The sequence below is a fragment of the Marinagarivorans sp. genome (genome assembly GCF_982758155.1).
The window spans coordinates 1-46,076 of record NZ_CEXWTU010000013.1; the positions used below are offsets into that span (position 1 = coordinate 1).

Sequence of the window (46,076 nt, forward strand, 5' to 3'; positions counted from 1 at the left end):
GTTGCACGGAATCGCACTTGAGAAACAGCGTATGCACTTAAATTGAGATCGACGAGGTTATACGCTGAAGCTTGGCTCGCTTGTTGTTCGCCAGCCAGCACCCAAACATCGTTGATCCACTCGCCATTGGACAAAACATCGACCGCCAATGTACCGGTATTAACGCCGTACATATGGTATTTAAACTGCAGCTGGATGTTGCTTGCGTTAACCACTGGCCCAAGGAGAATAGCCGTATCGCCAGCCCTATAGGCACCACCAGAAGACGTCTCTAAATACAGGTAATACGTGCTGTTATCGGCACCACTCAATGGGCCGGTATTACTCGTTGACGTTCCACCGGAATCATGAGCCCAGTCTGTATTGTCGCCATCGGCAGTATTGGCCCACGCATCAAAACCTAATTCAAAGTCGCTGCTACTTATGATCGCTGGGGTTATATTCTGGTTTACGGTGATATTGATATTAGCGCTGCTGGCTAGCTCACCATCGGAAACCTCGATAACAAAACTATTTTCACCCACATCAAGAGCACTCGGTGTACCGCTCAGTTCGCCATTGCTATTAACCATGAGCCAGTCTGGCCCAGAGACTTTACTAAACGTCAGGCTATCACCGTCAATATCGGCGGCATCGTTACTGATGTTGCTGGAGTAAGCTTGGTCTTGAGTGGCCAATTCTTTAAATACTGGATTACTGTTAAAGGCGGGGGCGGTGGGCCCAATCGCTTGCGACCATAGCTCAATGCTATCAAGGGCCATATCGCCTTTAGAGGTGCCCGCAGCAGTTGCGCGGAATCGCACTTGAGAAACAGCGTATGCACTTAAATTGAGATCGACGAGGTTATACGCTGAAGCTTGGCTCGCTTGTTGTTCGCCAGCCAGCACCCAAACATCGTTGATCCACTCGCCATTGGACAAAACATCGACCGCCAATGTACCGGTATTAACGCCGTACATATGGTATTTAAACTGCAGCTGGATGTTGCTTGCGTTAACCACTGGCCCAAGGAGAATAGCCGTATCGCCAGCCCTATAGGCACCACCAGAAGACGTCTCTAAATACAGGTAATACGTGCTGTTATCGGCACCACTCAATGGGCCGGTATTACTTGTTGGCGTTCCACCGGAATCATGAGCCCAGTCGTTATTGTCGCCAGCTGCGACATTACTCCAACTCCCTTGATCCAGTTCAAAGTCATCCGATTGGATTAAGCTCAGGCCAAAAGAGGCAACGGATAAGAAGCTCGAAGTTAAAAATACAGAAGATTTAATGAGGGTCTTTAGGTGACGATACATGCTCATATTTTCCTTAATGAGTTTTTTCTTGCACAGGTCGAGGATTTTAGCATTTTTCTGAAGTGTAAAAGCGTGAAATATTACTAGGAGTGCTCAGCATATTTTTATTTTAATATGAATAGGTGATGTAACGGCAGCTAGTGATAGTGAAATTGGGCGCATCGTTCTCCCCAATTAAGTTGTAGTAAATGGACTGTCTTACTAAATCAAAACACACTAGGGAGGGCTTTCACGCTAAGGGGTTAGGGACGAGGAAACAATATTTCATCCACTAATGCTTGATGTCGACCTCCTTACCTTCGTTGCTCAAAGCGTTACATGCCCAGGCATGCGCCCCTTTAAGCGCCTCGATAAGAAAACCGATCTCTTCGCCTAATTGGATAAACTATTATTGCCTCGTCCCTTAGCTCTTGTTAATGCTATCTATTAGGCATTAACAATAATTTTCGCTGTAACATATTATTAAAAAAAGGTATGCATCCTTAGGCGTTAACAAGTTGGTGAAGGCATAATAAAAATGATCTATGTATAAATTCGCCTAATAACGCATGCGTAATTTTTGTGCAGCTAAAATGCACTTTTTTCGCGATAAGGACGCCACCTTTTTACCTCTCGGAAACCCCTTACTTAAGTCATCACTTGTAGCAATGCAAAAAAACGGCATGCGGTACATCTCCGCATAAGTCCCACCGAGTCCTCTATTACCCACGTCCGGCGCTGCTTAACTCCCGTAAACGTTAGGGCGGCGCTTCTTCGTGTTTCCTCAAAAACTACTATTTTTAGAAGCGCCCTAAAAATGTGTGGCGAATTTATTGGTGACTGAAGGATGCTCAACCTGAATAACCCGTCACTGAGCCCCGAACAGCCACCTTTCAGATTACAGTCCAGCTTTTCTGTGGGTGTGCACGCGCCAACCCAGCCCTATAAAAGCGAAAAGTTCACCCCAAAACTGTTGCTAATCTAAATGATAAGCATTACTATTATCGAAAATAAGTATTCGCTACTAGGGGTGATGTATGAATCTTAAAAAAAGTGTAACAGCCGTTTTTAATCGTAATTTAACTTTTGTTGTCATGCTGTTTATCAGCTGTAGCAGTTTTGGATTTGAAAAAGGGGATGTTGTTGATAGGGCATTACTCGAAAGGCTGGGTTATCAAGATGACAGTATTTTGCTGATCGATTTCTTTGCCGAGTGGTGTGAGTCCTGTCGCAAAGAGCTACCACTAATATCCGCCTTAAATACCCGCTTACAACAAACTCCAGATACAAACATTAAATTTTTAGGCGTTGATACCGATGATGAGTTGGTCGCGGCTGAGCGTTTTCAGCAGTCATTAAAAGCCAACGGGGAACTTAATTTTCCTGTTATTAATGATCTTGATCAGGCGATCGTTCAGCAATTTAAACCTATGGGCTTTCCCGCTTTGTACATTATTAAAAATGGTGTCGTTGCGGCTGCGCATATAGGGGCGGTAGCTAATATTGATCAGGTAATACAAAAAGACTTACAGACATTATTACAGGATTAAGCCATGAAAAATTTAGCCATAATATTGCTTATTTTAAGCGGAGCTTTAGCGGGCTGCACGCATGTGCAACCTTGGGAAAAAGGCACCTTAGCAAAAGAAACAATGAAACCCGGTGGCACTATTCCAGAAACCGTTGTTTTTGACAGTCATGTTTATTACTCCAGAGAAGCCATCCAAGGGGGTACTGGTGTTGGTGGTGGCGGTTGTGGTTGTAACTAAGTAAAAACAATAGAGCAATAGAGTAATAATAGATGCGTAAACCGAATTTAATAATAGTAGCGGCCGGAGCCACTTTGTTGGCCGCAGCAGCCCAGGCCGAAAATTCTATTTCCTGGGAAGCTAATCAGTACAGTGAAAAAGAAGATCGTATCGATGTGCGTGGTGGTGCGCTGGTCGTTAAACACGACTTTGGCACAGATATAGAATTTAGTGTCGGTATGGACTACGACACCGTCAGTGGTGCTACGCCGATGTGGATCCCCGTTGAAGGTTACGCGGATGAATTTGAAAAAGGCAAGGTAGAGCTGGCAACAGAAAGTCGAGATGCGGCGTTTGGGTCATTGTTATTTCGTGATCGCAGCCGCAACGAATATACACTTTCACTTTCTTATTCAGAAGAGCCCGATTTTATCGCCCGGACGATCGCGGTAAGCGCCGTACTTTGGAGTGATGCTAGTCACAACCGTGCTTGGCGTGCGGGATTTTCTCATGCCTTTAATAGGGCCGTTGCTACACCGGCAACCCAGCATTCCCAAGATGAAGATAATACCAACGATTATGCCGAGCTAGGTTTTAATCAGGTTATTAATGCTAAAACAACCATCGAAGCCAGCGTTTTTTATGGTCGTGAAAGTGGCTATCAGTCAAATCAATATTTACAAATCGTTCGATCCGATGATTCTGGTAATCAAGCATTGGCGCCAGACACTCGCCCGGATGAAAGAGTTTCCGGCGGCCTCTCTTTTCGAGCCATTCGCTCATTTAGCAATACTTTAACTGGAAATCTTTGGTATCGATATTATCAGGATGACTGGAATATTGATGGCCATACGATGGAGGCGCGTGCTTATTGGACTGTGTCACCCCGCGTACGTTTAAACCCTGTGGTGCGTTTTGGTACACAAACAGCTGCCGATTTTTACAAAGATTATGGCGATGTAATCAACACCTTTCCTTCGGATGGATACGGCTCAAATGATGAACGCTTGGGCGAGTTTGAAACCAGCACATTACAGTTGAATGCCGAATGGTTAGCCAGTAAAGAATGGACACTGAATGTGGGTTATAGCGTATATCGACAGGATAATGGCTTTGAGGCGACGTGGATTACCGGCGGCTTTGTTTTCAAATATTAAGAGCGTTAATGATATGACTAAATATGGTTTTTTCTTTAACGCAATGACAACGCAATGTGAAGTGCAGTGTTATGGCTTGTCGGTAAAGCAAGTGCAGTTATTGAAAACGGAAGTGAAGCAACAAGTTTTGTCGCTTGTCGATAAATACAATTTTCATAGTAGTCATTCGTGGCTGAATTGTGAAATCAATAATCGACGAAAAAACAGCGTCGCAATTGACGAAGAGTTATTCAACATTCTCAGCTTAGTACGACATCACGCGGAAATTGCTGGCGATAGCTTTGATATCACTGTGGGCACTTGTGTGAAATATTTTAAGCGTTGCCATTCAGTTGGCGAAATAGCGGCGGCTAAATCTTCGGCGTTGCAATGGATGGGGAAAGAGCGCTGGAGGCTAGAGGATAAACATGTGGTTTTTGATAACCCCCATACGCGTTTTGATTTAGGCGGTGTTATAAAAGAATTTGCCGTAGATAAATGCTTAATGTTGGCTAAAAAAATGGGTGCAACAGCTGCCTTGGTGAATTTTGGTGGCGATGTGAATTGTTTTGGTCGCAAGCCTAATGGCGAACGTTTTGTTGCCGCAGTGCAAGATCCTGAAAATACGGAGTCTATGCTTTTTGGGCTTGATTTGGAAGGGCAGGCATTAACCACATCAGGCCATTACGCACGAAAAAGTACAATGGAAGACGGCGATGTATCACATCTAATTAGCCTAACGGATACCTCCACCAAAAGTGAGGAGGAAATACAAAATCAAGAAAAAAGCCAGCGTATAGATAAAAGTCTGAATGCAAGGCTTCAATGGCTATCGGCAACAGTCGTTTCTGGTAGCGCTTTGGTGAGTGGTATTTATAGCACGAGCTTGATGTTAAACCCTCAAGCAACATTAGCGCCCAATTTATTCGCGATTACTGTAGCGCCAGATAAAAAATTGCACACCTTTAACGGTGCGGCACGGCAACAACTACAGACCGCGTAATGGAGATACAAAATGCGAATTAAACCCTTGGCTCTGGCCATTATCACACTTTCAAGTTTAACCTCATGTGGTGACGAAAGTTCAAAAGGTAGTACTTTACCTAGCAACGATCAAAAAGTAGATTCTAGTACATTGCCCTATTTGGCTTGTATTGACCAAAATAAAAACTGGGTTTGCGACGATGCCGATCCTAGCCTTTACGTTAGCGGCCCTGGCGATGTTGGTTTGACGCCTGAAAATGGGCATTACCTTTTATTGGAACGTCGCAATAACGAAACTAACCAACGAGAAAGTGTGTTGGCCTCTCGCACGCATATTGTTAATGCCAAAACAACGCTAGAGTTAATGCTCGGTTTAATGCCCGGTAATAATTCAGTGGGCGATGCACCGCAATATATTGAATCCACTTTTTTAGAAACTACAGCGATACTGCAAAACACTTTTGAAAAAGCCATGCAACGCGGGATATTACCACTGCAAGCTCTTCATTCTGTAAGTAAAGCTGCGGTGGAACAAAATACGCCCTCGCCGGTACTAGCGGAGCCTATAGCTTCTATTTCTAATGAAGAAAATTTAAGCCAGTGGTACAGCAATGAAAGCGAAGATTCTCGCCGACAGTTGGCCGTGCAAGGTGATGTGGCGCTTAATAATTCTGATAGTAATCGATTGTATCTTTTTCAGGGTAACGCTGAAATTGTGACGGGTGAGGGGAATAGTGCCTATCAAACACCGGCTATTGGAAATACTGAAATTGATTTGATTCCCCTTGATGTCGCCACTCTAGCCGCCACAAGTCGTCTACAGCGTAGAGCTTTAAGGCTCGTGAAATCAGCCTCGAACCTATTGATTGATACCGTGTCGGCAGCCACACAAATTAATGGCGAAGCCAGTGCTGGCAGCCCTATTGTGCTGGCCCCAGGGCAAGGAATTGTATCGGCTGAAATTGTAAACGAGGGTCGTGAAGCACTAATTATTATGAATATGCTACAGGGTGACTATACCGGCGAAAACTGCACGCAAGGGCCTGCAGTGAGTGAAGGTATTTTCCGAATATCATTAGAAGGAAACAATAGTTACCGTCTTTTAGAGCAAGTGAAAAGCTGTATTCATAGTGGGTTTTCTTTGTTAGCCGCTAACAATACCGGAAACCAATATGCCGCATGGGACGCTAACGAAGACCGTTTATGGTTATTTAATAACGATGACGTTGCACAAGTTTTAGATTTACAACTACCGGAAGGTCGGCCGGTTCAATCGATAGTGATGACTGACGGTGGGCGCTATTTGGCGGCTATTGCTTACGGTCAAGCCATTATTGTCGATGTACAAAGTGGGGCAATACTGCACAAAATTACAGGAGCCTGGGGCAATGTGGTTGATGCTAGCTTTGCCGGCGGTGGTCGCACGTTAACAATTGCAAGTGAAGACAGCGTTTACGCTCTACAGCTTGATGATAATTTGTACCTTCGCCAGAAATCTATCTTCAAAACAACGGAAACTTTACGAAGTTTAGCTGCAAGCCCTGATGGCGATAGTTATTTTGCAGCCAGCGATAACGGCATTCATTGGCTAAATTCAACGGGTGAGGAAATAGCACACTATCAATTACCCGCAGGTTTACACATACAGCAAAGCGCCGTTATTCATAATCAGCTCCTGCTTTTGTCGCGTGGCAGGCAGGACTTGCAATTTAAATTGCAGCGTTTCACGTTATCAACACCGCGGCTAGTGGCTGAAAATAACGCACTTTGAACCTCAGGAATTATGAGTAATGAATACTGAAATAATGTTAAACATCGGTAAGACGATATCATTAACAACAGCGTTAATATTTGGCGTTACTGCATGCGGTGATGGGAAATACACAGCAGGCGAACCGAAAAAAATGGCGCAGGCCAACTTGGTTTCGGCTAACGAAAATCTCCAAAAAGAGTCGCCCACCGAAGAGAATAATGTAACTTTAACGGTCAGCGGTAAAGTACTGAATGTGGGGTATTTGGCGAATGCGCAAGTTTGCTTGGATGAAAACGACAATGGTAATTGTGATAACAACGAGCCAATAGGGATAACGGATAGCGACGGTAATTACTCGCTGGTGATAAAAGTCGGCGCTCGCGGGGCTAATTTATTGGCGATAGTAACCCCGGATTCAGTGGATTCTGCCAGTACAGCCGAAATGCCTGTTGTTATTAATCACGGATGGGTTCTACCGGTATTATTAGAATATGACGATAAGGTCACTGATGTTAGGCAAAATATTACATTTATTGCCGCAACCTACACTGCGCGCCAGCGCACAAGAGGGCGCTCGCGAGACAGCAATCTTTTAAATACTTTTCGGCGGGTGGTCGGCGAGCCAAATATCGATTTCACAACCGGCCAATATTTTCTTCCCGTGGACTTTGATCATGTTGCATCCCCCAAAAATAACTTGAGCGATCGTTTGTATGACTTCTATAAAGTTTTAAACGAACGCACGCTTGTCGATAACACATCATTATCGGCATTGGATGTTACGGCTTATGCATATGCACTTTATAACGCTTACAGTAATGCTAGTGATGATGCCGCTTTGCAGCCTTCTATGCCCAGCCGTATTGTTGAGGATGAAATAGCCGGTGAAGATTTTATTGGAGACTTTGCCGATGAAGATCATCGTTATTTTCGATCACGTACTGATGTTATTACCGTATTGCGCAATGGATTAACAGAAACGACAGGGTGGGTAAGATCTGCCTATAACAGTACATTAGAACAAATTGGCCGACGTGTTATTGACTTGCAAAACGGCCAAGTTGTCTTGCATTTTGAAGAGCGAACAAGTGGGTATTGGCAGCCTTTAACGGTTAGCGAAGATGTGACGTTCACATTAAGCCCTGAAGGAAATTTAACGACAATAGGCGCAACGGATAGCCAGCAGCCCAGGGTAATAAGCCATGTCGATGGTAATCGCGTTACCCTACGTATGCCAGGTAATAATTCACGTGCGGCCTATGATGTTGCAAATAGCCCAGCAACGAATTTTTTTATTGAAGAGTGGGTTGATGAGCAGCAAAGTATAAATTGGTTTTATGGGGAAAACCTTCCCGAAGTGCCTGCTTTTACAGAAAGGCCGGGTTGTGCAAAAAATTATCCGGGTTATCGCCATCAGCCCAATACGGGTCGTGATAGCTTGAGTGATTGGTATAGGCAGTGCTTCGATTATTTTACCGCCGAATACTATGCTGAAATCCTAGCGGATATTGATTTAACCTACGAAAACCCAGAAATACCGGGTGCAACTTTTTACGATGTAACGCTGCTTGATCCTATTGTTATTTTCCCAGCAACAGAAGCGTGCGGCAACGATGATAATCCACTAGCCCGCATTACCGTGGGTGATATTGAGCATTGTAATTGGGCCATCGATACAATGGCGGGGCATACACTGGAAAATATTTTTGATGATGACGGTATTCGTATCCATTCTTGGAATAATATTTATGGTGAATCAGATTTCGACGTGGATGGCAGTGTAATAATCGCTGGCGATGAAAGCCAATGGGGGCAGCCGCAGCAGCTTAAGTTAACGCTGAATCGCGAAGGTAATAGTCAGCGCGGTACGGGCTCGATTTATAGTCAATATGGTGGCTGGACGCCCGTGAGTATCGCCCCTTTAACGGAAGATGTTATATGGGAAATAAGTCCGATGAACCCGAATCTAATTTTGGTCGAATTTCCTTTTTTGGATGTTAATAATCCGCTTGTTCCCTCTGGCAGCCAAAGCGACGGAGCAACAGCTGCAATGTCACCAGCGATATTCTCTGGCGCACGCCTTTCAGATCGCTCTCGTAGTAGTCACTTCACATCAACATGGAATAATACGTCTTTCCGGATGGACCAAAGTACACACAGCAGTATTAATCGTGAAAAAATAGCGATATATTTAAGCGAAAATGGGCATGTGCTTACAGGGCAATATTATGGTGCCGGTTTTACATTTTCTGAGCGTTATTTTGTTGTGCCGGCATTTGAGCAGGGTGTAAAAGCCCTAGAGTATGTTGTCGATAATCTGTTTAGCGAAGGCTGGATTGACTCGAAGCCGTTGCCGGCCATGAGTCAGTAATCAGGGGGACTAAAACCATGCCTTCAATGGCATGGTTTTTTGTGGTTCACAGATAAAAAGCTGATTAATGGGGTGGGGAGATGTGAATAAATTGTTTATGTTACTTCTTTAATTAATTTTTACGTAGTTAATAACGTCTCCATTACGAGCCGTTTGTGAGGTATAAATAAGCTCCTCACCTTCATGCAGTTGAAAATAAAAGTCATCATCGCCAACAATTTGTTCTACGGTTATTGATTGTATAAATTGTCCTGGGAATAACAGACGGCCGCCAGCATCAGTAATTGTATCTATTTTTCGGCTGAGACCGCTGACTTGGTAGTTGACCGAAACTTGGAACTGATCTTTATTGGGAGCGATTTGGCCGGATATGGAATAAATAAGTTGCTGATTTCTCGGCCCATCATATTGCATGAATTCACGTTTAGAATACCCTAACCGGTATTCTCCTTCGATCAGGCCGTATATGAATGTTGAGGCCCTGCTTAAGCCTTCCATGTCTTCTTCAAACTGAAGTTTTACTTCACCCAGCACGTCAAGGTTTGGTATGTAGCGATAATCCAAATCAAAATTTTCGTAGTTATCATCGGGTGCTTCAAAGGTAATCTCATCAATTACCAGCTCATATAACTCTGCAATTACCCCTGTTTCGACTTGGTAAATACGCTCGGCTTCAATATCCTCAAGGTAAAAAAGATCTAAAAATTCTTGCTGATCCTCACTATCTAGCGCAGCCTGAATAGCTGCTTTGAGTGATTCTTGAAGGGCAAGCTCATTATTGTTATCGGAAGAGGTGCTGAATGTTCGGCTAGAGTTTGTTCCGAAAGACGGTGGTGCGTCTGGCGTTGATAGGTTGTTTAACGACGCGTCGTCGCCCCCGCTACCGCAGCCAGTAAGGGCGGCAAGAGTAAAGGCGAATGCGGGTAAAATAGGCTTCATGGGTAGTCCTGATTTATGTACTGTAATCTCTACGCTAAAGTAAACCATCCGTTTTTAAGTGGGTCTAGTGGTTGCGCTCAAATTTTAGTTGTTTGCTCAGTAACTGCGCAATTTATCTTAGCGGCTGGCCCCTAAGTTTCGTGATCGGGTACTATTTATGAAGCTAGCGTCGCTAAATACCCCCGCCAGCCCCCAAACTGGGTAATCTCCTGCGCACCTTCTACCCCATAACCCTCACAAATAAAGCCGCATACCCTTTGCCCATCTTCCAGCTCAACCTTACCTATTCCTAGCGGTGTAATGTCAAATATAAGGCTCCTGCCTCGATAGAGCGCCACTCCGCCCCCTAATGCGGTCGAAAGCGTAGTGCTCATTTTTTAATCGACTGGGTAATATTTCACAAGCCCAAAGGGAATAGATCACTTCAATGCTAAGGCTTAAACCGTAATCTAACGGTGCTCCTCAACGAAGAGCCGTTAATGATTGGGTGTAATAGCCATTTAAAAGGACATGACTATGTACGTTACAAGGATGAATACCGCTAAAAGCCAAGCTATCCATAACAAGGTTGCAAGGGCGACGGCAGGCAAGCTTATTCTATTCAGTTTCAAATATCGTCCTTTGATATTACATCAACTATTTATCCTCGGCGTCGTAATGCGCATTGGGTACATATGCATCAACAACGGATCCTTAATCCTCAAGATGTAATGAAGTGTAATGTCTTTCAGCACAGTATTTCTATAAATTCTCATCCGAACCTAGTGAGCAGAGTTCTCGCTGAGTGAATTAATCAATAGGTGTGTTGCTAGAGCGATATGCCATAGGCACAATTTTAAATAAGGGATTACGTTATGAATTTTTCTTGGGTATTTAAGCGCCGCTGGATGTTACTTGTGGCGAGTATTATTTTTGCAATACTAGTCGCAATTCCTGCAGGTGAAATGCAGCAAACGGCCAGTTACAAAGTCTATTTCGATAAAAACAATGCACAGTTGATGGCTTCCGAAAAGTTAGCCGCAGAATACTCCAATAGCGACAATGTTTTGTTCGTGGTGGCACCTAAAGACGGCGAAGTCTTTACTGCAGAAACACTGCAGGCTATTGCGGCGTTAACGAAAAAGGCATGGCAATTACCCTATTCTACTCGTGTAGATTCAATAACAAATTATCAAAATAGTTATTCACAAGCGGATGATGTTTTTGTTGAAGATTTGGTGGCGAAGCCAGAGTCGTTAAGTACTGAAGACATTACAGGCATAAGGGAAATAGCACTGAATGAGCCTAATTTAGTGAATAGGCTGATTTCATCGAATGGTGCTGTTACAGGTGTAAACGTTACGATTAACTTCAGTGATGAAAACGTTGATGTCGAAACGCGTGAAGTGGTTGCTGCTGCCCGTGCGTTAGTGACAGAAACATTAGCCGAAAATAGCAATGTCGATGTATATCTCACTGGCATTGTCTTAATGAATAACGCTTTTCCCGAATCATCGGAAAAAGATGGTGCGACTTTAGTACCTGCGATGCTATTACTCATTTTAATTGGTTTAGGTATATTGCTGCGCGCAGTAACACCTGTGGTGGCCACGCTATTCGTTATGCTGCTGTCCATTGCCGGTGCGATGGGGGTTGGTGCGTTATTAGGGTACAAGATAAATCCGGTATCGGGTGCTGCACCTATTATCATATTAACGGTGTGCGTGGCCAGTTGTGTCCATATATTAATGAGCTTTATGGCCGGGTACCGTGAACGCAGCGAAAGCAAAGCTACCGCTATTCAAGGGGCTTTAAGCATTAATTTTAAATCCATTGCACTTACAAGCTTAACAACGGCAGTTGGCTTTTTGAGTATGAACTTCAGCGAGGCGCCCCCATTTAGAGAGCTGGGTAACATCAGTGCGGCGGGTATTGTTATGGCATTTATTATGTCGTATAGCTTGTTACCGGCATTATTGTGTATTTTACCTATTCGCCAAAAAAAATCCGTTAAACATACATCATCACTGCTAAGTACTATTGTGGGGTGGGCAGAGAGATGTGTTCTATCATCACCTAAGTTAATAGTCGCTGTTGGCATTGGTCTGAGCTTGATGTTATCGGCGGCGGCATTTAAAAACGAATTAAACGAAGATTTCGTTCGATATTTTGACGAAAGCTTTGATGTCCGTAAATCGACGGAATTCGCTTTGAAGAATTTGTCGGGTGTAAGCATTATTGAATACGATATACAGGCAGGGGAGTTTGGTACGGTTAACGATCCAGATTACTTGCAGCATTTAGATGCGTTCACGCAATGGCTTTATCAACAACCTGAAGTTATTCATGTAAATACCTTTTCAGATACCATCAAACGTTTGAATAAAAACTTTAATGGCGATGATAATCAGTTTAATAAACTTCCCGATAGTGGCGATCTTATTGCTCAGTACACGTTAATGTACGAAACCTCATTACCTTATGGGCTTGGAATTACTGAGCGTGTGAAACTAGATAAGTCGGCAAGCCGTTTAACCGTAACATTAAGTGATGTAACGAATAACCAGCTTCTCGCATTGGAACAGCGTGCCAATCAATGGCAGCAAGAATATTTCCCGCAAAGTATGCAAAGCCAAGGTTTAGGTTGGTCCATGATGTTTGGTCGTATTGCGCAACAGAATATCCAGAGCATGATTATCGCAACAGTATCAGCGGTATTACTGATTTCATTTATGCTGATATTACCCTTTAAATCTGTGCGTTTAGGTGTAATCAGTCTTATTCCCAATATGCTGCCGGCATTGGTTGCGCTAGGTATTTGGGGCTTGACTGTTGGCATGATTGGCTTAGCCGCTTCTATCATTACGGCCTTAACGTTTGGCATTGTGGTTGATGACAGTATTCACCTCATTAACCGTTATATTCGCAATCGACGTGATTTGGGATTATCTGCTGCGGTGAGCGTACATAATAGTTTGCAAACAGTAGGTAAAGCGATTGTGGTGACCTCGATTGTATTGTGCGCCGGGTTTTCAATATTGGCTTTCTCGGGCTTCAAGATAAACAGTATTATCGGCATGTTGTCAGCCACAACAATAATGATTGCACTGCTAATGGATTTATTAGTACTGCCGGCTTTACTGCTTGTTTTAGATCGTTGGTTATTTAAACCTGTTAGTCAGAATCAGCAAGTAACACAAGAGCAGGCTTCGGCATCGGTGGGGATTAATGCAATGGCCTCGGCCCGACAATCAACAGTAAGTATGGATTAAAAAGGAGATATCTCATGGAAAATTTAATCCCTTTTGAGGGTGAATCATTAATCGATTTAATTAAATTTAGAGCGCAGCAACAACCGAATGCAATGGCTTACACGCATTTAAAAGATCGTAAGGATGAAAAAGAAAGCATCAATTACCAACATTTACACGATGAGATTTGTCGATTAGCAGCCTATTTTCAACAGCTGGGCATCAAAGGGGAGCGCGTGGTGCTGGCATACCCTACCGGCCTTGAATATATCGTCGCTTATTTTGCAGTGATTTTTGCTGGTGGTATTGCGGTTCCCGTTTTTGAGCCACGCCAAAGTGCACATTTTGCGCGTTTGCAGGGCATTATTGAAGATTGCAAACCGATGTTAATGATTAGTAACGAGCAAACGCAGCGTGTGACGAATGAGGATTCAATCGCGATAATTAAAAATGCGGGTGTTCATTGGTTAACGACAGACAATTTGGCCGAATTCAATACTATACAAGCCAGCGATTGGTCGCCTATTACGTTACAACCGGAGGCTGTTGTGTTTTTGCAGTATACCTCTGGCTCTACCGGTAACCCAAAAGGCGTAAAGGTCACGAATGGTAACTTAATTCATAATTCACAAGTTATTGCCCGTGCTACCCAGCCGGATGAAAGCTTTGTTTGTGTCAGTTGGTTGCCGCCGTATCACGATATGGGTTTGATTGGGAGTTTACTGCAACCGTTGTTTTCAGGTTATCCGTGTGTTGTGTTATCGCCAGTATCAGTCATTCAACGTCCGTATAAATTACTGCAAGCCATTAGCGACTACAAAGCAACAATATCGGGTGGTCCAAACTTTATTTTCGAAACTTGCGTGAATCGTATTCGCGATAATCAAATAGAAGGTGTTGATTTAAGTTCCTGGAAAGTCGCATTTAACGGTGCAGAGCCTATTCATGCTGAAACCTTATATAACTTCACTGAACGTTTTTCTGAATATGGTTTTTCTGGAAAAGCACATTATCCCTGTTATGGCTTAGCCGAAAATACGCTATTTGCCACGGGAGCCAAAGCGCAGTCTGGCGCGGTTGTTAAAAAATTCGATCCACAAGAGTTAAAGAAAGGTTATGCGTGCAATTCCAATAATGACGAGGCGATATCGCTCGTCAGTAGCGGATATCCAGATGCGGAAGTGACGCTACACATTATTAACCCAAAAAATGCAACTGAACTACCCGAGCGCACGGTTGGTGAAATTTGGCTGCAGGGCAAAAGTCAGCCTTTGGGGTATTGGGAACGTGAACGGGTAATGGGCGAAGAGTTTTTCGGCTTATTGGAAGGGGATAACGAAAATACCTATTTCCGTACCGGCGATTTGGGTTTTGTAGATGGCGGTGAGTTGTTCGTTACCGGCAGAATTAAAGATCTTATTATTGTTAGAGGAAAAAATCATTATCCGCAGGATATCGAACTCACTATTGTGAAAAGCAGCGACGACATAAAATCGCACTGTGTTGCCGCATTTTCGTATGTCGAGAACAACGCTGAGTGCGTGGCTGCATTGGTTGAGGTTAAGCAGAATGTGTCTGAAGAACAGCGGAAAATTATACAGGAAGGTATCGTAGAAACTGTAGCTAAGAGGCATGATTTGAAGTTAGCGAATGTCTGTTTTATTAAGCCGGGTTCGCTACCCAAAACAACCAGTGGAAAGATACAGCGCAGAGCGGCTCAGCAAGCCTATCTTAATACAATCAATGAAGCAGTCAGCTAAGGAATTGCTATGACGATGAATACACTATCACAACATCAGCTGGCCATGGATTTGGAATTTGCTTTAGGTAATCCCAATGACGAAGCTTCGGTTATGTCATATAAGCGCGTAATGGAGTTAGATGAGCGCGAAGCGTTTCAGGAGGAGTTCTTTCAATATTTAATGTCTAAAAAAATTCATCATTATTACGTGCCTCGTCAATATGGTGGGCAACTCGATTCGTATGAGCAATTATATGCTTTAGGTAAGGTGCTAGCACGCAGAGATTTATCCACAGCGGTTACCATGAGTACGATGGTTTGGTCGACATTAGTGTGGGTCGGTGGCAGTGAAGAACAAAAGAAACGTTGTGCAGAACTCACGTTGTCTATTCATGGTGCGCAATGCTTGGCGTATTCCGAAGAACATCATGGTTCTGATTTGTTGGCCAATGAGTTTCGTGCAGAAGCTACGGATAATGGTTATCGCCTAAGTGGTGAAAAATGGCCGATTAACCGTGCTGCACGCTCCGATGTAGTGATGTTATTAGCCAAGACCGCCGATAATATTGGTGGCCGAAATTTATCACTATTTATGGTCGAAAAATCAAAAATAGACTGTGCGAAATATACTTATCTACCCAAAATAAAAACCCATGGATTACGTGGTTGTGATATCTGCGGTATTCGTTTTGATAGTGCAGAAGTACCAGCAAGTACGTTGATTGGTGAGCCGGGCCATGGCCTAGAGTTGGCGATTAAAGCGTTTCAAATTACACGAACACTGTGTGTGGCGCTTTCGATTGGTGCATTAGAAAATAATTTACGCGTTGTAACCGAGTTTGCATTGGCGAGAAAGTTATATCGGGCGTCTGTATTCGATATCCCCAATGCGCAGCGTTACCTTACAGGGGCATTTTCTGACGTGCTCGTAACCGATGCTCTGGGTAGTTCACTGGTGCGAGCACTCCATTGTATCCCCAAAGAATTTAGCGTGTTGTCTGCTGTGGCTAAATGCTTTGCGCCGTTAAAGTTAGATAAAGCGCAAAAAGATCTCGCTACGGTATTGGGCGCACGTTACTTTTTTCGAGAAGATCACAAAGAAGGCATCTTTCAAAAGTCACTGCGTGATAGCCAAGTGGTGAGTTTATTTGATGGCAGCTCTGAAGTGAATCTTTATAGCTTATGTACGCAACTTCCATTTATTGCACGGCGCCAAATTAAGGCGGTAGATGCTCGGCGAGATGTAGAGTGCTCGCTGTTAAAAACTATTTTTGATGCGAAGGAACCATTACCAGCTTTCGATGGTAGTCGGTTAGATCTAGCTTCGCATGGCAAAGATCAGGTGATGGAAAGTTTTACGGCGTTAAAGCATAACTTTGAGGCCCTGAAGTCAACATCGGATTTGTATGCAGATTTATACCCACTGGTTGAGAGTATCTATAACAAGCATATCGAAAATATGCAGTGGATTTCTGATAATGCACGCAACGGCCTTGATATTCGTTCTCCAAAAATGTTTTCTTTCTCTAAACAGTATTGCATTACTTTTGCAGCGGTTAGTGCACTGCATTACTGGAACTTTAATCTGAAGCAAACCGATAACTTTATTCGTTCTGGATATTGGTTGGTTACAGGATTGTATCGTTTAGCGGAAGAGTTACATCTGAATCCTGTCGAGCTGCCTGTGGTTTATTGGGAGTCGATGGCGGAAGAACTCGTTTACCGAACAGAGCAATCCAAAAACTACGGTGTCGTTACTTGCGATATCCCCGATATTACCAAATTACAATCAGCGCCATTCAAGGAGGCCATCTAATGTCAACTTTAACTCATGCACAATTTACTGACATCAATAATACGCAATTCGACAGCGTTATAATAAAAACCAAGGAGCTAATGGCGGAATATTTAAAAATGCAGGCGAGTGATATCGATCCACTCAAAAACATTACTAGCTATGGATTAGATTCCATTGATGCTGTTACCATTTTGGGTGACCTAGAAGATTGGTTGGATATTGAATTGCCAAGTACTTTGCTTTGGGATTATTCAAGTGTCAATGATGTCTCACGTTACATTATTGAAACCTACGATGATCTTACTATTAATTAGATATACAAAGCTAAGGAGTATTTGTCATGGATAACAACGAAATAACTGCATCACCGATTCAAGGTGGTTTGTATTACCTGCAGCATACGCACCCAAATCTTAACGCATATAATGTAATTTTCTCAGCTAAGCTAGAGGGTGTCTTCAATAAAGAAAATTTACAGGCCAGTGCGTTGCAGGTTCAAGAAAAACATGAAGCGCTACGACAAACGATGGTTCTACGTGATGGCATTCCTACATTTAGGGTTGATCTTTCACAGCCATTAACTTTCAGTTTTATCGATATCTCAAATTTAAAGAGTGAAGAGCAGTTTTCGGCTATTCATGCAGATAGCCTGCGTCCATTCAATTTAGATAATGATTTATGTGTACGCCTTGCTGTTTTTAAAACAGCGGAACAAGAAAGCGTGCTGTTGATTACTGCACATCATGCCTGTTTTGACTTTTGGTCGTTATCATTGCTGATGGAAGAGCTGGGTCGTCGTTATGCGGCTTGTTGTGAAAATAAGCCTGTTGTTGAAAGTGAAACGTTACAGCTTTCAGATTGGTTGGGTGCGGTAGCTTCGCCAGATTACCAGGGCAAGATTAACACCCAGTGTGATCATATGGTTTCGTTATTAGAGGGAGCGCCAACGCAGTTAGATTTATCCTGTGACTTTACCCGACCACGGGAAATGCGTTATACCGGAAAATCGTTAGGATTCTCAATTCCTGAAGCATTAACCGCAAGTATCGAGTTAGCAGCTAAGGCGCAGGGCGTAACGGTATTTATGTTTTTGCTGTCGGCATATCAAGTATTGTTGCATCGTTATACCGGCCAGGATGATATTTTGATAGGCTCGCCTTCGGCGGGTCGACCTCGTCGTAAATTTCATGGCGTAATGGGTAACTTTGTTAATACTATTGTTACGCGCAGCCAAGTTGGTGAGAAAACTACATTCGCAGAAAAACTAGCGGCTACCTTTAGTAGTGTGGCAAGTGCTGTTAAAAATGATGCCGTTCCTTTTGTGCAGCTGGTAGAAAAGTTAGTCTCTAAAAGAGACCCTTCTCGCTCACCATTAATACAAGCTTATTTTGCCTGGGATAAACTGCCGCAGTTTGAGCGCTTTGCACATTTCTTTAGTCGTAATACCTGCGACGATAGTGTGGCTTGGCATGGGCTTACTTTGTCACCGTATTGGATGCCTCAGCAAGAAGGGCAATTTGATATTGCTTTCGAAATGGGCGCAAAGATTGATGGCGCATTAACCGGCACATTAAAATATAGAGATGACTTATTCTGTGCTGAATCTATGCAGGAATTTATTCAGTGCTACATTAATTTATTATCCGAATTTACTCGTGATGTTGACCAAGATATTTTTTGCGCTGCAATAGTGAATGATAAGCAAGCACGTAAAAATATCGCACTATCTAAGCCTTGTGTTGAACTAGAGGCTGGCGCAGAAACAGTACCTGCCTTATTTTCTGATTGGGTTGCTAGCCGTGCAGGCCATAATGCGATTGAGGATGAAAGCGGCGTGATGACGTATGCTGAACTCGATTGGGTAAGTACGGCTATAGCGCATTATCTACGCAATAATTTTTCGGTCACCGGTAAGCGTGTAGGCGTTTATTTGGAGCGCGATAGGTATTTGCTGGCGACCTTGTTGGGTATATTAAAAGCGGGTGCGGCTTATGTGCCGATTGATCCGAAGCTACCGACAGCAAGAGCAGAGATGATTATTCAAGATGCTCAGTTATCAGTCTTGTTAGCGTCTAAGCTACCTGATGCCTTAAAGGACGCGGGTACTCAAAGTACTGTACTTTGGTCTGCGCAATTACCGATGTTATTGACCGAGCCCGCAGTGTCTTTGCCTGCGCTCGTTTCGCCGTCCGATTCGGCTTATGTGATATTTACTTCAGGTTCTACTGGGCGCCCGAAAGGTGTTGAGATTAGCCATGCCAGCGCAGCAAATTTGTTGCGTAGCTTTGCAAAGGAACCAGGCTTTTCACCTGATGATAAATTGTTAGCTATCACAACGATTGCTTTTGATATTTCTATATTGGAACTTTTTTTACCGATTACTCACGGCGGTACGACGTGTATTGTTGACCGTGATGCCGCTGCACTGCCGGAAGCCTTAATGGCACGTATTCAGCGTTTTTCACCAACATGGATGCAGGCCACTCCAGCCACATGGAAAATGTTATTTACGGCGGGCTGGCAGGGTGAACCCTCGTTGGCGGTTTTATGTGGTGGCGAGCCATTGCCGCAGTCGCTGGCCGAAAAACTCTATAGCACTTGCGGCGCTGTCTATAATGTTTATGGTCCTACAGAGACGACCATCTGGTCTACGTTTTCATCTTTTACTGGCGGTAATGTGGTTATTGGCCAGCCATTGGCGAATACGCAAACTTATATTCTAGATTCTAATTACAACTTGGTTCCGCAAGGTGTTGTGGGTGAATTGTTTATTGCAGGTGCGGGTTTAGCGAAAGGGTATTTTAATCAGCCGGCGCTTACGGCTAAAAGCTTTGTTGCAAACCCTTATGCTAAAGGTTTGATTTACCACTCGGGTGATTTGGCCCGCATTAATCAAGATGGCCAGTTAGAATGCTTGGGGCGAATTGGTAATCAGGTAAAAATTCGCGGTTTTAGAATTGAACTGGATGATATTGAAGAAAATATTCGTAAGCACGAAGCGGTGAAAGATGTTGCCGTAACGGCAAGTGAAGCAGGCGATGACCGCTATTTGACTTGCCACTTTGTACCACATGAAAATAAAGCGGTAGATGCCGCCGAGCTTAAGGAATACGCCAAAGGTTTATTGCCGCAATACATGGTGCCAGCTTATTTTATGGCAATACCGGTGATACCGTTGAATAGCAACGGCAAGGTGGATAAAGCGAAGTTGCCCAGCCTTAATGCCATGGCTATTTCGAATCGCGAGCTCATCGCACCGAGAAACCAAGACGAAGAAACACTGTTAACTCTGTGGGAAAAATTATTAGATACTGACAGTGTGTGTGTTACTGATGATTTCTTTGATGTGGGCGGTCACTCACTATTAGCGGTACAGCTAGCCAGCCAGCTTAAAAAATCCTTTGCAGTAGAGGTGGGTGATAATTTTGTTTTAAGCAATCCCACGATTGAAAAAATGGCAATAGCACTTCACAGCGATATTGACCAAGGTCCGCAGTGTTTGGTTAAGCTTAATACAGGCGATGAAGTTACCGCGCCTCTATTTTTAATGCATCCAATTGGCGGTACTGTTTATTGTTATTTAGCGTTAAACCAATATCTGGATAACAAAATTCCTGTTTATGCCTTTCAGTCTCCGGGCCTTGATGATGCGGATGAATCCGAAGTGGCAATAGAGGATATCGCAAAAAAATACGTGGATATTATTATTGAACAATATCCAACGGGAATTATTCAACTGGGTGGTTGGTGTTTTGGTGGCGTAATCGCTTATGAGGCCGCAGACCAATTGCAAAAAATGGGGCGCGTAATCTCGGGCATCCATCTGTTTGATACCCGTGCACCCATTGTGAAAAATCATCCTAGCGATGGTGATGATGCAACTTTATTGTCGTGGTTCGCTCGCGACTTGGCAGTGCCCATGAACAAAACTTTGACGGTGACACCAGATGAGCTGCGCGCTATAGATTGTGATGAGCAGTTTAACTTTGTACTGCAACAGGCGAAAGCTGCAGGGGTAGTTGCAGAGGATGTTGATGAAGAAAAATTGCATAATTATTTCCAGGTATACATCGCTAATGGCATGGCATTACAAATGTATGAGGAAAAACATGTTGATGTTGCGCTACGTTTATATATAGCTGTGGATGAGCCTGATGATTATGGCAAGTATTTAGGGTGGGATGAATTGTTAGGTGATAATTTCGATGCTATTTATCTTGCGGGTACACACAATTCAATTATGTATAAACCCAATGTTGAAACCCTAGCGAATGATCTTAACAAAATTGTATCGCAGCAGCTTTTGACCAATAATATTTTTAAACCTAAAACCGTAAGAACCACTATTACCCATCAAGCCATGGAGAGCGTCGCATGAATCGTTTAGATAGCAAAGTGATTGAAGTAACAATGGATTATGAAATAGAAGGCTCCATGATGGAGGTGTTTAATTTCTTGGCAAATCCTGAAAATGATGCCCTGTGGCAATCGTCTTGCGATACGGTAGAGCTAATAGAGAAAGAAAAATCGGTTAAGGTTGGTACACAGTACACCATTGGTTTTAGCTTTTTAAGCCGCCGAATGCATTTTCAAGCCGAGGTTACGGACTATGTCTTTGGTGAACGCTATGGTTACCGCTCTTTGAATGGTCCCATGAGCTATGAAGGTGGCTATCGTTTTACCGAGCGGGAAAATCGTGTGTTTATTGAATGGTTTTTTAGGGCGGTACCCGGGAAGTTTTTTGGTATTATTCCGCAAAGTTTAATTAAAAAAACGATGACTAAAAAAGTGAGTGAAGATGTAGAACGTTTACAGCAAACGTTTCGCGAAACGCATTTAGCCTATGAGGAGAGTGCTTAGTGAAGACGAGATTTATTTTAGGTGCTATACCGGCTATGGCTTTATTGCTGGCCTTGGGCGTAACGCCTGCATGGGCTATAGATGCTGAGCAAGAAGCCCTAGCGAAAGGCCTTGAAATTGCACAAGAGCGTAAACGCCGGGATATGGGGTGGCAAGACGCCGAAGCGGCCATGGTCATGTTATTGCGCAATCGCTATGGCACAACCAGCGAACGTGAAATGCGTGTAATGACATTAGAGGTGCAAGACGATGGTGATAAAAGTTTAATTGTCTTTGATACGCCACGGGATATTAACGGTACGGCATTGTTAACCTATGCGCATGTTGTTGGTGCAGATGATCAGTGGTTATTTATGCCTGCGTTAAAGCGCGTTAAGCGTATTGCCTCTAAGAATAAATCGGGCCCGTTCGTGGGCAGTGATTTTGCTTATGAAGATATGGTGTCGTTTGAGGTGAGCAAATTCACGCATCGTTTTTTGCGGGACGAAACGCTTGAAGGTATTGATTATTTTGTTGTTGAGCAGGTACCTTTAGACGGCCTTTCGGGTTACACGCGACAGGTACTTTGGTTGGATCAAGAGCACTTGCGTGTAATGCGGGCAGAATTCTATGATAAAAAATCGGCTGTGGTTAAAGAGCTTGTTCTATCCGATTATCAACAACACCTAGAGCATTATTGGCGTGCTCACCAGCTGCAGATGAAAAACATGCAGACCGGTAGCGAAACGACATTAACCGTAAATAGCATGCGCTTTAAAACCGGTTTAAGTGATTCGGATTTCAGCCGAAGTAGCCTTAAGCGAATACGCTAGTACGCATGTGCCTGGCCGCTAGCTGAGCAAGTGGATATATGCACCCGAGCTCACTGCGCCAAGCACGGCCTTTCATCATTATCATTATTTGAGCCAGCCACGGGCAACTTGGGTAATGGCAGCGAAGGCGGGGTTGGAGATGGTTCGCTCGGGTGAGATAGCATATAAGGGGCGAGGAAAAAATATTTCATCCACTAATGCTTGATATCGACATCCTTAGGGGTGTGCATTAAATAAGTTACTGGAATTTGGGTTTGTGGGTGCTTGCTTGACGAGGCGAAAATATGGCGTAATAGCCGGCTATTGCAAATATTTTTAACGAAGGCAAGCGTGCACTCAGGAATTCAAAAACGGGAAGTTATTTAATGCACGCCCCTTACCTTCGTTGATCAAAGCGTTACATGCCCCGGTAACTGCTCCACGACATTATGCTCCTGCGCTCTCATTCACTTACTATCCCGTAAGGCCTGACGCTTGAATGCCCAGAAAACAATCAATTCCCCTTTTAGGCGAGCGTCATTTCGACCCTACCTGAGTAGTTACAATATATATTTACGGTTTATTATTTAACGTGGAACTTAATGGGTTATATGCTGCCCGAAGGTGCGGTCGACGGGTCGCCCTATGACTTCACGCCATTTTATCTATTTAACTTCGCACCCAACTCAAGCACACGTAACCTGATGACAGCTAATTTAGCTTTAGGCCATTGCTCTACCGTGTATGGTTCATCAAAATATAGTGGCTCAAAATAAAGGAGAATAATATGCAACATCATCGCAAGCACGCAATATGGATGATTTCACTGCTAATCGCCGTCACTCTAAGCGCATGCAGTAGCTCAAGCGACGACAAAGCCGTACCCACTGAAATAGTTGACGATCATGGTCACGAGAACCACACCGATGGTCACGACGACCCTGTAGTTACCCCCGAAGCCTGCACACCTAACCAAGCCGTCTTTGAGCAGAATATTCTTCCCGCACTTGCCCGAAACTGTAACAGTTGCCATGACGACCCGCCGCAATTTGGAGCACCCTTCGCGCTGCTGAGTTACGACGAAATAGTGGCCGGAGACGCTGGCGTTAGAATCTCTGACAAGGCCTTAGATGAACTCATGCTAGGCACTATGCCGCCAGGCGGTCAAATCCCTCACGAGGATTTGGACACGCTCGTAGCTTGGTTTTCTTGTGGCGAAGAGCACCCAGATTCGAGCCATGGCGTCGTTGCTAGCAAACCTGTTTTTAGCACTACCGAAGCCGCATCGCCAAATTATGAGGTGATCGATATTACGGCTGTAGGTGAAGAGGTCGGGCCGACAGTACTGGATGACTATCGAAATTTTTACTTCGACAACTTGGTTACAGAGGATAAATTTATTCGGCGCATCGAGCCCGTGATTGATGATTCTAGAGTTATTCATCACATCACGCTTCAATACGACTTAGATGAGGGTGGTGTTAGTTACATCTATGCATGGGCGCCAGGCACGGGTCCCGTTGAGCTGCCTGGTGGTCTAAGGTTGCGCCCAACCGATCGTTTGAAAGTTGAAATTCACTATAATAACGGTGCCGGCGCAACCGACGTTAGTGACTCAAGTGGTATGCGCATATATCTAGACGACACCGTCGGTACCGAATACGCAATGCTGGATGTCACGACCTACAGCATATTTGTAGCGCCTCACTCCTCATTTACCGCTGTCGCAAAATGCACAGCCGATCAAGAGTACACAATACTGGCGGGCATGCCGCACATGCACGAAACCGGCAGCGAGTTTAAGCAAGAGATTGTGCGTGCTGATGGCACTAGAGAGGAGCTATTCAGCCTTACCGGATGGTCTTTCGAATACCAACCCTTTTACCAAATGGCAGCAACTATTAATATTGGTGATAGGCTAGAAACCACATGCACCTATCAAAACGATACGGACAGCCCCGTGCAGGTAGGGCAAGGTACTTCTGACGAGATGTGCTTTAATTTTCTCTACGTAACCCCAGCAACAGTTGCTGGAGAATGTAGAGAGGACGATTTTTAAAATCATGTAGTACACATTGGCGTCATCATTTGACGCTTTACAGAAAAAAAGGCCTATAAATCATAGGCCTTTTTTGTTTCTGTACGGGGGCACCCGCTTAGACCCTTTTAATTTTTTCCAGTTATTCCCCCCATTTGTCAGGCTAGTTGTCATACATCTTCACGGGTCACCAGATTTAGTGTTCCGCTACGCCCGTTATTTTTATCCATCGGCCCTGTTTGATATTATTCACAATCGTTTATCTTTGAATTTTTTCCTACAATACAGGTTGTAATGGGAAACGAGAAAACACTGCGTTTAGTCATGCAAAAGATAGATTTTTACACATAACCAGCACTGCTAAAAAACACCAAGCTGTATACCATTTTCACATGCAAGCCTTGTGTTGGTGGAACAATATTTTTCTGATACCCTCCTGTTCTTCCGCTCTCAATCATCATCAAGATAATTATATTCTGATTTAATATTCAGCTGTTAATAGATCACAGCGTGAGCTCGTTAAAATATTAATGAGGGCTGAAAAAAATACTTATTTAAGGGCAGGGTGCACCTTTCTTGCGACAAGGCGTAACGCCGATCTAGAACCCTTATCGCCCAATGTGAACTGCGGCTACCAGGGCGGTGCTTTCAAGCTATCACTAAAACTATCTTCTAGATTCCCCCTTAAAGCTAAGGTGCAAGGTATTTCTTTTTTATCCAATTAGGTAACGGGCCTGCAGGGAAGCAGATTATTAGAAGAACGTATTCAGACAGGAGAATTCTCGAGGCATGCAACGCTCCGAGCAACAAAGGTAAGGATGTTGTACCAAATATCAGTGGCGTAAGTAAAAATACATTCAATAGAGTGAAATAAATTCTGTAAATAGGCATCAGATAGAGATAACACATGATTAAGAAAATATTATTTAAAGCCGCTTTAGCGTCGACCGTATTCTTATCGGCATATGCCAGTGGAGCGCAAAAAATTGGCGACCAAGAAATAGAAAAAAAGATCCAATCCATGAGCTTAGGAGAAAAGATCGACTTCCTTGGCGGTTACAATGATTTCAGTATAAGACCTTACCCGCAGTACGGCATCCCTGAAATACGGATATCCGATGGCCCTGTCGGCGTTCGAAATTTTGGCCCTGCTACAGCACACCCTGCAAGCATTAATTTAGCGGCGTCTTGGGATAGAGGCTTAGCGTATAAAACAGGCAAGGCTCTAGGCTTAGAAGCTCGCACAAAAAATGCACATATAGTACTTGGCCCAGGATTCAATATTTATCGATTACCCATTACCGGTCGCAATTTTGAATATATGGGTGAAGACCCTTATTTAGCCGCACAAATTGCAAAAGATTACATTATTGGAATGCAAGACCAAGGCGTAATGGCTGACGCTAAACACTATGTCGCCAACAATCAGGAATATGATCGTAATAATGTGTCATCGAATATGGATGAGCGCACGTTGCATGAGATCTATTTGCCCGCATTTAAAACCGCAGTACAAGAAGCCAAAGTAGCCACAATTATGACCGGATATAATCTGGTTAATGGTATTCACCTATCTGAGCATGACTATTTAAACAACAAAGTATTAAAAGACGACTGGGGTTTCGAAGGATTTATCGTATCCGACTGGGCCTCCACTTACGATGGCGTAGCAGCGGCTAATGGTGGCCTAGATTTGGAGATGCCTTCTGGTGCGCACCTAAGTCGCGAAGTGCTGATTCCCGCGATAAAAGCAGGAAAGGTCAGCGTGGCCGTAATTGACGATAAAGTACGTCGTATTCTTAAAACTTATGATCGCTTTGGCTTATTTACAGAATCAGACTTAACTAAAGATTTTGTACTCGATGAGAAATTTGTCCGTGATGCCGTAATAGAGGCGGCGCGAGGCGGTATGGTGTTATTGAAAAATGATAACAATACGCTGCCCTTAACCAGAAAAGAAATAAAGACCATTGCCATTATTGGCCCCAATGGCACGCCAGCCGTTACAGGTGGCGGCGGAAGCTCGGGCACTCGCCCGCTGCACCCACTATCATTTGTTGATGCGGTACAAAGAGTTGCAGGTAATACTATAAAAGTGAACTTCGAAAAAGGTGCATTTACAGGGGCGCCCTTCCCAAGCGGCATTTACGACAACTTCCCTTTTTATATTTATAAAGATGGAAAAAAAGTTCAAGGTGTTAATGCCGAATATTACTTGGGTATAAAATTAGAAGGTGACGTTATCCACAACCAGTTTTTTGAATGGCTAAAACTGGAAAACGAAGAGCTGTGGGGATTCCCTAATGTACCTAAAACAGACTTTTCTGTTCGCTTCACTAGCTACTTCACGCCAAAAGTATCGGGCCATTACAGCATTGCAGGCAAAGGCGATGATGGCTTTAGAATATTGGTTGATGACACCGAAATTGCCAATTTATGGCGCAACCAGGGCCCCACTAACGGCAAAGATGACTTGTTCATGAATGCACAGCAGGAATATAAAATTGTTATGGAGTTCTACCAAGCCGGCGGCGGTGCACTTATTTACCAAGGCGCTAAAAAAGTTGAAATGGAAGTAATGCCCAACGAGGTCATTGGCTTAGCAGTAGAAGCTGCAAAGAATAAAGACCTAGTAATCATGTCCGTAGGTTTTGGGCCTGGTACAGAAAGCGAAGCCTACGATCGCACCTTTGAAATGCCCTATGAACAAAGCAAGCTTATTAATGCGGTTGCAGATGTTAATGATAACGTCATTGTGGTGTTGAATGCTGGCGGCAACGTTGAAATGGGCAGCTGGATCGACCGAGTTGATGCAGTATTGATGGCTTGGTACCCAGGGCAAGAAGGCAATTTAGCGGCGGCAGAAATATTGTTTGGCGACACCAACCCATCCGGTAAGCTTCCAGCCACTTTTGAATATGCACTTGAAGACAACCCAACTTATGCGCATTACTTTGATCACGATAAAGATATGGCGGTATTTTATGGTGAAGGCATATTTATGGGATATCGCTATTGGGATCAAGCAGATAAAAAACCAAGGTATCCATTTGGCTTTGGACTGTCTTACACCAAATTTAAGTACTCTAAGTTAAAAACCAACAACAAAAAATATACTATTGGCGATACTGTGAAGGTCAGTATTGATATTACGAATACTGGCGATATGGATGGCGCTGAGGTTGTACAAGTCTATGTGGGCGATAAAAAGAGTTCGTTACCGCGCCCTCAAAAAGAACTGAAAGGTTTTGAGAAAGTATTTTTGAAAAAAGGTGAAACAAAAACAGTGGAAGTAGAGTTAAACAAAAGTGCCTTTGCTTTTTATAACCCCGCTAGCCACGCCTGGGAAGTAGAGCCGGGTAAGTTTGATATCTACGTGGGCAGTTCAGCCATGGATATTCATCAGAAAAAATCCATTACCTTGAAGTAACCGCTGATTGCGCCTTATCGTTAAGATGGCGTGACAGAGTAAAAGGGGCTATTAGCCCCTTTTTTATGCCCACGCTATTATAAGCATTTAGGCCTGCTATAGTCGCCGAAAGATCGGCTTTTATTAAGCCGGGCGCAGATCAATCTTAATATGCATAGTTTACCCTAACGTTGCATTAACTTTTGACTCAGTATCGCTTCGCTGCTTCTATAGCAGCATTTCTAGCGTCGTACTCAATTTTTCTGGATCTCACCTAGAGTGACTAGTATCAATCCAAAAAAATCTCCGCTCAAAGCTATAAATACCACTCTAAAAGCCCCTGAACTCAAAACCTAATGCAACGTTAGGGTTTATACAGCACCGACAACAGCATTCTAAACAGATAAAGACGAAAGCGACCTGGTGGATTGCGACTCTCATTAGGCGGCGCTAGCATTAGCGGCGGCTCAAATATGCTCTGCGCCACCTTCATTGGCGGGGCATCCAACCTTTACTATATTGAAATTGCCGAAGCAGGTGACGCTACCTCTTCTGGCAGCGAAGCCGATAGCTATAGTACGGCCAGCACAACCGGCGACGGCGACATGCTTCGCACCGTTATCGACGCTAACGATTACAGCACCAGCAAATCGAAAGGCGTAATGCGCTAAGGCAACCCCGGCTTTACCTAGGCGGCTTTGAAGCCGGTAACGACACAAGCTTTGGCGACTCAAGCTAACCAGCGTAAAAAGTATGAACTTACGTTACGGCCGTGTTGCGGTTTATTTAAGCATCGGCGGCGTAATGAACCTCGATAACTGCACATTAAAAGATGTAGAAACAGGCAACAAACTCCCCTCCCCCCACTACACCTTGACGACACCTTCACAACGCCCAAAGCACCCACTAAATACCAAGACGGCCCCCACTCATTGGGTGCCGGCTTTGTTTTGCCCCACCCAATAAAAGAGCCAAACTTTATGCGAGCACACAAAAGCCATATCACGAAACCACTCAAGGCATAAAAAAGCACCAAATAACGACGAGACCACAAAACATTAAAAAACCACACCCCGTCAATATGCCTATTGTGATTATAGAGACGCTTGTCACAGAAAAAAGATACATAAAAACACACCATATCAATAAAAAGAGAACTAAGTGGTTACATTAATACTACCCATATTGGAAATGCCCAATATGGCGAACTAAAAGCCTGTGACCTTACAATCATCAAGGTCGCCGTGACTGCAGATTCAAGATGAAATAAATCCAGTAGCAGAACGCAAACTAAAAGCTATCAAGGGGGTACTTGCGTCTAGCGCAGCCGCTATTAGTCCTAGCGCGCACCACTTTCACACAGACAAACACTGAGTGACGGACTAAAGCTGAATGCAGAAAAAATTTTCACAAACCTGCCACCGCATCAAACAAACAAAAAACGACACTAGCTCACCACTTTAACCGGCAAGTTGCTGGAGCATAATATGAATAAGAAACGACTCCTCGCCACAATGCGCGCGACCAAGCAATCCCTTATAGGCGCGTTACTGGCACTCCCCATAATTAGTGGTTGTACAGGCACCAGTAATGTCGACAACAAAAGCTCTAGCGTCTTAAGTGCCAGCAGCCAGCCCTCCTTGTCTAGCGCTATCAATTCATCTAACGCCGCAAACTCCAGCATTACTTTTAGCTCTAGCAATCCCTCATTAAGCACCAGCTCTTCAATTACCAGCTCAGCAAACTCAAGCCAGCAAACCGTCAATATTCCAAGCCTACATTTTGTAAATTTAGCGCAAGGTAAAGCAACGCTGCAGTCTTCAACAGATCACGATGGCAGCGCAGCGCGAGCAGTTGATGGCAACATTAATGGGCTATTTTCCGGAGCCTCGGTGACACATACCGCCACCGAAAACCAACCTTGGTGGCAGGTGGATTTGGGCGATGCTCAATTCATTTCTTACCTCAACATATGGAACCGCACCGACAGTTGCTGCAGTAACCGCTTAGCTCAGTTTTATGTACTACTCTCTGATACACCTTTTAGCTCCGACGATTTAGACACAACGCGCAACCAAGAAAACGTAGAAAGCTTTTATTTTGATTCATCAGCGGCAAGCCCTTCACGTATAAACATCAATCACGCTGGCCGTTATATACGCATTCAACTGGCAGGCACCAATGCGCTAACACTTGCAGAAGTAGAAGTCTTTGGCAGCATTGAAGCCGAGAATTTCAACCGATATTCTGATTCAGACAGCACTAACCGTGGCGCAGAGTACCGCCCAGAAGTCGGCGTTGATATTCAAGCAACCACCGATATTAATGGCGGGTACAACATCGCCTGGAGCGCTATGGGGGAATGGCTGGAATACGATATTAATATCACTCGAGCGAGCGACTACAATTTAATACTACGCCTAGCTGCCAATACTGCCGGCAAACGCGTAAAAGTGAGTATCGATGGCGCAGATTTAGGCACCGTTATAGCGCCAGGCAATGGCTGGCAAACATGGGAAGATAAAGCCATTAGCGGTGTTGTTTTACAACCCGGCCAATACACCTTGCGCATCACATTTATTGATGGCGACACCAACTTTAATTGGTTTGGCATAGCCGACGAAATCATTAATCGTTCAGTAACATACCTTGGCGGTGGCGGCACAATTGCTGGCGCCCCAGCCGTCGCCTGTGACACGCCTGAAGGCTTTACACTCGTTAACTCTTTACCCGACATGATCAGCGCCATGAATAATAACGGCGTTAAAGTTGCACTAGCACCAGGCACGTATTTTATTGATGAGAATAATATTGATATTTTCACCGCGCAAACCCTGCCCGGGAATCGTGGTGGCAATACACTTTTCCCCGTCAATGGCAGCAACAGCCACTACGATTTCCGTTGTGCCAAAATACTTTTTAGCACTAATCTCTGGCGCCAATTTGGAAGCAACGAGGTTATTCAACTACGCACCGTGGGCAATTTTAATACCGTAAGCCATTTAACGATTGAAGATATAGGCCAAACCTCGCCTAGCGGCGGCGCACTCGGCGTGATGATGGATGGCCGCGACAATATTCTAGAAGGTTTGTTTATTACCTCTAGAGGCGCACAACCATACGGTCTAGGCGATGCCTACGGCAAAGGCGGCGGCCCAATACTTTCCCACCAAAAACACTCGTCCGTATTAATTCGCGGATTAAGAAATACATTCAAAAACTCAACGGTATTTAATTTCTCCTACGGCCATTCGGTATTTATGCAAGGCTCCGAAGATACGCTAATTGATGGCATTTATGTTCAGGGGGAATTGCGCTCCACAGAAGATATGCTTGCGGCAAATAATCCACGCTTTGCCGCCGCCGATGCACGCGCTGCCAGCGTAAACTTCATCACAGAGTGGGGCTATAAATTACCCAGCGGCTATTGGATGAGCCTACAAGAAGCCGGTATTCGCGCCTACAACGGGGGCCAAACCATTATTGATGGCGTTGAATATGCATCGCGCGCAGCACACAACGTTACCGTATTAAATTCCGTCGTAAGGCATACCCGTACAGGTGTCACACTTGCCCATGCCACAGGCAATAAATATGTTGAGAACACGACCGTTATTGGCTGCGAACAAGGTTATTCTATTGGTTCTGGCGAAGTTGTAAATTCCTATGCCGATGCCGATGTCGGCCCTGTACTGACCTTTGCTTATTCGAGTGATAACGGCACAAATATCGACATCACCGTATTACCCACTAATGGCTTAAAAAATGGATGGGGGGCGCTCGCGTTTATTGGTGGCCGCAACCACAACATCACTTTACGCAGCGAACAAACGGATATCCCCGATAATTTGAAAGTTGTAGTTTCTGGCGATAAAAACAGTATTCGTCACTTAGACGATTCACTACAAAATCAAGACCAGCTCACCCTGACCAATACCGTTATCAATAACCTCACACCCTTCCCCGTACTAATTAATGATCTAGCCGATGGTGTCAGCGGTCAATCCAACGGGCCTGTTTCAGGAAAAACGGCAGGTAATAGCCTTCAACAAAATTAATAGTTGAAAACATTAAATTCAGAAGCCGACCCATGAAAATAAAAAATAAAAAAATAACCGGTTTATCTTCAGTTTTATTGATAACCGCCTTAGCCGCATGCACTGCCTCAGATAATTATGGCACCAGCAGCAGTGTGCAAAGCTCCAGCTCGGCCGCAAACAGTAGTAGCCAACAATCAAGTAGCGTAGGCACAACCAGTAGCGAAACGCTGAGCGCCCACAGCTCCTCTAGCGAAGCCATAACGCCGCCCTACGACGGCCCCAACAATGTCGCTATTTATACTGATTGTGACTATTCCGGTTCTGGAGGCGAAGTTGAGTTAGGCTCGTATTTAAGCTCGGGATTATTAGCCAACGGTGTACGCAACAATACATTATCATCAGTAAAAGTACCGCCGGGGTTTTTAGTCACTTTATACAATACCTATAACTTTGCCGGCACCACACGGCAACTAACTGAAGACCAACCCTGCCTGGAAAATATAGAGTACGACAATACCGCCGGCAGTATAGTGGTGAGCTACGACTATAACTTAATCGATTTAGCACTCGGCCGACAACATTACATTGATGCCGGCTGTGCTGGATGCCACGGCATCGATGGTCAAGGTATTACCCCAATTAATGTCGCTAACTGTACGGAAACAAATTGCTTAGAAGTAGAGGGGCTAGCCGCATATATTGCTATGGCCATGCCTCCAAGCACCCCTACCATTTGCCCGCTCACAACACAAAACCCACACCTAAGCTGCGCAGTTCGCACAGCGGCCTTTATCGCAAATTATTTTGATACCGGCGAAGTCGCTGGAACAGTATCAAACATTGCTACACCACTGGCGCGCTTAAGTAATGAAGAATATTTAGCCGCCGCTCGCACATTGCTAAGCCTAACAGATGATTCAACGCATCTAGAGAAAGCGCGTTTACTCTTACCGCCAGAATCCGATGTATTAGGCTTGAATAACGATGCATATACGCAATCAGTAGATCAGAACATGCTATTTGGTTTTTTGGAGGTCGCTAAAGCGGCAGCCAATGACTTTTTAGAAGACGCCAATAGCTTAGATGACCTAAGATTAAAAATGCACTGCGCTAATTTACAGCAGGCAAACAACATTGTGGGTAACTACAGTATTGATGAATGCATAGAACATTTTTCTGCAGCGCTATTGACGCAAGCCTACGGTCGAGAATTAACCGTAGCCGATCTACAATTTATCGATAATGCATTAAGCACAGCAGCAAGTCACTTAACCGCCGCCAATATTACCAACCGCGAATCTTTTGCCGCAAAACATTTTATTCTAAGCGCTTTTATTCGCATTACATTGGTTACACCTGACTATTTATTTTTTGTAGAAAACGGCGAGATGGGAGCTGTTTTTAGCCAGGGTGAAATTACCGCTAGCCACTTAAGCTCACTAGAAATTGCCAAGCGCTTAGCATTCTTCCTAACCGGTAACCTTCCTGACGAGGCCTTATTGGCTGACGCTAAAGCAGATTTACTCGCAAACGAAAATACACGTTTAAAGCATATCAACCGCTTATTAAACAGCGATTACGCAAACGCTCAATTTGTGAATATAATTAATGGCTGGCTAGCCATTAATCAGGTCACCGCAGAGCAGGATGACATCGATAATTTAATCATCTTTTTAACCGACTGGTTCAGTAATAGCCGTGCTTTTTCCGACTTCTACAACGGCAGCATAGATATCAAATACATTGATGGTAGTCGCTCAGCGATGAACCTCGGCATTTTAGGCTCACGCGCCTTTGTAGCATCACACACAAGCTACCCAACACCCGGATTTATTAACCGAGGTGAGTTTATAACAACTCGCTTATTATGCGGCGCCCTACCCGAAGATTTACCTGATGATGCCTTTGAATCCGGATCGTTGACCAATCTGGAAGTCTTCGAAATTCACGGCGTTCAAGATTGTGCAACGTGCCATAAAGTCTTTGATAATTACGGCGCGCTATTTCAACAATTTAATGACGAAAACAACCTGTTTGACCCCAACTACAACCTTTATGGCAATAGCTTTGATTTATTTCCCATAGGTGACATTAGCGGAACAGTGACCTCACTAGACGAGTTAACCAATACGTTAGGCAGCAGTGAGACAGCCCCAGCGTGCATGTCGAAGCTACTTTATCGCCACGCATTACGCCGCAACATCAGTATTAATGGTGGTGACGAAGACTATCTGAATGAGCTATCCAGTAACTGGTTAAGCTCTGGAGACACTAGCATTAAAAACCTGATACGTATTATTGCGCTGTCTGATCACTTCATCACTCTATACAAATAATCATCTACGAGTTGCAAAGGTTAATAGTAATGAATAAAAAACAAAATCGTAGAGAACTGTTAAAACTGGCCGGCAGCCTATTGGCTGCTGGCGCCGGCAATTTAGCAAGCCCCTTTTTAAATGCTGCCACCGATGGATCATCCCCGCTGCGGTTATTGACCATAATCGATTCTTACGGAATTCCCACAGCCACTCGAAATGAAATATGGCTGAACTCCACTGCAGTAGATTACGCATTAACCGATGCTAGTTTGGGCACAATATTACAACCGTTAAAAGCCTACAAAGACAATATGCTGGTTGTCTCCGGTATTAATTTAGATAGCCGAAGCCAAACAGGTGATGCCGCAACCCATGGCGGGCTGGCCTGCCATACACTGGGGGGGAGCCGCCGAAATGCAGGTACCAATAATGCTTCGGCACGCATTCCAAATGCCAGTATCGACGTACAGATTGCCGAGTATTTAGACCGCGAAGGCAACTTACCCGCAAGGCGTTTACATCCCCACTTATATTTCTCTGATTACGCCTCTCGAGGAGCCACCACGTATTGTTTCAATAAAACAGGCAATCAAATTCGCTCTATTGCAGGCACCAGCGCTGCAACGACTAACATTTATGGCGACAGCACCTTAAACACATCACTAGGTGCTGCGAATACGCTAGTACAATCAGATTTATTAAACTTGGTGTCTAATCAAGTACAAACCCTAAAAGGACAACTCAACAACAATAATTTGAACATTAAACTCGACGCCTTTAACAATAGCGTTAATGAACTCGCCGACCACCTACAGTTAAAAGTAGAGGCGCGGTGCGATGTACCCGCAAGCATCACCTCACTAAACGACGACAGCGGCCGAGACGGAATATTAAAATTAATTAGTCAAATTTTTAAGTGTGACAACGCATCATGCGTAACCTACATGATTGGAGGCGAAAACATTAACCAACATCGCCATAATTTTTTGGATAACCAAGGCGACGCTGATGTTGCATCACTATTAAATAAAAACCTACACGCAGCATCGCATCGCGCAGACGATACGGCCAATAAAGTGCATGAGATTGTGCGTATTCATCAATCAGAAATGATTGCTGATTTAATGGATGAACTTAACCTTACGATTGACATTGATGGAAATACGGTATTGGACAATACCGTTATTTTCTGGACTTCGGCCATGTCTAACAATACCCACCAAGCCAGTGACTTTCCCTTCTTACTTCTCGCAGGTAAGAATACTAATTTAAAAGGCGGCTTCCACTATAACTGCGCAGGAAGCACCAATAACGATTTATTAACAACACTGGCACAGGGCGTAGGTATGCCAATGCAAAGCTTTGCAGGATTTAATCAAAACCGATCCTTGGTGACAGCGCTCAACAATGGGCCCATCAGTAAGTTATTAAAAAAATCATTAAGCTAACCCTACACTATTTAGCATTCTAATAAATACCGGAGAACACATGATTTTTAAATGCACAATACCTTCAAGGGTTATCTCCAAGCGATATTTATTCGCACTGTGTTTACTCCCCTGCTTCGCAGCCTGTTCCGGCGGAACAAGTGATTCTAGCGAGCAGATCACTTCTAGCGCAATATTTTCCAGTACACCTGCCAGCAGCTCTTCGACTCTAGTTATAACTAGCAGCTCCATATCCAGCAGCATAGAAAAAAGCTCAAGCAGTGATATGGAGCAGATTTCAAGCACAGGTAGCTCAAGTTCAGAAGTCGTCAATCCTCGGGCAAATTGGATTTTAAGCGCCTCCCATAATACCGAGGAGTTATCACTTGCCATTGATGATTCAATCAGCACCCGCTGGACAACGAAAAGTACTCAACATAATGGACAATGGTTAAGCATTGATTTAGGCAGCGTACAAACGTTTAACAGCATCCATTTAAATGTAACCGGTAGCGACAGTGATTTTGGCTTAGGTTATTTGGTTTACGCCAGTAACAATCAAAATGATTGGGGCAGCCCACTAACACTCATGAATAATTCGCAAGGTAATGACACACTAACATTGCCCGTAACCACCGCGCGGCATATCAAAATTGTGCAAACCGGTTTATCTGCTCGAAACTGGTGGTCCGTACACGATATTTCTGTCTCCCTTGAAGATAGGCTCCCCATTGAAAAAGAGTGGAATGTTTCATCACTGGCTCAGCTACGCAATGCGTTAGCCGGTAGCGACCAAACACTGATCATGAAACCGGGTTACTACGACTTAACCGCACTTGAACCCGATGCTCGTCGCTTCTTACTCACGGGCTCGAACAATACAATCGATTTACGCGGCGTTTATATTGAAGTACCCGTTGGCAGTACTACGCGCGAAAGCTACTTTGTAATCGAAGGGTCTAACAATGTGATTATTGGTGGCGAATTTGAAGACACTTACCCAAATGGCTTTATGACCGTCACAGATTTTGTAAGCTACAACGAAGACTCGAGTTTGTCATTCGGCCTAAAAGGTGAGCCGGTTATGGCAATACTGGGAAATGGTAATTTAATTGATGGGATTAAGCTGACTGTCCGTGGCTCCTTTCCTTACGGTTACGGTAGCCTCTTTGGGATTGGTTCAGGTAGTTCATTTGGCTTGAGTAAACGCTGCGGTATTGTAGTTAAAGGTGATAGTAATACCATCGAAAATACACAGCTCATTCAACGCGCTTTTTGCCATGGTATTTATTTACAATCACCAGCAGATAATACCACCGTACGTAATACTTATGTCGAAGGCGCTGTAAGGGCCTCAAACGATATGCTCGCTGAAGGCGAAGGCAGCTTACCTTTGCGTAATAGTTACCTTGATGTGGATGGCAATCCAATAGCTTCCGACGAGGTGCACTCATTGTCTGAAGATGGCATCCGAGTTTATAACGGCGGAGGCAGTGTTATTGTAGAGAACTGCACCGTGAAAAAAATGCGAGGGGGGATTCGTTTATACCTAGCCAGTTCTGCCAGCGTTAGTAATTCCATTGCGCAGGACAATGGGGCGACTAATTACAACATGCCCAGCCGCGGAACAGTAACCCAATCGGTAAGTAATTTCACCTACTCCCCGGTGAGTGACTTTAGGTTATCTCGCTCAAACATGAATCTAGAACTCACTATAGAAGCTTCGCCCAATGCCATAGGTGCACACAACATTGCCGATATTTTAGGTAACAACCATGACATTGTATTCCTGCGCGCCGATGGGCCAGAAGATACCCAAGAAACACGATCCATTATTGTGTATGGCAATAACTCAACCATTCGTAACCAAACCGAATACAAAATCACACTATTGGAGGGCACGAGTGGTAATACAATTATGAGTGCTGGTGAAGTAACCGACCTTGGCGATAACGCAGTGTCCGCAATACCATTAACACTTAATTAGGGTCCGAATATGTCTATCATAAATAGGGGATTTGTGGGTACTGTGTGCATAGGACTAATGCTCAGCACCGGCTGTTCTGGCAGTAATACACCGTCAAATTTCAGTTCGACAAGCGCCAATGAAAATTCGTCGAACGCTGCCAATAGCTCGAGTAATTCGAGCACTCTATCCAGTTCGAGCGAAGATGCTTTTGTCCCCATCGCACTAAACTCAAATATTACTGATGTTCAGCCCATGACGGGTATCGTGTTTTGGAAAGACAATAGCGAAGCATTAAATGCGCTGGGCAATACTGTGCAGCTAGAATTCACCTATTTAGTTTACGGCGACTACTGCACAGCGGTTAACCAGTGTGATTGGCAGGCCGTTGACAATTTATTGAATGATATTGCAAGCCGTGGCCATCAAGCCATTTTACGATTTCGCTACACTTACCCCGGCGTAACCAAAGTCAGCGTTCCTTTAGCGATTACACAACAAGCAGGCTATGAATCAATCATTTCACAAGTAGAAGGGAGAAATACCTTCCTGCCGGACTGGAGCCATCCACCTCTGGAAGACTTCACATTATGGTTTTTTGAGGCGTTTGCGAGCCGTTATGACGGCGACCCACGCCTCGCTTTTATGCAAATGGGTTTTGGCTCGTACAGTGAATATCATTTATATGATGGCCCCTTGAGCTTAGGTAACAACTTCCCCAGCAAAGCCTTTCAAGCAACACTTCTAACCGAGTTGGATGAAAATTTTAAGCAAACACCCTGGACACTCTCTATTGATGCTGCGTCCAGCACTCGAACTCCCTTTTCAAGCCAGAGTGAGCTAAAAGACTTAACCTTTGGTTTATTTGATGACTCATTTATGCACAGCGAGCACTCTGATGACAACAACGAATATAACCGCGCATCATGGTTATTTTTTGACGAGCAGCGCTTTAAATCCAGCCCAGCCGGCGGGGAATTTAGTTATTACAGTGACTACGATCAACAGAATGTTCTGACACTACCCAACGGCCCGCACGGCCGAAATTTTGAATCCTTTGCGGCGCAATACCACATCACTTACATTATTGGCAATGATCAATACAACCATCAAACACCCGAGCGTATTAAAGAAGCTGCAAAGGCGACGGGCTACGCCTTCCATATTGATAACTTCGAGGCCTCAACTCAACAAAGCCGAATTACGGTAAGTAACCAAGGCGTAGCACCCATTTATTACGATGCCTATATCACCGTGAATGGTGTGCGCGCCACAAAAAGCCTAAAGGGATTACAACCTAACGAGAGTGCACAGTTCCTTGTTGAAGCCGGCGGCGCTGCACCCGATATAACCATTACCAGTGATGCCTTGCTTAACGAGCAAGAAATTCAGTTTTCGGCTGACCTCTAATAAAAATTAAAGTTGGATCGCAATATGAATACACCATTATTCGGCATAAAATTCTCGCCTCAGAAACTAAGTTTACTTTTATTTATTATTTTATTCTCGGGATGTACTGGTGTAGATGAGAACAATAATGAAAGCTCAAGTACTAAGACCACAAGCTCAAGTGAAAGCTCACGTGAAATATCTAGCGCTACACTGGTGAGCTCGTCACCAGCAACGCTTTCGTCATCTAGCCAAAGTACTGATCCCAATACATCGAGCTCAAGCTCATCAACCGATAACGCCTTTCTCGATCGAACTAACTGGAAATTAAACGCCTCACACAACACCAGTGAGCTTGCATTATTATTGGATAGCAACTTAGCGTCACGCTGGTCAACACGAGCCCTACAAGCTTACAGCCAATGGCTAACTATCGACCTTGGAGCCAGCCAAAGCTTTAACACACTACGACTTAGTGCCACTGGGAGCGACAATGATTACCCCCGCCGCTATACCATTTATATTTCTGACGACGGCGAAAACTGGGGCGCCCCTATTGCGGCTGGTTTAGGTCATTCAGAGACCGGGGATATTGTGCTTGCGCGCACTCAGGCACGGCATATTCGCATTACACAAACGGGGTCTGCCGATAGCTACTGGTGGTCAATTCATGAACTGAATATTTTAAACGATCCTAATGCCGCAATCCCGAATAATACGGTATCACTCACACTGGGATATGAGGTCTATCAAAATAAAGCGTGCTTTGTGTGCCATAACGCAATTGCCGATTCCAGTAAGCGCCGCGCTACCGGCGTTGCAGTAACTTATGCACTTGAGCATGAAGTAGAAATGGAAAACTTAAGCCTGAGCCCCGCCGAAATAGAATCGGTGGCGCTCGCATTATCTGACGACGAAGGGATTTGCCGCGACGATAGCGACCCAGGCCCCATTGTTATGCGACGCTTAAGTAACCATGAGTACATTAATACACTACGTGATTTATTAGGTGTAGCCGTGCCCATGGACGATTTACCCAGCGACTCGCGAGCCGGAAACTTTACCAACGTGGGCTCTAGCAACGTTAATAGTGAACACGCATTAGGCTACGCCCGAATCGTTCCAGCGCTAAGCCAAGCCATTAATGCCGCAGGTAATCCAGTTATTGCACCCTACTTGGTTTGTGATATTGCCAGTATTGGTGTCGATTGCGCACATTCCATTCTCGAACAATTTTTACGCTTTGCCTTTAGAAGGGATGTACAAGCGGATGAAGTTGAACGCTATGTTGGTATCTACCGCACGGCACGTGACCTGAGCGAAACGCGGAACGCTTCACTCGCAGTAGCCGTTGAAGCGATTTTATTATCACCGCATTTCACCTTTATAGTAGAGGTTGATGAAAACCCACAAAGTACGCAGCCCAGAGTACTGAATGATTTCGAGCTTGCCTCGCGCTTATCATATTTCATTTGGGCATCCATGCCCGACAAAACGCTATTAGATCTAGCAAGCAATGGCACATTATCGTCAGCTAATGTTTTAAATACTCAAATTGACCGTATGCTTAACAATGAAAAATCGCGAGCACTCGTTGACATATTCTTTGAGCAATGGATGACACTGACTGATTTTAACGACGCCAATAACAGTGAATATAGCCACATAGACACTCAACTTCGACAAGACATGGTTGAAGAAACAACACAAATTTTTATGCAGAAATTTATTCGGCAGGATAATGATTTACGCAATTTACTGAGCCTAAAAACCACCTACACCAATGAACGCCTAGCGGCACATTACGGGATTGACGGAATAACCGGCAATGTATTTCAAGCAACCGCCATGGCGCCACAACGCGCGGGCCTTTTAACGCAGGCTAGTATTTTAGTCTCAACAGCAAAAGAAAAAAGCACCAGCCCTGTTGCACGTGGCAAATGGGTGCTCGACCAACTCCTGTGTGAACCACCACGTACACCACCACCCAATGTCGCCGACGAAACGATTAACGAAGGTAACAACACTAACCTTACATTAAAAGAACGCTTAATCGAGCACCGCCAAAATCCAGCTTGCGCCGCGTGCCATGAAACTATGGACCCTATTGGTTTTGGTTTAGAACAATTTGATCAACTTGGGCATCTGCGCACCGCCTATAACGATGGCACGGTAGTGGACAGTGAAGGTGAACTTCCCGATGGTCAAATATTTAACGGCGCAACGGAACTCGCCGATACTCTTAAAACAGATCCACGCTATATGAATTGTGTCAGTGAAAAATTTATTAGCTACGCTAGAGGCTCGCTCACACGTGCACGCGATAATTGCCGTGTAAAAAATATTGCTCAAACTGCATTCGACAATGGATTCTCTGTTCGCGAATTGATTCGTACCATTGTTAATGATGCTTCTTTTACCACACGGCGTACGGCTGACGAGGATTAATACAATGCTAATTAAAAGAAAACCACTCCCGCGTCGCACACTTTTACGGGCAGCAGGCATTGGCATTGCCTTGCCTTTTTTAGACATTATGCGGCCAACAGAATCCTATGCCGAAGGCCATACTCATACAGGATTTGTGTATATACCTAACGGTTGGTACGTACGCACAGATGAGCTCTTCCCTGTGGAAGGCACCGAGAGTTACACGCCCACAACGCTATTAGCCCCCCTTAATGCCCACCGTAATGATTTTTCCGTTATTTCAAATTTGTTTAATCAAGGGGGCGCCGCCAATGGTGACGGTGCAGGTGATCACGCCCGCGCAGCAGGCAGTTATTTAAGCTCGGTTAAACTACAAAAAGATGCTTCCGCCGTTAATGGCGGCCAAACCATTGACCGCCACATTTCTAACACCACGCGCTTATCTACCCCTATGGATATGATGCTCATGGGAATTGGCAGCAATGATCAAGGCGATAGCGGTTATAACCCACTCAATACACGCTTAAGCTGGCGAAGCGCAAAAGAACCCGTACGCTGGGATTCCCCTGCCGCTATTTTTGAACGCTTAGTTTCTACCGCCGCACAAAATAATACAGAGGTTAGCGTAGAAGCAGAAAAACGTCGCGTATTACGAAAAAGTGTTTTAGATTTTGTGATTAACGATGATCTACCACGGCTGGAGCGTCAATTAGGCGCAACCGATAAGGAAAAGCTCGATAGCTACCTTACCGGTATGCGAGATATGGAAAGGCAGCTCGATATCATCAATACAGGAGCAAGTGAATGTACCATCGTAGACGACACATACCTTGACGGTACAATGACAGAACAAATTCAATTAATGTTCGACCTGATGATTAATGCCTTTCAATGTGACTTAACGCGGGTAGCAGTATTAAGCTTGGGCCGCGAATTAAACGGCGCAAAACCCGATGGCCTGAATTTAGCTAATGGTTGGCATGCAACCTCACACTACAGTGGCAGCGATGAAAAAAAGGCTGACTTCAGAAAAATTAGCCTGTGGCTATCTGGCTTAGGCGCCAATTTAATGGATAAACTTGCAGCAAAGAATTTGACACAGCAAAGCCTAATATCCTTCGGGGCCGGAACTGGCGGTAACTTTTCTCAAAGCCACGGCGATAGTGATTTGCCCACGCTATTAATGGGCCACGCTAACGGCGCTGTAAGAACAGGGCGCCATTTAAAATTATCCAGTGCAACGCCCATTGCAAACTTATGGGCCGCGATGGCACACCATGCGGGCGTACCTGTTCCAGATGATAAATGGGGACAATATGGAACTGGACGCTTAGACTTAAGTTAGGGGCGTGCACCCAGGAATTCAAAAACGGGAAGTTATTTCATGCAGGCCCCTAAGATAGCGTGGACATAAAAAAGGGGCTATTAGCCCCTTTTTTATGTCCACGCTATTATCAGCATTTAGGCCTGTTATAGTCGCCCGAAAGATTGGCTATTATTCAGCAGTACAGAATCAAGCTTAGTATCAGAAATATCGGAAGATGACCCATACGGCTATACCTACACTTACTCAGCAACCTATGAGCGCGCGCCCTGTGGGCCAATGACCCACGAGCGTGCTAACAAAGCAGTACCCGATTATTTTCCTATCTGTGTCAGTCTGCGGGATTAAGCAGGCTAGGCAGTTTTAAACCTAAAAGCCGCAGCTGAACGACCAAACTCTAAGCTTTCAATTGATGCATCTGACGGGTGGTAAAATGACTCATCGTCCATAAGGCGGTACCGCATTTTACTACACGCCTCACCCATCAAAAGCGCAAAAAAAAAGCGCCTAAGTGTTAGCTTAGACGCTTTTGATAATGGGCTTGAAAGCGGGTTACCGCGCAGTAAATTTGCGCAGTAAGCACCCCTAAAGCACTACCAGTTTTTAATCAACGCTTTAACTTTTTCGCCACCTGCTGTTAAGTCGGCATTGGTCCAACCACCGCGGGTACTTGCACCACGCTCTACAGCGGCAGATGCCTGACCGTGTGAGCTAATTGCCCAATTGGCATGGCTGATGTCGTTGTCACGCATAAAGTCGAGCCAGGCATTGATTTGTTGATCTGATGCTAGGTTTCCGTCTGAGCCGCCATCGGCTGCGGTCATGCCCCACTCGGTCACAAAAAGAGGAAGGCCAGCGTCTAAGGCTTGTTGTGCCCAACCTCGCTGTTGATCGCCATGTGTGCCAGCGTAGAAATGCAGCGTGTAGGCAACATTAGGATCGTTAATTTCATTGCCAATGACCTCATCAACCCTCTGCGAATAAGTTCTAGTACCCACAATAATCAAGTTATCAGAGCCTTCATCGCGGATGGCCTTAATAACATCTTCAGCGTAGCTTTTAATTGTTGGCCAGCCAGTATTTACAGGCTCGTTATACACTTCAAAAATCACGTTTTCAAAGCCACCATATTTGCGCGCCATACGCGTAAAGAACTCTATCGCTTCTGCTTTATTATCTTCCGCTTTATGGGCGTGCCAATCAATAATGACGTAAATGCCATTTTCAATAGCCGCATGTACAACCTCTTCTAGCGCATGCTGGTTGATAAACGGGTGGGTTAAATAACCACCGAGCTCTTCAGCCGTGGCACCACCGGGCTTGTTATCGTCCACCGCCATTGCGGCACGAACGAGCTCAATACCCCAATCATCAATCATCCACTTAACGGCTTCTTTATTATAAAAGCCGTCTGAGCCTGATTTAGGTGCTGACCAGAACATGCTAACGCCGGCAATACTTTTTGCTTGGCGACCAAAAGTGACTCGGTTATCGATAACGCGTACGGGGTCAACCGCTGGGCCGGTGGGTACACCTAAATCAAACTCGGTTAAACCATCATTACTACCGGTCTCAGCGTTCAAAGTAAATTTATCGATGTTGCCGATACCACCGCTTTCCATACCGTATAAACACAGCTGCGTATTGCTAGTGGTATGTGGATCCAGCCCAACAACTAACGGTTGGAATGTAGTCCAGCCACCTGTTGTGGTGGTGAATTTTTCACCGAGGTTAGTGGCCGTTAATGGATCGGGGCCGCCGGCTAAAATGGCAAAACGGCCATCGGTTGGCACATGATCGCCATTGCGTGCATACATTACCTCGATGCTTTGCACACCGGTAAGATCGATATCGTCATAACACAGCACACTACCTGCGCCAAAAAAGCCAACATTCTCGAAGCCATCGCCCTGCTCGATCATATAAGTCTTAGATACCATAGGATTGAGCGATTCAGCCTCAATGGTATCGCCCACCACGCCACCAGAATTACCCTGTGAAGAGCTTGCCGCGCTGCTCGAAGATGGCGGTGTGCCGTTCGATTCACTAATTTCAATATAGTTAAGATTAGAGGCCGCACTGGCAAATGTGACGCGCAAGGTATGCTCGCCTTCGTTAACTGCAATGTTAAGCAGTGTTTGCGTGCCGTAGGCATTGTCCCAGCCCATGGCGGCGCCTTGCACACTACCCACAACAACGCCATCAATACTCAGTTGCTGGGTTGCATTCGAACCTGTATCAGAGGCATTACGTAGGGTGATATCGTAATCACCGGCAGGCGCGCTAAAGCTATATTCCACATATTCGCCCGCTTCAGTCCAAGCGATGGCGCATACGCCGTTGTCATCAGTGACGTTTTCGAGATCCATAAGCTCGGCGCCACCTTCGGCGCACTCGCCCGATGGTGTGCCTTCGCGCATGCTCGGGGTTGCCTCATTGAAGGTATCGCGATTGTAAGCTTGTGCTTGAAGCCGCACAGTCTGGAATGGCCCCACACTGCTCTGCACTGATGAGCTGCTTTCAACGGTCTCGCTACTACTACTAATAGCAGCCATACTCGAAGAGATGCTGGAGCTGGAAGCAAGGCTCGAAGAAACTTCACTTGCCGCACTGGATTCACTGCTTGCGGGCATGCTGGAAGAGACAGCGGCCTCAGAGGAGCTGGACGTCGTACCGCCACCAACACAAGCACCTAAGCTTGCTGCTGCTAAGGTCGTCAAAGCCAGACGCAGCGGCGTCTGCATATATCGATTGTTCATAAAATCCTCGTGTATTTCACCTTAAATTATTAATATTATCCCGACGCTAAAAACTACGTATTTCAGGCTCAAGTGGCGCCATAATCATCTGTACTCGGCGGTATTATTTATTTGTGCACTATTTGTGAGCCAGCAGAGTGTGACCGGAGCCTAAGTTTACAGTATTTTTGGTGTTGGCCACGGCTCTAGCGCTCAATTCAAAGGTAAAAAATCGTTAGTCAAACAATTCCGTTGTCGTAAAAAGCGAGAAGGAATTTTTTATTTCAGGCTAAAAATCCCCGCCTAAATTCGCCTTAGGGACGAGGCAATAATAGTTTATCCAATTAGGCGAAGAGATCGACTTTCTTA

At 44.6% G+C, this 46,076-nt stretch carries 29 protein-coding genes; 24 read left to right on the forward strand and 5 right to left on the reverse strand.

Annotated features, from left to right (window positions below):
* Positions 1-1,304 (reverse strand): putative Ig domain-containing protein (locus tag AC3A8L_RS03040; protein ID WP_487960750.1); only part of this gene is annotated, 1,304 nt, incomplete at its 3' end.
* Between the two features lie 1,010 nt (positions 1,305-2,314).
* On the opposite strand from AC3A8L_RS03040, the gene AC3A8L_RS03045 reads away from it, so the two are divergent.
* Genes AC3A8L_RS03045 through AC3A8L_RS03070 form a run of 6 tightly spaced genes read left to right on the forward strand, consistent with a single transcriptional unit; the run spans position 2,315 to position 9,269 of the window.
* Positions 2,315-2,827, forward strand: a complete 513-nt coding sequence (locus AC3A8L_RS03045; RefSeq protein WP_487960751.1) for a TlpA family protein disulfide reductase — start codon at positions 2,315-2,317, stop codon at positions 2,825-2,827.
* A gap of 3 nt (positions 2,828-2,830) precedes the next feature.
* Positions 2,831-3,046: a DUF4266 domain-containing protein gene (locus AC3A8L_RS03050; RefSeq protein ID WP_487960752.1), complete on the forward strand. Its 216-nt coding sequence runs from the start codon at positions 2,831-2,833 to the stop codon at positions 3,044-3,046.
* A 32-nt stretch (positions 3,047-3,078) separates the two neighbouring features.
* The gene (locus tag AC3A8L_RS03055) at positions 3,079-4,182 is read left to right on the forward strand and encodes a DUF3570 domain-containing protein (RefSeq protein ID WP_487960753.1); all 1,104 of its coding nucleotides are present in this window, start codon (positions 3,079-3,081) and stop codon (positions 4,180-4,182) included.
* Positions 4,183-4,195: 13 nt separating this feature from the next.
* Positions 4,196-5,164 (forward strand): FAD:protein FMN transferase, encoded by a 969-nt coding sequence (locus tag AC3A8L_RS03060; protein ID WP_487960754.1) that lies wholly within the window; start codon positions 4,196-4,198, stop codon positions 5,162-5,164.
* Positions 5,165-5,176: 12 nt separating this feature from the next.
* Positions 5,177-6,916, forward strand: a complete 1,740-nt coding sequence (locus tag AC3A8L_RS03065; RefSeq protein WP_487960755.1) for a WD40 repeat domain-containing protein — start codon at positions 5,177-5,179, stop codon at positions 6,914-6,916.
* 19 nt (positions 6,917-6,935) lie between these two features.
* Positions 6,936-9,269: a hypothetical protein gene (locus tag AC3A8L_RS03070; protein ID WP_487960756.1), complete on the forward strand. Its 2,334-nt coding sequence runs from the start codon at positions 6,936-6,938 to the stop codon at positions 9,267-9,269.
* A gap of 108 nt (positions 9,270-9,377) precedes the next feature.
* On the opposite strand, the gene AC3A8L_RS03075 is transcribed toward AC3A8L_RS03070, so the two are convergent.
* Positions 9,378-10,208: a hypothetical protein gene (locus AC3A8L_RS03075; RefSeq protein ID WP_487960757.1), complete on the reverse strand. Its 831-nt coding sequence runs from the start codon at positions 10,206-10,208 to the stop codon at positions 9,378-9,380.
* Between the two features lie 155 nt (positions 10,209-10,363).
* Positions 10,364-10,582 (reverse strand): allophanate hydrolase-related protein, encoded by a 219-nt coding sequence (locus AC3A8L_RS03080; protein ID WP_487960758.1) that lies wholly within the window; start codon positions 10,580-10,582, stop codon positions 10,364-10,366.
* 480 nt (positions 10,583-11,062) lie between these two features.
* Between AC3A8L_RS03080 and AC3A8L_RS03085 the strand changes: the two genes are divergently transcribed.
* From AC3A8L_RS03085 to AC3A8L_RS03150, 14 genes are all read left to right on the forward strand, one after another.
* Positions 11,063-13,459, forward strand: a complete 2,397-nt coding sequence (locus AC3A8L_RS03085; RefSeq protein ID WP_487960759.1) for an efflux RND transporter permease subunit — start codon at positions 11,063-11,065, stop codon at positions 13,457-13,459.
* Between the two features lie 14 nt (positions 13,460-13,473).
* Entirely contained in the window at positions 13,474-15,198 is a 1,725-nt protein-coding gene (locus AC3A8L_RS03090; protein WP_487960760.1) for a fatty acyl-AMP ligase, read from the forward strand.
* Between the two features lie 9 nt (positions 15,199-15,207).
* On the forward strand, positions 15,208-16,995 hold the full coding sequence (locus AC3A8L_RS03095; protein ID WP_487960761.1) for an acyl-CoA dehydrogenase family protein: 1,788 nt from the start codon (positions 15,208-15,210) through the stop codon (positions 16,993-16,995).
* A complete protein-coding gene (locus AC3A8L_RS03100) occupies positions 16,995-17,291 on the forward strand; it encodes an acyl carrier protein (RefSeq protein ID WP_487960762.1) in 297 nt (98 codons plus the stop codon). Before AC3A8L_RS03095 ends, AC3A8L_RS03100 begins: the two co-directional genes overlap by 1 nt.
* A 26-nt stretch (positions 17,292-17,317) precedes the next feature.
* A complete protein-coding gene (locus AC3A8L_RS03105) occupies positions 17,318-21,355 on the forward strand; it encodes a non-ribosomal peptide synthetase (protein WP_487960763.1) in 4,038 nt (1,345 codons plus the stop codon).
* Positions 21,352-21,837: an SRPBCC family protein gene (locus tag AC3A8L_RS03110; protein ID WP_487960764.1), complete on the forward strand. Its 486-nt coding sequence runs from the start codon at positions 21,352-21,354 to the stop codon at positions 21,835-21,837. Before AC3A8L_RS03105 ends, AC3A8L_RS03110 begins: the two co-directional genes overlap by 4 nt.
* Positions 21,837-22,649: an outer membrane lipoprotein-sorting protein gene (locus tag AC3A8L_RS03115; protein ID WP_487960765.1), complete on the forward strand. Its 813-nt coding sequence runs from the start codon at positions 21,837-21,839 to the stop codon at positions 22,647-22,649. The genes AC3A8L_RS03110 and AC3A8L_RS03115 overlap by 1 nt, the downstream gene beginning before the upstream one ends.
* Before the next feature lie 766 nt (positions 22,650-23,415).
* Positions 23,416-24,687, forward strand: a complete 1,272-nt coding sequence (locus AC3A8L_RS03120; RefSeq protein WP_487960766.1) for a monooxygenase — start codon at positions 23,416-23,418, stop codon at positions 24,685-24,687.
* An 886-nt stretch (positions 24,688-25,573) separates the two neighbouring features.
* On the forward strand, positions 25,574-28,096 hold the full coding sequence (locus AC3A8L_RS03125; protein WP_487960767.1) for a beta-glucosidase: 2,523 nt from the start codon (positions 25,574-25,576) through the stop codon (positions 28,094-28,096).
* Positions 28,097-28,503: 407 nt separating this feature from the next.
* Entirely contained in the window at positions 28,504-28,746 is a 243-nt protein-coding gene (locus AC3A8L_RS03130) for a hypothetical protein (protein WP_487960768.1), read from the forward strand.
* A gap of 82 nt (positions 28,747-28,828) precedes the next feature.
* Positions 28,829-29,041 carry a hypothetical protein gene (locus AC3A8L_RS03135; RefSeq protein ID WP_487960769.1) on the forward strand — a complete coding sequence of 71 codons (213 nt, stop codon included), beginning with the start codon at positions 28,829-28,831 and terminating at the stop codon, positions 29,039-29,041.
* A 521-nt stretch (positions 29,042-29,562) separates the two neighbouring features.
* Complete coding sequence (locus AC3A8L_RS03140; RefSeq protein WP_487960770.1) at positions 29,563-32,133, forward strand: carbohydrate-binding protein; 2,571 nt, start codon at positions 29,563-29,565, stop codon at positions 32,131-32,133.
* A gap of 32 nt (positions 32,134-32,165) precedes the next feature.
* Positions 32,166-34,451 carry a DUF1592 domain-containing protein gene (locus AC3A8L_RS03145; RefSeq protein WP_487960771.1) on the forward strand — a complete coding sequence of 762 codons (2,286 nt, stop codon included), beginning with the start codon at positions 32,166-32,168 and terminating at the stop codon, positions 34,449-34,451.
* Positions 34,452-34,480: 29 nt separating this feature from the next.
* Complete coding sequence (locus AC3A8L_RS03150) at positions 34,481-35,881, forward strand: DUF1552 domain-containing protein (RefSeq protein WP_487960772.1); 1,401 nt, start codon at positions 34,481-34,483, stop codon at positions 35,879-35,881.
* Here the strand turns inward: AC3A8L_RS03150 and AC3A8L_RS03155 are convergent.
* Positions 35,873-36,166, reverse strand: a complete 294-nt coding sequence (locus AC3A8L_RS03155; RefSeq protein ID WP_487960773.1) for a hypothetical protein — start codon at positions 36,164-36,166, stop codon at positions 35,873-35,875. The two genes, AC3A8L_RS03150 and AC3A8L_RS03155, sit on opposite strands and share 9 nt — an antisense overlap.
* On the opposite strand from AC3A8L_RS03155, the gene AC3A8L_RS03160 reads away from it, so the two are divergent.
* Genes AC3A8L_RS03160 through AC3A8L_RS03175 form a run of 4 tightly spaced genes read left to right on the forward strand, consistent with a single transcriptional unit; the run spans position 36,147 to position 42,990 of the window.
* Positions 36,147-37,847 (forward strand): discoidin domain-containing protein, encoded by a 1,701-nt coding sequence (locus tag AC3A8L_RS03160; RefSeq protein ID WP_487960774.1) that lies wholly within the window; start codon positions 36,147-36,149, stop codon positions 37,845-37,847. The genes AC3A8L_RS03155 and AC3A8L_RS03160 overlap by 20 nt on opposite strands.
* Before the next feature lie 9 nt (positions 37,848-37,856).
* Complete coding sequence (locus tag AC3A8L_RS03165; RefSeq protein ID WP_487960775.1) at positions 37,857-39,236, forward strand: hypothetical protein; 1,380 nt, start codon at positions 37,857-37,859, stop codon at positions 39,234-39,236.
* A gap of 24 nt (positions 39,237-39,260) precedes the next feature.
* Positions 39,261-41,663 (forward strand): DUF1592 domain-containing protein, encoded by a 2,403-nt coding sequence (locus AC3A8L_RS03170; RefSeq protein ID WP_487960776.1) that lies wholly within the window; start codon positions 39,261-39,263, stop codon positions 41,661-41,663.
* Between the two features lie 4 nt (positions 41,664-41,667).
* On the forward strand, positions 41,668-42,990 hold the full coding sequence (locus tag AC3A8L_RS03175) for a DUF1552 domain-containing protein (protein ID WP_487960777.1): 1,323 nt from the start codon (positions 41,668-41,670) through the stop codon (positions 42,988-42,990).
* A gap of 572 nt (positions 42,991-43,562) precedes the next feature.
* On the opposite strand, the gene AC3A8L_RS03180 is transcribed toward AC3A8L_RS03175, so the two are convergent.
* A complete protein-coding gene (locus AC3A8L_RS03180; RefSeq protein WP_487960778.1) occupies positions 43,563-45,728 on the reverse strand; it encodes a cellulase family glycosylhydrolase in 2,166 nt (721 codons plus the stop codon).
* Positions 45,729-46,076: the final 348 nt, after the last annotated feature.

Excerpts from the sequence above, each read along its gene's own strand:
- AC3A8L_RS03160 (WP_487960774.1), top strand. The coding sequence starts at position 36,147 with ATGGAGCAGATTTCAAGCACAGGTAGCTCAAGTTCAGAAGTCGTCAAT.
- AC3A8L_RS03050 (WP_487960752.1), top strand. The coding sequence starts at position 2,831 with ATGAAAAATTTAGCCATAATATTGCTTATTTTAAGCGGAGCTTTAGCG.
- AC3A8L_RS03055 (WP_487960753.1), top strand. The coding sequence starts at position 3,079 with ATGCGTAAACCGAATTTAATAATAGTAGCGGCCGGAGCCACTTTGTTG.
- AC3A8L_RS03060 (WP_487960754.1), top strand. The coding sequence starts at position 4,196 with ATGACTAAATATGGTTTTTTCTTTAACGCAATGACAACGCAATGTGAA.
- AC3A8L_RS03100 (WP_487960762.1), top strand. The coding sequence starts at position 16,995 with ATGTCAACTTTAACTCATGCACAATTTACTGACATCAATAATACGCAA.
- AC3A8L_RS03135 (WP_487960769.1), top strand. The coding sequence starts at position 28,829 with ATGAACTTACGTTACGGCCGTGTTGCGGTTTATTTAAGCATCGGCGGC.
- AC3A8L_RS03110 (WP_487960764.1), top strand. The coding sequence starts at position 21,352 with ATGAATCGTTTAGATAGCAAAGTGATTGAAGTAACAATGGATTATGAA.
- AC3A8L_RS03080 (WP_487960758.1), bottom strand. The coding sequence starts at position 10,582 with ATGAGCACTACGCTTTCGACCGCATTAGGGGGCGGAGTGGCGCTCTAT.
- AC3A8L_RS03120 (WP_487960766.1), top strand. The coding sequence starts at position 23,416 with ATGCAACATCATCGCAAGCACGCAATATGGATGATTTCACTGCTAATC.
- AC3A8L_RS03045 (WP_487960751.1), top strand. The coding sequence starts at position 2,315 with ATGAATCTTAAAAAAAGTGTAACAGCCGTTTTTAATCGTAATTTAACT.
- AC3A8L_RS03095 (WP_487960761.1), top strand. The coding sequence starts at position 15,208 with ATGACGATGAATACACTATCACAACATCAGCTGGCCATGGATTTGGAA.
- AC3A8L_RS03150 (WP_487960772.1), top strand. The coding sequence starts at position 34,481 with ATGAATAAAAAACAAAATCGTAGAGAACTGTTAAAACTGGCCGGCAGC.
- AC3A8L_RS03085 (WP_487960759.1), top strand. The coding sequence starts at position 11,063 with ATGAATTTTTCTTGGGTATTTAAGCGCCGCTGGATGTTACTTGTGGCG.
- AC3A8L_RS03145 (WP_487960771.1), top strand. The coding sequence starts at position 32,166 with ATGAAAATAAAAAATAAAAAAATAACCGGTTTATCTTCAGTTTTATTG.
- AC3A8L_RS03180 (WP_487960778.1), bottom strand. The coding sequence starts at position 45,728 with ATGAACAATCGATATATGCAGACGCCGCTGCGTCTGGCTTTGACGACC.
- AC3A8L_RS03165 (WP_487960775.1), top strand. The coding sequence starts at position 37,857 with ATGTCTATCATAAATAGGGGATTTGTGGGTACTGTGTGCATAGGACTA.
- AC3A8L_RS03140 (WP_487960770.1), top strand. The coding sequence starts at position 29,563 with ATGAATAAGAAACGACTCCTCGCCACAATGCGCGCGACCAAGCAATCC.
- AC3A8L_RS03065 (WP_487960755.1), top strand. The coding sequence starts at position 5,177 with ATGCGAATTAAACCCTTGGCTCTGGCCATTATCACACTTTCAAGTTTA.
- AC3A8L_RS03105 (WP_487960763.1), top strand. The coding sequence starts at position 17,318 with ATGGATAACAACGAAATAACTGCATCACCGATTCAAGGTGGTTTGTAT.
- AC3A8L_RS03175 (WP_487960777.1), top strand. The coding sequence starts at position 41,668 with ATGCTAATTAAAAGAAAACCACTCCCGCGTCGCACACTTTTACGGGCA.
- AC3A8L_RS03090 (WP_487960760.1), top strand. The coding sequence starts at position 13,474 with ATGGAAAATTTAATCCCTTTTGAGGGTGAATCATTAATCGATTTAATT.
- AC3A8L_RS03125 (WP_487960767.1), top strand. The coding sequence starts at position 25,574 with ATGATTAAGAAAATATTATTTAAAGCCGCTTTAGCGTCGACCGTATTC.
- AC3A8L_RS03070 (WP_487960756.1), top strand. The coding sequence starts at position 6,936 with ATGAATACTGAAATAATGTTAAACATCGGTAAGACGATATCATTAACA.
- AC3A8L_RS03075 (WP_487960757.1), bottom strand. The coding sequence starts at position 10,208 with ATGAAGCCTATTTTACCCGCATTCGCCTTTACTCTTGCCGCCCTTACT.
- AC3A8L_RS03170 (WP_487960776.1), top strand. The coding sequence starts at position 39,261 with ATGAATACACCATTATTCGGCATAAAATTCTCGCCTCAGAAACTAAGT.